The sequence below is a fragment of the Streptosporangium album genome (assembly GCF_014203795.1).
Lineage (GTDB): Bacteria > Actinomycetota > Actinomycetes > Streptosporangiales > Streptosporangiaceae > Streptosporangium > Streptosporangium album.
In genome coordinates, this window is the sequence record NZ_JACHJU010000001.1 from 4143471 (window position 1) to 4201141 (window position 57671).

The 57671-nt window shown below is 70.7% G+C and carries 50 protein-coding genes (1 of these 50 only partly in view); 39 read left to right on the forward strand and 11 right to left on the reverse strand.

What is annotated here, in order from left to right:
- Window positions 1-102: 102 nt before the first annotated feature.
- A complete protein-coding gene (locus FHR32_RS20095) occupies window positions 103-912 on the reverse strand; it encodes an SAM-dependent methyltransferase (RefSeq protein WP_312882496.1) in 810 nt (269 codons plus the stop codon).
- A 146-nt stretch (window positions 913-1058) separates the two neighbouring features.
- A complete protein-coding gene (locus tag FHR32_RS20100) occupies window positions 1059-2813 on the reverse strand; it encodes an acetyl/propionyl/methylcrotonyl-CoA carboxylase subunit alpha (RefSeq protein WP_184756609.1) in 1755 nt (584 codons plus the stop codon).
- A 336-nt stretch (window positions 2814-3149) separates the two neighbouring features.
- Between FHR32_RS20100 and FHR32_RS20105 the strand changes: the two genes are divergently transcribed.
- Entirely contained in the window at window positions 3150-3422 is a 273-nt protein-coding gene (locus FHR32_RS20105; protein ID WP_184755698.1) for a WXG100 family type VII secretion target, read from the forward strand.
- Between the two features lie 45 nt (window positions 3423-3467).
- Here the strand turns inward: FHR32_RS20105 and FHR32_RS20110 are convergent, their stop codons facing one another.
- Entirely contained in the window at window positions 3468-8054 is a 4587-nt protein-coding gene (locus FHR32_RS20110) for a type VII secretion EssC family protein (RefSeq protein WP_184755699.1), read from the reverse strand.
- Between the two features lie 764 nt (window positions 8055-8818).
- Here FHR32_RS20110 and FHR32_RS20115 point away from each other — a divergent pair.
- The 12 genes from FHR32_RS20115 (at window position 8819) to FHR32_RS20170 (ending at window position 19510) form a co-directional block, all read left to right on the forward strand.
- Window positions 8819-9520 carry a hypothetical protein gene (locus FHR32_RS20115; RefSeq protein ID WP_221465481.1) on the forward strand — a complete coding sequence of 234 codons (702 nt, stop codon included), beginning with the start codon at window positions 8819-8821 and terminating at the stop codon, window positions 9518-9520.
- A 1-nt stretch (window position 9521) separates the two neighbouring features.
- The gene (locus FHR32_RS20120; protein WP_184755701.1) at window positions 9522-10277 is read left to right on the forward strand and encodes a CpaE/TadZ family protein; all 756 of its coding nucleotides are present in this window, start codon (window positions 9522-9524) and stop codon (window positions 10275-10277) included.
- Window positions 10274-11575 carry a TadA family conjugal transfer-associated ATPase gene (locus FHR32_RS20125; RefSeq protein ID WP_184755702.1) on the forward strand — a complete coding sequence of 434 codons (1302 nt, stop codon included), beginning with the start codon at window positions 10274-10276 and terminating at the stop codon, window positions 11573-11575. Before FHR32_RS20120 ends, FHR32_RS20125 begins: the two co-directional genes overlap by 4 nt.
- On the forward strand, window positions 11572-12459 hold the full coding sequence (locus FHR32_RS20130) for a type II secretion system F family protein (RefSeq protein ID WP_184755703.1): 888 nt from the start codon (window positions 11572-11574) through the stop codon (window positions 12457-12459). The genes FHR32_RS20125 and FHR32_RS20130 overlap by 4 nt, the downstream gene beginning before the upstream one ends.
- Window positions 12452-13387, forward strand: coding sequence for a type II secretion system F family protein (locus tag FHR32_RS20135; protein WP_184755704.1), 936 nt, complete (start codon window positions 12452-12454; stop codon window positions 13385-13387). The genes FHR32_RS20130 and FHR32_RS20135 overlap by 8 nt, the downstream gene beginning before the upstream one ends.
- Window positions 13388-13389: 2 nt before the next feature.
- On the forward strand, window positions 13390-13659 hold the full coding sequence (locus FHR32_RS20140; RefSeq protein WP_184755705.1) for a Flp family type IVb pilin: 270 nt from the start codon (window positions 13390-13392) through the stop codon (window positions 13657-13659).
- The gene (locus FHR32_RS20145) at window positions 13649-14068 is read left to right on the forward strand and encodes a TadE/TadG family type IV pilus assembly protein (RefSeq protein WP_312882498.1); all 420 of its coding nucleotides are present in this window, start codon (window positions 13649-13651) and stop codon (window positions 14066-14068) included. The genes FHR32_RS20140 and FHR32_RS20145 overlap by 11 nt, the downstream gene beginning before the upstream one ends.
- Window positions 14059-14472, forward strand: a complete 414-nt coding sequence (locus FHR32_RS20150; RefSeq protein ID WP_184755707.1) for a TadE/TadG family type IV pilus assembly protein — start codon at window positions 14059-14061, stop codon at window positions 14470-14472. The genes FHR32_RS20145 and FHR32_RS20150 overlap by 10 nt, the downstream gene beginning before the upstream one ends.
- The gene (locus FHR32_RS20155; RefSeq protein ID WP_246466227.1) at window positions 14469-14897 is read left to right on the forward strand and encodes an Rv3654c family TadE-like protein; all 429 of its coding nucleotides are present in this window, start codon (window positions 14469-14471) and stop codon (window positions 14895-14897) included. Before FHR32_RS20150 ends, FHR32_RS20155 begins: the two co-directional genes overlap by 4 nt.
- 103 nt (window positions 14898-15000) lie before the next feature.
- Window positions 15001-17772 carry a bacterial transcriptional activator domain-containing protein gene (locus tag FHR32_RS20160; RefSeq protein ID WP_184755708.1) on the forward strand — a complete coding sequence of 924 codons (2772 nt, stop codon included), beginning with the start codon at window positions 15001-15003 and terminating at the stop codon, window positions 17770-17772.
- Window positions 17742-18539 (forward strand): hypothetical protein, encoded by a 798-nt coding sequence (locus FHR32_RS20165; protein WP_184755709.1) that lies wholly within the window; start codon window positions 17742-17744, stop codon window positions 18537-18539. The genes FHR32_RS20160 and FHR32_RS20165 overlap by 31 nt, the downstream gene beginning before the upstream one ends.
- Window positions 18536-19510 carry a hypothetical protein gene (locus tag FHR32_RS20170; protein ID WP_246466229.1) on the forward strand — a complete coding sequence of 325 codons (975 nt, stop codon included), beginning with the start codon at window positions 18536-18538 and terminating at the stop codon, window positions 19508-19510. The genes FHR32_RS20165 and FHR32_RS20170 overlap by 4 nt, the downstream gene beginning before the upstream one ends.
- A 4-nt stretch (window positions 19511-19514) precedes the next feature.
- Here the strand turns inward: FHR32_RS20170 and FHR32_RS20175 are convergent, their stop codons facing one another.
- The 5 genes from FHR32_RS20175 to FHR32_RS20195 form a co-directional block, all read right to left on the reverse strand.
- On the reverse strand, window positions 19515-20030 hold the full coding sequence (locus FHR32_RS20175; protein ID WP_184755711.1) for a methylated-DNA--[protein]-cysteine S-methyltransferase: 516 nt from the start codon (window positions 20028-20030) through the stop codon (window positions 19515-19517).
- Entirely contained in the window at window positions 20027-21430 is a 1404-nt protein-coding gene (locus FHR32_RS20180; protein WP_184755712.1) for an AlkA N-terminal domain-containing protein, read from the reverse strand. Before FHR32_RS20180 ends, FHR32_RS20175 begins: the two co-directional genes overlap by 4 nt.
- A 69-nt stretch (window positions 21431-21499) precedes the next feature.
- Complete coding sequence (locus FHR32_RS20185; RefSeq protein ID WP_184755713.1) at window positions 21500-22444, reverse strand: NYN domain-containing protein; 945 nt, start codon at window positions 22442-22444, stop codon at window positions 21500-21502.
- 101 nt (window positions 22445-22545) lie between these two features.
- Window positions 22546-22743 carry an acyl-CoA carboxylase subunit epsilon gene (locus tag FHR32_RS20190; RefSeq protein ID WP_184755714.1) on the reverse strand — a complete coding sequence of 66 codons (198 nt, stop codon included), beginning with the start codon at window positions 22741-22743 and terminating at the stop codon, window positions 22546-22548.
- A complete protein-coding gene (locus tag FHR32_RS20195) occupies window positions 22740-24332 on the reverse strand; it encodes an acyl-CoA carboxylase subunit beta (RefSeq protein ID WP_184755715.1) in 1593 nt (530 codons plus the stop codon). The genes FHR32_RS20190 and FHR32_RS20195 overlap by 4 nt, the downstream gene beginning before the upstream one ends.
- 221 nt (window positions 24333-24553) lie before the next feature.
- Here FHR32_RS20195 and FHR32_RS20200 point away from each other — a divergent pair, with 221 nt between their 5' ends.
- The 4 genes from FHR32_RS20200 to FHR32_RS20215 all read left to right on the forward strand — a co-directional run bounded on the left by FHR32_RS20200 (window position 24554) and on the right by FHR32_RS20215 (window position 29877).
- On the forward strand, window positions 24554-25339 hold the full coding sequence (locus tag FHR32_RS20200; protein ID WP_184755716.1) for an ABC transporter ATP-binding protein: 786 nt from the start codon (window positions 24554-24556) through the stop codon (window positions 25337-25339).
- Window positions 25315-26952: a hypothetical protein gene (locus FHR32_RS20205; protein ID WP_184755717.1), complete on the forward strand. Its 1638-nt coding sequence runs from the start codon at window positions 25315-25317 to the stop codon at window positions 26950-26952. Before FHR32_RS20200 ends, FHR32_RS20205 begins: the two co-directional genes overlap by 25 nt.
- A 65-nt stretch (window positions 26953-27017) precedes the next feature.
- The gene (locus FHR32_RS20210) at window positions 27018-29657 is read left to right on the forward strand and encodes a phosphoenolpyruvate carboxylase (RefSeq protein ID WP_184755718.1); all 2640 of its coding nucleotides are present in this window, start codon (window positions 27018-27020) and stop codon (window positions 29655-29657) included.
- A gap of 37 nt (window positions 29658-29694) precedes the next feature.
- Entirely contained in the window at window positions 29695-29877 is a 183-nt protein-coding gene (locus tag FHR32_RS20215) for an N-acetyltransferase (RefSeq protein WP_184755719.1), read from the forward strand.
- On the opposite strand, the gene fdhD is transcribed toward FHR32_RS20215, so the two are convergent.
- On the reverse strand, window positions 29837-30676 hold the full coding sequence (fdhD, locus tag FHR32_RS20220) for a formate dehydrogenase accessory sulfurtransferase FdhD (RefSeq protein ID WP_246466230.1): 840 nt from the start codon (window positions 30674-30676) through the stop codon (window positions 29837-29839). The genes FHR32_RS20215 and fdhD overlap by 41 nt on opposite strands.
- 182 nt (window positions 30677-30858) lie before the next feature.
- Here fdhD and FHR32_RS20225 point away from each other — a divergent pair, with 182 nt between their 5' ends.
- The 9 genes from FHR32_RS20225 (at window position 30859) to FHR32_RS20265 (ending at window position 38073) form a co-directional block, all read left to right on the forward strand.
- A complete protein-coding gene (locus FHR32_RS20225; RefSeq protein WP_184755721.1) occupies window positions 30859-31683 on the forward strand; it encodes a biotin--[acetyl-CoA-carboxylase] ligase in 825 nt (274 codons plus the stop codon).
- A gap of 33 nt (window positions 31684-31716) precedes the next feature.
- Complete coding sequence (locus tag FHR32_RS20230) at window positions 31717-32217, forward strand: PH domain-containing protein (RefSeq protein ID WP_184755722.1); 501 nt, start codon at window positions 31717-31719, stop codon at window positions 32215-32217.
- Between the two features lie 46 nt (window positions 32218-32263).
- On the forward strand, window positions 32264-33256 hold the full coding sequence (locus tag FHR32_RS20235) for an adenylate/guanylate cyclase domain-containing protein (protein WP_184755723.1): 993 nt from the start codon (window positions 32264-32266) through the stop codon (window positions 33254-33256).
- Window positions 33257-33355: 99 nt separating this feature from the next.
- A complete protein-coding gene (locus FHR32_RS20240) occupies window positions 33356-34441 on the forward strand; it encodes an S-(hydroxymethyl)mycothiol dehydrogenase (protein WP_184755724.1) in 1086 nt (361 codons plus the stop codon).
- Complete coding sequence (locus FHR32_RS20245; RefSeq protein WP_184755725.1) at window positions 34438-35055, forward strand: MBL fold metallo-hydrolase; 618 nt, start codon at window positions 34438-34440, stop codon at window positions 35053-35055. Before FHR32_RS20240 ends, FHR32_RS20245 begins: the two co-directional genes overlap by 4 nt.
- Before the next feature lie 138 nt (window positions 35056-35193).
- Window positions 35194-35373, forward strand: a complete 180-nt coding sequence (locus FHR32_RS20250) for a (2Fe-2S)-binding protein (protein ID WP_184755726.1) — start codon at window positions 35194-35196, stop codon at window positions 35371-35373.
- Between the two features lie 17 nt (window positions 35374-35390).
- Window positions 35391-35873, forward strand: a complete 483-nt coding sequence (bfr, locus tag FHR32_RS20255; RefSeq protein WP_184755727.1) for a bacterioferritin — start codon at window positions 35391-35393, stop codon at window positions 35871-35873.
- 250 nt (window positions 35874-36123) lie between these two features.
- Window positions 36124-36792, forward strand: a complete 669-nt coding sequence (locus FHR32_RS20260) for a response regulator transcription factor (protein WP_043620820.1) — start codon at window positions 36124-36126, stop codon at window positions 36790-36792.
- Window positions 36793-36795: 3 nt separating this feature from the next.
- Window positions 36796-38073 carry an ATP-binding protein gene (locus FHR32_RS20265; protein WP_184755728.1) on the forward strand — a complete coding sequence of 426 codons (1278 nt, stop codon included), beginning with the start codon at window positions 36796-36798 and terminating at the stop codon, window positions 38071-38073.
- Window positions 38074-38093: 20 nt separating this feature from the next.
- Here FHR32_RS20265 and FHR32_RS20270 read toward each other — a convergent pair whose 3' ends face one another.
- Window positions 38094-38573 (reverse strand): GtrA family protein, encoded by a 480-nt coding sequence (locus tag FHR32_RS20270; protein WP_312882502.1) that lies wholly within the window; start codon window positions 38571-38573, stop codon window positions 38094-38096.
- A 295-nt stretch (window positions 38574-38868) separates the two neighbouring features.
- Between FHR32_RS20270 and FHR32_RS20275 the strand changes: the two genes are divergently transcribed.
- The 5 genes from FHR32_RS20275 (at window position 38869) to FHR32_RS20295 (ending at window position 42352) form a co-directional block, all read left to right on the forward strand.
- A complete protein-coding gene (locus FHR32_RS20275) occupies window positions 38869-39822 on the forward strand; it encodes a hypothetical protein (RefSeq protein ID WP_184755730.1) in 954 nt (317 codons plus the stop codon).
- A gap of 184 nt (window positions 39823-40006) precedes the next feature.
- Window positions 40007-41164, forward strand: coding sequence for a 5-(carboxyamino)imidazole ribonucleotide synthase (locus tag FHR32_RS20280; RefSeq protein WP_312882503.1), 1158 nt, complete (start codon window positions 40007-40009; stop codon window positions 41162-41164).
- Window positions 41165-41294: 130 nt separating this feature from the next.
- Complete coding sequence (gene purE / locus FHR32_RS20285) at window positions 41295-41798, forward strand: 5-(carboxyamino)imidazole ribonucleotide mutase (RefSeq protein WP_184755731.1); 504 nt, start codon at window positions 41295-41297, stop codon at window positions 41796-41798.
- 114 nt (window positions 41799-41912) lie between these two features.
- The gene (locus FHR32_RS20290; protein WP_184755732.1) at window positions 41913-42131 is read left to right on the forward strand and encodes a Scr1 family TA system antitoxin-like transcriptional regulator; all 219 of its coding nucleotides are present in this window, start codon (window positions 41913-41915) and stop codon (window positions 42129-42131) included.
- Window positions 42116-42352: a DUF397 domain-containing protein gene (locus FHR32_RS20295; protein ID WP_184755733.1), complete on the forward strand. Its 237-nt coding sequence runs from the start codon at window positions 42116-42118 to the stop codon at window positions 42350-42352. The genes FHR32_RS20290 and FHR32_RS20295 overlap by 16 nt, the downstream gene beginning before the upstream one ends.
- A 203-nt stretch (window positions 42353-42555) precedes the next feature.
- Here the strand turns inward: FHR32_RS20295 and FHR32_RS20300 are convergent, their stop codons facing one another.
- Window positions 42556-43875, reverse strand: a complete 1320-nt coding sequence (locus tag FHR32_RS20300) for a UDP-glucose dehydrogenase family protein (RefSeq protein WP_184755734.1) — start codon at window positions 43873-43875, stop codon at window positions 42556-42558.
- Window positions 43876-44019: 144 nt separating this feature from the next.
- Between FHR32_RS20300 and FHR32_RS20305 the strand changes: the two genes are divergently transcribed.
- From FHR32_RS20305 to FHR32_RS20340, 8 genes are all read left to right on the forward strand, one after another.
- Window positions 44020-45183 (forward strand): acyl-CoA dehydrogenase family protein, encoded by a 1164-nt coding sequence (locus tag FHR32_RS20305; RefSeq protein WP_184755735.1) that lies wholly within the window; start codon window positions 44020-44022, stop codon window positions 45181-45183.
- Window positions 45184-45435: 252 nt separating this feature from the next.
- Entirely contained in the window at window positions 45436-46059 is a 624-nt protein-coding gene (locus FHR32_RS20310) for a hypothetical protein (RefSeq protein ID WP_184755736.1), read from the forward strand.
- Window positions 46060-46299: 240 nt separating this feature from the next.
- The gene (locus FHR32_RS20315; RefSeq protein ID WP_221465482.1) at window positions 46300-47340 is read left to right on the forward strand and encodes a phage baseplate protein; all 1041 of its coding nucleotides are present in this window, start codon (window positions 46300-46302) and stop codon (window positions 47338-47340) included.
- 130 nt (window positions 47341-47470) lie between these two features.
- Window positions 47471-48361 carry an SseB family protein gene (locus FHR32_RS20320; RefSeq protein ID WP_184755737.1) on the forward strand — a complete coding sequence of 297 codons (891 nt, stop codon included), beginning with the start codon at window positions 47471-47473 and terminating at the stop codon, window positions 48359-48361.
- Entirely contained in the window at window positions 48358-48753 is a 396-nt protein-coding gene (locus FHR32_RS20325) for a UCP033725 family protein (protein ID WP_184755738.1), read from the forward strand. The genes FHR32_RS20320 and FHR32_RS20325 overlap by 4 nt, the downstream gene beginning before the upstream one ends.
- Window positions 48754-48873: 120 nt before the next feature.
- Window positions 48874-49278, forward strand: coding sequence for a YbaB/EbfC family nucleoid-associated protein (locus FHR32_RS20330; RefSeq protein WP_184755739.1), 405 nt, complete (start codon window positions 48874-48876; stop codon window positions 49276-49278).
- Window positions 49275-49622, forward strand: a complete 348-nt coding sequence (locus FHR32_RS20335) for a hypothetical protein (RefSeq protein ID WP_184755740.1) — start codon at window positions 49275-49277, stop codon at window positions 49620-49622. Before FHR32_RS20330 ends, FHR32_RS20335 begins: the two co-directional genes overlap by 4 nt.
- An 80-nt stretch (window positions 49623-49702) precedes the next feature.
- A protein-coding gene (locus FHR32_RS20340) for a WXG100-like domain-containing protein (RefSeq protein ID WP_184755741.1) crosses the window boundary here: on the forward strand, window positions 49703-57671 show its 5' portion. The gene runs 1307 nt beyond the window's last position; the window shows 7969 of its 9276 coding nt (coding positions 1-7969); it begins with the start codon at window positions 49703-49705; its stop codon lies off the right edge, out of view.

Consider the following 57671-nt stretch of genomic DNA (forward strand, 5'->3'; position numbering starts at 1 on the left):
TTTCCCGCCCTCGGCGTCCCGGGCCAGTGGGGGCCTGCGCTTCCAACGAGAAACGCGGCACTGGGTCGCGTCCCGCCGTGAGCAGGGCATGGGGGGCGGGGCTCAGCGCAGGAGGCCGACCCCGCTGTACCCGTCGATGCCGCCGAGCCTGGGCGGCATCGGCCCGTCCGTCTCCGGACGCCAGTCCTCGGTGGACACCAGGCCGGGCTCCACGAGCTCGAACCCGTCGAAGAAGCGCAGGATCTGCGCGTGTGAGCGGGGTGTCGCCGACCCCGCGGAGGTCTTCTTGTAGACCTCGCGGCCCTGCCGGACCTTCTCCTCGTCGAGGTCGCCGAAGGAGAGGTGGCTGATCACCACGGCGCTGCCGGGAGCGAGCCGGCCGCGCAGCGTCGCGACGATCCGCTCCGCGACGTCGTCCTCGGGGACGAAGTGCAGGACGGCCAGCAGGAGCAGGCCCACCGGCTGGTCGAAGTCGATGTGCTCGTTGATCCGCGGGTCGCCGAGGATGGCCTCGGGGTCCCTCAGGTCGCCGTCCAGCACGATGGTCTGATTGTTGTCCGCCAGCAGGGCGCGCCCGTGGGCGAGCACGATGGGGTCGTTGTCGACGTAGACGACGCGGGACTCGGGTGCCGTGCGCAGCGCCACCTGGTGCACGTTCTCCTGCGTGGGCAGGCCGGCCCCGATGTCGAGGAACTGGCGGACTCCCGTCTTGGCGAGGAGCCTCACGGCCCGGCTGAGGAAGCGCCGGTTGGCCTGGACCCCTTCCCGGACGTTGGGCGTGAGCTCGATGAGCTTCTCGGCCGCCGCCCGGTCGGAGGCGAAGTTGTCCTTGCCGCCGAGAAGGTAGTCGTAGATCCGGGCGACGCTTGGAATCGTCGGGTCAATCCCCAGCGGCACTTGCTTCATGTTCATCCCGCTCTCAACGCACCGTTTGTTGATCGTAAAGTAACGGATGGGGCGGGACGCTGTCATAAATCATGAATGCGGCTGACGCCGATGCCGGGCGGTCCAGGGGGGCCGCCCCCGTGAGAAGGGGGCGGCCCTGGTGCGTGGAACGGTCAGGTGTCCTTGATGTCGCAGATGACGGCGCCGGCGGTGACGCTCTGACCGGTGGCGGCGCTCAGACCGGTGACGGTACCGGTCTTGTGCGCGGTCAGCGGCTGTTCCATCTTCATCGCTTCCAGCACCACGATGACATCGCCGGTGGTGACGCTGTCGCCGTCGGTGGCCACCACCTTGACGATGGTGCCCTGCATCGGGCTGATGAGGCTGTCGCCGCCCGCGGCGGTCGTGGCGCCCGTGCCGCGGCCGGTCCGCCGCGGCGCCCTGGCCCCGGTGCCGGTGCCGGGTGCGGGGGTGCCGAATCCGGCGGGAAGGACCACTTCCAGGCGTTTGCCGCCGACCTCGACGGTGACGCTCTCGCGTCCGGCCGGCTGTCCGGGGGCGGCGATCGGTGCGGTGTGGGGTGGGATCTGGTTGTCGAAGTCGGTCTCGATCCAGCGGGTGTGCACCCGGAAGGGGTCGTCGGTGAAGTCGGGGTCGTTGACCACGGCCTGGTGGAAGGGCAAGACGGTGGGCATGCCCTCGATGGTGAACTCGGCCAGGGCCCGCCGGGAGCGTTGCAGGGCTTCTTGGCGGGTGCGGCCGGTGACGATGAGTTTGGCGATCAGGGAGTCGAAGGCGCCCGGGACGGTCATGCCGGCCTCGTAGCCGGCGTCCAGGCGCACGCCGGGGCCGGCGGGGGCGCGGAGCGCGGTGATGGTGCCGGGGGCGGGCAGGAAGGCGCGGCCGGCGTCTTCGGCGTTGATGCGGAACTCGATGGAGTGGCCGCGGGGGGCGGGGTCGTCGTAGCCCAGGGGTTCGCCGTCGGCGATGCGGAACATCTCGCGGACCAGGTCCAGGCCGGCGACTTCCTCGGTGACGGGGTGTTCGACCTGCAGGCGGGTGTTGACCTCCAGGAAGGAGATCGTGCCGTCTTGGCCGATGAGGAATTCGCAGGTGCCGGCGCCGTGGTAGCCGGCTTGGCGCAGGATCGCTTTGGAGCTGGTGGTCAGCAGCGCGTGTTGTTCGGGGCTCAGGAAGGGGGCGGGGGCTTCTTCGACGAGTTTTTGGTGGCGGCGTTGCAGGGAGCAGTCGCGGGTGGAGACCACCACGACGTTTCCGTGGGTGTCGGCCAGGCACTGGGTTTCCACGTGGCGGGGGCGGTCGAGGTAGCGTTCGACGAAGCATTCGCCGCGGCCGAAGGCGGTGATGGCCTCGCGGACGGCTGAGTCGTAGAGGTCGGGGATCTCGGCCAGGGTGCGGGCGACTTTGAGGCCGCGTCCGCCGCCGCCGTAGGCGGCTTTGATCGCGATGGGCAGGCCGTGTTGCCGGGCGAAGGCGGTGACTTCCTCGGGGCCGGAGACGGGGTCGGTGGTGCCGGCGACGAGGGGGGCGCCTACGGCGTGGGCGATGTGGCGGGCGGCGACTTTGTCGCCGAGGGCGGTGATCGCGGCTGGGGGTGGGCCGATCCAGGTCAGGCCGGCGTCGAGGACGGCTTGGGCGAAGGTGGCGTTCTCGGCGAGGAAGCCGTAGCCGGGGTGGACGGCGTCGGCGCCGCTGGTGCGGGCGATGCGCAGTAGTTTGGTGATGTCGAGGTAGGTGTCGGCGGGGGTGGTGCCGCCGAGGGCGTGGGCCTCGTCGGCCACGCGGACGTGCAGGGCGTCGAGGTCCTGGTCGGCGTAGACGGCGACGCCGGTCAGGCCGGCGTCCTTGCATGCGCGGGCGATCCGCACGGCGATCTCACCACGGTTGGCGATCAGGACCTTCTGCACCGACGTCATTCCCTTCCTTGACATCTGCGAATGGGGGCCTGCGGGCCTCCAAGGGAGTGTAAGCGCCTTCTGATCGCGAGGCCCCGTCGGGGCCACCGGCCGAGCGCGCCCCGCCGGATCCCCTCTTCCCGGCGGACTTCACTTGTCACCGCAATCTCATACATCGCCCTTAACTCGTTACATCACGAAAAATCAATAAGAAAAGGAACGTTACCTCCTTCACGTGTCCGGGAAGGTCCATATCCGCTCGGCATAATCCCGGTATCACTGTGATCCACTCGCCTATCGTGATTTCGTTTGGCGAGCCCCCCGACACCGATCCCGAAGGAGACTGGCATGAGCCAGAACTTGCTCGGCGGCAATCCCGCGGAAATGCAGCAGATGGCCACCCAGTTCACCCAGCAGGCCGACCAGGTGCGGGCCACGATGGCCGCCCTGGACCGGGAGGCGGCCAAAGTCGGCACCGCCTGGACCGGCCCCGGCGCCCAGCGTTTCACCGAGGCCTGGCAGAACTATCGCGCGGCCTTCCAGCGGATGTCCGAAGAGCTCGCCGAGGCCTCCCGGGTCATCAACACCTACCGCGGCAACATCGAGTCCGCCACGCGTTAGCGGCACCCCGCAGACGCCCCGGCCCACCTGGTCCGGGGCGTCTGTTCATGTGAGGGCCGTCTGGACGGGGGTCACCGACCCCAGGGTGACCAGCAGACCGCGGCCGGGTGGGCCGCCGACCGCGCCGCGGGGGAGCCGGATCGTGAAGAGGTCGCCGTCGGCGGGGCTCTGCGCCGCCAGCAGCAGACCCGTGCGGGCCTTGCGGGCCTCGGCGGCGAAGCCGCGGTAGGCGGTCGTCAGGTCGCCGGTGGCGCCCCCGATGATCAGGCCGTGCTCGCCGTCGCGGCCGGTCCGGAGCACCTGCTCCAGGGCGGCGCCGAGAGGACTGTCAGCGGAGATCAACTCGGCGTCGTCGACGATCACCACATAGCGCTCCTGCCCCGCCAGGGCTCCGGTCAGATCGCCGTCCGCGTCGAGCACGGCCAGCACCCCCGGGGTGTCCGCCATCGCGCGCAGCGGGCTGCGCCGGGGCGTGACCAGGACCACCGGCGTGCCCCGGGCCAGCAGGGAGTGGGCGGCGGTCAGCAGGGCCGAGGAGCGGCCGGACCTGGGCGGGCCGGCCACGACCGCACCGGGCCCGTGGGCGAGCAGGTCGACGCCGAGCGGGGCCAGCGAGTCGCCTCCGGCGCCGAGCAGCGCCCACAGGGGCGAGGGGGGCGTGAAGGAGGGGGACAGCTCCAGCGCCTGCGCCGCGGTGATCCGCATCGGCAGCGCGTCCACCCGCAGGGGCGGCTCGGAGTCCCAGACCCAGCCGCCGGGCCCCGCCGCACCCACGTCCCCGGGGAAACGGGCCGGCACCGCACGGGTCAGCGCCTGGAGCGCACCGACCTGGGCCGGGCCGGAGGGGTCGTCGCAGAGCAGGGAGATCTGGCTCTCGACGATGCCGTGCTCGCCGGTCGCCAGGGCGCGGCCGGGGGCGAGCGTGGCGGGCAGGTCCTTGACGGGCAGCCCTGCCAGACCGTAGTCGGCGGGGTCGGCCAGCCGCATGATCAACCGGTCGTCGAAGACCGTGGAGATCTGCCCGATCAGAGCCGACCGGTCGCCCGTCACCACGGCGCGCAGCCCGACCGCCGGACCCTCCCGGAGCAGCTGCATCAACGACTCGATCAGCCGCCCGTAGTCGTAGCCCTCGAACGCGGCGACGAACCCCTCCCACCGGTCGAGCATCAGCACCAGCCAGGGCAGCCGCAGCCCTCCGGGGACGGCGCGCAGCTCGGCCAGCGAGGCGTATCCGGCCTCTGCGAGCAGTTGCTGGCGCCGCCCGATCTCGGTGCGCAGGCGGGTCAGCAGCCGCTCCACCCGGTCGAGCTGGTCGCGGGTCACCACCGCCCCGCAGTGCGGCAGCGCCATCAGCGGCAGCAGCGCCCCCGAGCCGCAGTCGATCGCGTGCACGTGCACGTCCCCGGGGGACGCTCCCGCCGCGATCGCCCCCGCCAGCGTGCGCAGCGCGGTGGACCGTCCGCTCCGTGAGGCGCCCGCGAGCAGCAGGTGCCCGCCGTGCGCGATGTCCAGCGCCAGCGCCCGCCGGTCCTGCGCCCAGGGCAGGTCCGTCACCCCGAACACCAGTGGCGGCACCTCCTCGGCCCCGGCCCGGTACGGCGGCGCGCCACCGGGCACGCCGGTGAGTCCGGGAGCGACCACGAGGTCGCCCAGCGGCGCGAGCCAGGGGCTGGGCTGTTCCGGCACCCCGGCGATGCGGGCGGCGTCGACCAGGGCGTCGGCGAGGATGGACAGGTCGGTGACGTGTGCCCCCTCGGCGGCCGCCTCGGGCGCGAGCGGCGGCTGCCCCAGGGCCCGCCAGCCGACCTCCGTCACCCGTGCCCTGACGCTGGTGAGGCTCCCCGGGCTCCGTCCGCCGATCCGGGCCGTCTGCACGGCCGCCGCCGCACCCGCGCCCGACTTCACATAGCACCGGCCGGGAGCGGACTTGGGGATGTGCGAGGCCTCCGGACGGCCGATGACGTCGGTGGATTCGGCCGCCTCCGTCACCCGCAGCGCGATCCGCAGCGAGGTGTTCGCCTGGATGTCGGCGGTGACCACGCCGCCGGGCCGCTGGGTGGCCAGGATGAGGTGGATGCCGAGCGAGCGGCCCCGCCTGGCGATGTCCACCAGCCCGGTCATGAAGTCGGGCAGCTCGCTGACCATGGCCGCGAACTCGTCGATGACCAACACCAGCCGGGGCAGCGCCGCGGGCGGCTCGGCGCGCCCCCGCAGGGGTCTGGCCGGTGCCCTGCCGCCGGCGACGAGGAGGTCGCGGGAGGCGCGGGCCGTCTGCGCGTCACGGAGCTCGTGGTAGTCCTCGATGTCCTTCGCCCCGGCGGCCAGCAGCAGCCGTTCCCGGCGGCGGATCTCGGCGGCCAGGGAGGCCAGAGCCCGCTGCGTCAGGTGGCCGTCCAGGTCGCTGACCATGCCGACCGTGTGCGGGAGCCGTACGCACTCCTTGAAGGCGGCCCCGCCCTTGTAGTCGATCAGCACGAACGTCATCTCGTCCGGCCGGTTGGCCACGGCGAGCGAGCAGATCAGGGTCTGCAGCAGCTCCGACTTGCCCGCGCCCGTGGTGCCCGCGATGAGCGCGTGCGGGCCGTCCACGCGCAGGTCGACGGAGAAGGGGCCGTCGGGGCCGACCCCGATCACGGCCTTGGTGGTGCGGCCCCAGCGCCCGGCCAGGGCCGCACCCGAAACCGAGGGCAGCTCCAGCAACTCCAGCAGCCGTGCGGAGGAGGGCAGGGCGAGGCTCGCGTCGTCCCTGCTCACGTCGCGGATCGGGGCCAGGGAGCGGGCGAGCCGGTCGCACCAGGTGGCCGAGACCTGGTCGGCGAGGATCTCGCCGAGGTCGTCCAGGCCGCCGCCGCGCAGCCGCAGGCGGCCGTCGCCGGTCACGTCGGCGACGGTGGCGCACTCCTCGGGCAGCAGCCGCTGGTCGTCGTCGATGGCCAGGGTGTAGACGCCGGCCCGGGGGCCCTGGCGGAGCACCTGCGGCATGCCGGGCAGCGCGCGCAGGACCTGGGCGCCGTCCAGGACGACCAGCACGTCGTAAGGGCGCTCGTCGTAGACCGGGGCGGGCTCCGCCTGCTCCGGGCTGCCGCCGAGGTCGCCCCAGCCGGTCGGGATGCGGCCCAGCTTGATCAACGGACTGTCCTCCTCGCCGAGCCGTCCGTCGATCAGCGTGGTCAGCTCGCTCACCCGGCGGGCGGCGGCCTCCGGGTCGGCCCCGACCAGCGCCACGCAGTCCTCGCCGCCGTGCGGGGCGCAGTGCGGCAGCCAGCGGACCCAGTTCCAGCGCTCGCTTCCGTCGCCGTGCGCGCTGAGCACCACGATCGCCAGGTCGCGCGGGCTGTGCAGGGCGGCGGCCTGGCCGACCAGCCAGCGGGCCAGCCCGGCCGTCGTCTGCCGTGGCCCGGTCAGGCCGGCGACGCCCAGGCGGCGCATCGCCAGCGCCACCGGCACCGCGTGGCAGTCGGGAGGGTCGGGCAGCGGGGTGTCGGCCGCGGCGGAGCGTTCCGGGGTGAACTCGATGCCGGCGGGGAGGTCGGCGAGACCGACCCGCAGGCGGAGCGCGTCGGGGTCGTGGTCGCGGCGTTCCCACAGCCGCCGGCGGGGGCCGGTCGCGGTGAGCAGCAGCTCGGCGGGGTCGGGGGCGGCGGCCCGGCGCTCGGCCTCGTCGGCGGCGCGGGCCTCCTCCACGGCGGCCTCGAAGGACTTCAGCCGTTCCTTGTACTGCTTGACCTGCTGGCGGTACTGCTTGCGGCCGTGCCGCCGGTCGCTCCACCACTGGCCGAACATGATCAATGGAGTCATCAGGGCGATCAGCAGGTAGTACCAGACATGGAGCGCCCATGCCATGGCCAGCCCCAGCGCGGCGGGCAGGAACGCGGTCAGCAGCTGAAGCCGCATGGTCTCGGCGCGCTTCGGCTCGGCCGGGACCTCGAACCGCCGCCCGCTGCCCGGGGCGCGGAGCCGGGGTGGCCGGTTGTAGGCGAGCCCCCCGTCGGGCTGAGCGTCCAGGTGCGCGTCGGGGGGCTCCACGGTCTTCAGGGTCAGCACGGTCGCGCCGCAGGTCAGCACGGCGTGCTCGGGCCACGGTGCGGGTCCTTCGAGGGGCTCGCGGTCCAGGAGGGGGCCGGCTTCCGCCACGGGCTCCACGGTGATGGCGTCGGGGGTGAGCCTGATCACGGCGGCCTGGCCGGGCAGCCGGCCGTCCGGGACGGCCACCGCGCAGGCGGGGTCGGAGCCGACGGTGTGGACGCCCAGGCTGAGGCGGTGCACGGACCCGGCGGCGGGCCCGCCGACCACCCGGACCTCCACGATGCCGCCGGGCTCCTCGGCCACCGTCGCCCCGGCCAGGTCACGGTCGAGGGTGACGAGGTCGCCGTCGCGGAGCAGGCCGAGCGCGGGGGCGCCGGGATCCAGGGGGCGGCCGTCCAGCCAGAGCGTCGGGGGGGTGGCGCCGGGGGAGTCGTGGCCCAGCCCGTAGGGGGCCTTGCTCCGTGTCAGCCGCACCACGTTGGTCGGTCGCTCGCCACCCTGCCCGGCCAGCGACTCGGCAAGCCGCGCCACCGTGGTCGTCTCGTCGCCCTCGACCACGACATCGCGGTCGGCGTGCTCGCTGAGCACGGTGAGCATGATCCGCATCGCCGCTCTCCTCGGGTCGACCCGGATCCAAGGTACAGAGTGGGAACGGTCCAGGAGGAGCTGTTTGCGGCAATGCCATGGGCGGGAGCAGGTGTGTGGAAAACATGTCAACCTGTGGACAACTATCGGGCGATGTTGACCGGTTATGTCGTTCTTAATGGGCTTTTGTGGATGTAGGGCTCCGAAGAAGCACGTCCGGAGCTGTGGAAAACTCGGCAGGACCCCGTCGTTTTCCGTCGCCCCCGGGGCATGGCCTGGAACGCGGCGGTCCTCCCCGGCGTCCGCCGGGCGTCCGCGCCGGTCACGGAGGCGACCTCGGCCGCCTCTCCGGATTCCCGGCCGCCGCGTCCGGTGCCGTGGTGACCGAATCCCCGGCGGAGAAGCCGGATACGTACGGCTTCATGCACGATCAGACTGGATGGTCATGACATAGCGGTTTTCCCGGTCCGAACAGGGGCGGAGCGACCGGAGGCATGCCGCCTTCCGGTGGCGAGGTGAAGGGAATGCGGCATCCGGCGGAATGGTGTGTGTAAATATTGGTGGGGTTGTTACTCAAGTTAATCTGGACCCTTATCACCCGGATAAGTCTCCTGTCACCTATCCGGGCCGCCAGTTTCCTCTCCACCCACGTTGACAGACCTGTTCCTATCAAACGAGCATGGGTCCTGGCTTTTGTCCGGCAGTTCATCGGCACGGTGCGCATAATGGCGTAAATTCAACCAGTAGTCCCTATATTTGTGATCACTCTGGGAGACCCCCTGCCCATGAGGACCAGCGAGAAGCCAGCAGGCCGTCCGCCGGTGAACGCCGAGCGGCAAGGCTCGGCGGGCGCCCTTTCCGGACCGGCCTCGCGCAAACTCCCCGTCCCCCCACGCGAGCGCAGGCCCGCGCTCGCTGCTCTCGCCCTGCTGCTCATCCTGGGCGGCGCCCTCGCCACCACACTGCTGGTCCTGCGCAGCGGAGACCGGGTCTCGGCGATCCAGATCACCCAGCAGGTCGGCACCGGCCAGCGCATTCCCCTGGCCGCGATGCAGGAGGTCCAGATCGCCGACACCGGCATCGGCTACGTCTCCTATGCCGACCGTCCCCGCGTCGCGGAAAACTACGCCCGCGTCACTTTGCTGCCCGGAACCCTCCTGACCAGGGAGATGGTCGTCTCCTCAAGCGCGGAGCTGGGTCCGGGCAAGGCACGGGTGGGTCTGGCCCTCAAACCCGGCCAGCTCCCCTCGGGGCTGGCTCAGGGCGACCGGGTCCAGGTCATCCACGTGCCGGGGCGGGGCGGGGCCGCCGACGCCCAGGGCCGCGTGCTCGCGCAGGCCGCGCTCGTCCAAAGCGTCGGGACCTCGGGGAGGAACGGCCCGTCCGGCCAGGTGACGATCATCGTGGACGCCACGGTGTCGCCGACGATCACCGCCTACGCCTCCAACGGCGAGATCGCCCTGGCCGAGCTTCCGGGAGCGCGCTGACGTGGCCCTCATCGTGCTGGCCGCAGACAAGGGGGCGCCGGGTGTGACCACGGCGGCCACCGCACTCGGCGCGATCTGGCCGCGCCCGGTGCTGCTCGCCGAGTGCGACCCGGCCGGAGGGGACATCGCCTACCGCCTCCCCGCCGCCGACGGCGGCGTGCTCAACCCCGCCCGCGGCCTGCTCACCCTGGGCGCCATGGCCCGCCGCGGCCTGCAGCCCGACCAGATCCACGAGCACACCCAGAAGATCGTGGGAGGTCTCGACGTGCTGGCCGGGCTGACCCACGGCGAACAGGCCGCCGGACTCACCTGGCTGTGGAGCCCGCTGGGCCGGGCACTGGCCGCGATGCCCCATGCCGACGTGCTGGCCGACTGCGGCCGGCTCGGCGCGCACCCCGAGCAGGCCGAGTTGACGGCCGAGGCCGCGATGGTGGTGCTGTTCACCAGGGCGAGCCTGGACCACGTCGCCCACCTGCGAGAACGCCTGCAGATCATGCCCCGGACCCCGCAGGTCGGGGTGGTGGTGATCGCCGACCCCCGGCAGTACCGCACGACGATCGACGAGGTCCGCCGGATCGTCGCCACCACGGGCCGGGAGGTCGCCTTCGTGAGCGGGCTCGCCCACGACCCCAAGGGCGCGGAGCTGCTGCGCGGCCAGTGGGGCGGACGCCTGGACCGCTCCCTGCTGATCCGCACCGCCCGGGAGCTCGCGGGCCGCCTGGCCGCCCAGATCCGCGCCCCGGAGCCCGCCGCATGACCATCGACCACACGCTGGTGAAGCGTTTCCGGCAGGAGGTCGGCGACCGGCTGGCCCACCAGCGCCGCCTGGACCAGGCCAGCGGCCTGGTGCCGATGAGCGGCGAGGACGAGCGCCAGTTCGCCCGCGCGCTGATCGCGCAGGTCCTGGAGGAGTTCGCGCGCGGCGAGATCGGTGTCGGCCGGACTCCCCCCACGGCGGAGGAGGAGGAGGGGCTCGCCGCCGGGATCCACGCGGCGCTGTTCGGCGTCGGCCGCCTGCAGCCGCTGCTGGACGACCCCGAGGTCGAGAACATCGACATCAACGGCTGTGACCGGGTCTTCGTCGGCTACGCCGACGGCCAGGAGATCATGCGTGAGCCGGTGGCCGAGTCCGACGAGGAGCTGGTCGAGCTGATCCAGATCCTCGCCGCCTACAGCGGCCTGTCCAGCAGGCCGTTCGACACCGCCAACCCCCAGCTCGACCTGCGCCTGCCGGACGGCTCCCGGCTCTCGGCGGTGATGGACGTGACGATCCGCCCGTCCATCTCCATCCGCCGTTCCCGGCTGGGCAAGGTCTTCCTCAGCGACCTGGTGGGAAACGGCACGCTCACCGCCGAGCTGGGCCGTTTCCTCTCGGCCGCCGTGGCGGCCAGGAAGAACATCATGATCTCCGGCTCCACCAACGCGGGGAAGACCACCCTGCTGCGCGCGCTGGCCAACGAGATCCCGCCGTCCGAACGGCTGATCACCGTGGAACGCGCGCTGGAGCTCGGCCTCGACCAGTTCTCCGAGCTCCACCCCAACGTGGTGGCCTTCGAGCAGAGGCTGCCCAACTCCGAGGGCCAGGGCGAGATCACCATGGCCGAGCTGGTCCGCCGCTCGCTGCGGATGAACCCGTCCCGGGTGATCGTCGGTGAGGTGCTCGGCGACGAGATCGTCACCATGCTCAACGCGATGACCCAGGGCAACGACGGCTCGCTCTCCACCATCCACGCCAACTCCTCGATGGAGGTCTTCAACCGCATCGCCACCTACGCCCTCCAGGCCACCGAACGCCTGCCGATCGACGCGACCCACATGCTCATCGCGGGCGCGATCGACTTCGTGGTCTTCATCGAGAAGCGCAACGAGTACGCCGCGGGCGGGAGGCTGCGACGCTTCGTGTCGAGCGTGCGCGAGGTGGCGGGCGTGGACGGCCGGGTGCTCTCCTCGGAGGTGTTCGCGCTCTCCCCCGACGGCCGGGTGCTGCCGCACGCCCCCCTGTCCTGCATGGAGGAGCTCGCCCACCACGGCTACGACCCGGGGGGCTGGTCATGACCGCTGTCCCGCCCGGGCTGTTCGACCCGCTGACGCTGCTGGCCGGGGCGGCGGTCGGCGCCGGGCTGTTCCTGCTCGCCCTCTCCCTGTACGGCACGCGCCCCCGGCCCTCCGCCCCGGGGAAGAAGGCCGGCAGGCGCGAGTTCGTCCGGGCCCTGTCCACCCGGTTCGCGGCAGGTGCCGTCGCCGGCCTGCTCGTGCTGGTGGTGACCGGCTGGCCGGTCATGGCGGTGGGGGCCGTGCTCCTGGCCCTGGGATGGCGGGGGCTGTCCGGCGGTGCCGCCGAGGAGCGCACGGCGATGCGACGGCTGGAGGGGCTGGCCGCCTGGACCGAGTCGCTCCGCGACACCATCGCCGGAGCCGCGGGCCTGGAGCAGGCGATCCCGTCCTCGATCCGGGCGGCGGCGCCCATGCTCCGCCCGCACCTGCTCGCGCTGGTGGACCGCCTGCACACCCGGATGCCGCTGCCCGACGCGCTCCGGCTGTTCGCCGAGGAGCTCGACGACCCCTCGGCCGACCTGGTCGTGGCCGCGCTGATCCTCAACTCCAAGCTTCGCGGCCCCGGCCTGCGCGAGGTGCTGGGCGCACTCGCCGTCTCCGCCCGCGAAGAGCTCGACATGCGCCGCCGGGTCGAGGCCGAGCGCCGCTCCACGCGGCGCAGCGTGCAGATCGTGGTCGGTACGGCCATCGCCTTCGCCGTCTCGCTGGTGGTGTTCAACCCCTCCTACGTCCAGGAGTACGACAGCACCCTCGGCCAGGCCGTTCTCGTGGTGGTCGCCGGGTTCTTCGGCGCCGGCTTCGCCTGGATGCGCCGCCTGGCCCGTTTCGACAAGCCCGCCCGCCTGCTGGGCCTGCCCTCCGGAGGCGAGGTGCGCGATGACTGAACCGCTGCTCGCGGGGGCGGTGCTCGGAGTGGGCCTGTTCCTGCTGATCCGGGCGCTGTTCCCGGCCCGGCCGGGACTGGTGACGCGGCTGCTGGCACTCGACGCGGCCAGGGAGGGCACGGCCGCCCCGCGCATGCAGCTCATCCTGCCCGACGAGGAGGTCAGCTCCTTCCGGCGGGGGCTGGGCGTGCGGCTGGCGCGTTTCTACGCCGCCCGGGGCTGGGAGGCCCACTCAGCGAAGGCGGACCTGGCCCTGCTCGGCAAGTCGTTCGAGGGGTTCCTGGCCACCAAGATGCTGCTGGCCGCCTCCGGGCTGCTGGCGTTCCCGCTGCTGGTCGGCTGGCTGCTGCTGATGGAGCTGGGCATCTCGCTCACCATCCCGCTGTGGGCCGCCCTCGCCGTCGCCGGAGTCTTCTTCGTCCTGCCCGACCTGCAGATCAAACGGGACGCCGCCCGGATGCGCCGTGACTTCCGGCACGTCGTCGGAGCCTTCCTGGACCTCGTCGCGATGAACCTGGCGGGCGGGCGCGGTGTGCCGGAGGCGCTGATGATGGCGGTCTCGGTGGGCACCCCGGACGCCGGCGACGAGGGGGTCAACTGGGCGATGACCCGGATCCGTGAGGCGCTCGGCAACGCCCGGATCGTCGGCATCACCCCCTGGCAGGCCCTCGGGCAGCTCGGCGACGAGATCAATGTGGACGAGCTGCGTGACCTGTCCGCCGCGCTCGGGCTGGTCGCCGACGACGGCGCCAAGGTCCGTGCCTCTCTTACCGCCCGCGCGGCGACCCTGCGCCGCCGTGAACTCGCCGAAGTGGAGGGACAGGCGGGTGAGCGCTCCCAGTCGATGCTCGTCGCCCAGCTCCTGCTCTGCGCCGGCTTCGTGATCTTTCTGAGTTTTCCGGCCGCTATGAAGATGGTGGGGTTCTGACCATGTTGAGCCATCCGTGGATCGTCTACACGACCGCACTCCTGAGAGTACGGATCGACAAGGCGCGCAACGCCCCCACCCGGGGGGCCTCGGCCGTCGAGTGGGTCATCATCACGGCCATCATCGCCGGGGTCGCGCTCGGTCTCGCCACGCTCATCAGGACCCTGGTCCAGAACCAGCAGACCGAGATCTCCAACCAGTTCGGCGGCGGCGGCGGTGGTGGTGGCGGTGGCGGTGGCGGTGGCACCGGAGGTGACCAGGGTGACGGCTGACCGCCGTGACCGGCAGCGGGGCGCCGCCGTCATCGAGCTAGCGATGATCATGCCGGTGGTGCTGGCCGTCATCCTGCTCGTCGTGCAGTTCGCCCTCTGGTTCCACGGACGGCAGGTGACCGACGCCGCCGCCAGGGAAGGGGCCCGGCTCGCCCGGGTCGACACCGACTCCTGGGAGAGCGACGCCACGGCACGGGCCGACGAGGTGCTCAAGGCCGTCGGCCCGAAGCTCCTCGACGGCGCCACCGTCACGGCCTGGGAGGAGGGCGACCAGCGAGGCGTCGAGATCACCGCGACGGCGGTCCAGGTCGTCCCGCTGCTGCCGTCCACGACGTTCACCATCACCTCACGGTTCGGCGGCCCGATCGAGTGCTTCCGCCCCGACGACGGGAGCGAGGGATGCCCGTGACCTTCCCGGCCTGCTCCGGTGGTGAGCGCGGGTCGCTGACGGCCGAGACGGTGCTGCTGGCCCCGGTCTTCCTGCTGTTCCTGCTCTTCCTGGTGGGCGCCGGCCGGGTGGTGGAGGCCCAGGGCGAGGTCAACGGCGCGGCCAGGGACGCCGCCAGGGCCGCCTCGGTCGAGCGCGCCATGTCCGACGCCGAGGCCGCCGCCGAAGCGGCCGCCAGGGAGTCGCTGTCGGGCGACTGCGAGCCCGAGGTGAGCCTGGCCGGTTCGAAATGGGAGGAGGGCGGCCAGGTCAGGGCCGAGGTGACCTGCTCGCTGAACCTGGACTTCCTCGGGTTCGGCGCCGCCAAGGACATGAAGGGCGACTCGGTGGTCCCGCTGGAGCAGTACCGGAGGGTCGAGGAATGAGCCGCGCCGGTGACCGGGGGTCGATGTCGGTCTTCACGGTGATCTTCTCAGTGGCGGTCTTCCTGCTGGCCGGGCTCCTGGTCGACGGCGGGGCCGCCATCAACGCCCGGCTGCGGGCGGCCGACATCGCCGAGCAGGCGGCCCGGTCGGCCGCCGACCAGATCGACGAGGAGCACCTGCGCGCCACCGGCCAGGCCCGCCTGCTGGACGAGGGCACCGCCTGTGGCAAGGCCGAGGAGATCGTCTCGGCCCACACCGTCGACGAGGTCCAACTCGCCCAGTGCACGGCGGGCGGGGGCCAGGCCGAGGTCACCGTACGGGTCTCGGTGGCGTGGAAGGCGTTCTTCCTCGCCGCCTTCGGCTTCCCCGGTTCCGAGATGGAGGCCGAGGCCACCGCCGGTCCGGACATCGGGGAGGACGTCTGACAGCCGCTGGAGGGACGGGCCGTGCCGAACGCCCCAGACCAATTGCCGCGAAGCGCTGGCCGAGCGGGTGAAGGACGACGAATCTGGACGGGAAGGGAGACCCATGCCCACGCGACAGCCCATGCGCATCAGGCCCAGACGCACCGCCGGTGACCTGCTCGCCGGGCTCGGTGCGCTGGTGGCGCTGCTCGGGCTCCTCGGCGGGGTCCCCTATGCCCTGCTCCGGCTGGCCGGGCCGCCGATCCCGCCGGAACTGCTCGACATCGACCTGCTGACCAGCCAGGTCGGCACGGGCACGATCGTCGCGATCCTCGTCCTGCTGGTCTGGCTGGCGTGGCTGCAGCTCGCCGTCTGCGTGGTCGTCGAGGTCTACGCCGGGCTGCGGCGGGTCGGCATGCCGGCCAGGGTGCCGCTGTCCGGGGGCACCCAGATGCTGGCCAACCGGCTGGTCTCCGCGGTGTTGCTGCTGTTCACCGTGTCGGCGGTCGTCGTGCCGATCGCGAGGGCGGGCGGCCTGCCCGCCGATCGCCCGGCCGCCGCCTCCGTCGCGCTGTCCGCACCGATCGCCGAGGAGCGGGCGCCGCTGGTGCCGGTGGAGAAGGCCAAGAAGGTCTACGTGGTGCAGCCGCCACACGGACGGCACCACGAGAGCCTGTGGGAGATCGCCGACAAGTGTCTCGGCGACGGCCGGCGCTATCCGGAGATCTACCGCCTCAACCAGCACAAGGAGCAGCCCGACGGCAGTCGCCTCCACATGGCCGACCTGATCAGGCCCGGCTGGGTCCTGGACATGCCGGCCGACGCCAGGAACGTCCACATCGTCCCGGCCACCCAGCCCCGCGACGCCACTCTCAAGGACCACCCGGACAGGCCGGCCGAGCTCGACGGCCACACTCAGACCTTCACCCCCGGCCGCCTGGACGTTCCGGTGGAGGTCCGGCCGGAGGTCTCCCACCCCGCGGAGCGGAGGTCTCCCCGGGAGACGGTCACCGAACATCCGGGCGGCAACGGCCGGGAGCCGGCCGTGGTCACCGACCCCGCCGCGCAGGACACGGGGCTCGGGATGCTCGACTACCTGGCGGGAGCCTCGCTGGCGGCGGCCGGGCTGCTGGCCGCGCTCGGCCGCAGACGCCGGCAGCAGCTGTGGTACCGGGCGTTCGGGCACCGGATCGTCCGGCCAAGGGACGACGCGGCCCAGGCGGAGCTGGCGCTACGGCTCGGCGCCGACGCTCCGGGCAGCCGGATGCTGGACATCGGGCTGCGCCTCCTCGGCAGATCCCTGGCCGCCCAGAACCGCGTCCCGCCCACGATCTACGCCGCGCACCTGTCCTCGCGGACCCTCGACCTGTGGATCCACCCGCCCGACCTCAACGCCCCCACGCCCTGGGCCGCCCACGACGGCGGCCAGGTGTGGCGGCTGCCGGCCCACGAGGGCCGCATGCTCGACGAGCAGGGGCTCGCCGGGGCGCCCGCGCCGTACCCGGGCCTGGTCTCGCTGGGCTCCAACGACGGGGGGCGGGTGCTCGTCGACCTTGAGGCGGCCCACGGGCTGATCAGCCTGACGGGTGCCCAGAGCACCGCCGCCCTGGCCGCGCTCGCGGTGGAGCTGGCCACCAACCGCTGGTCGGACCGGATGCGCATCACGCTCGTCGGCTTCGGGGAGGAGCTGACCGTGATCGCCCCCGACCGGGTCCGCTACGCGGGCAGCCTGGCCGAGGTGCTGCCCGAACTGGAGGCCGCGGCCGGCGAGCGCGGCCACGGCGGTGACGTGCTCACCGGCCGGATCCACGGCCGCGCCGCCGACCCGATCTGGCCCCCGCACTACGTGCTGTCCGCGGTCGCCCCGAGTGCCGACGAGGGCCGGCGTCTCGCCCTGCTCGCCAGGAAGGGCGTCCGGACGGCCGCCGGCTACGTCGTGGCGGGCGATGTCCCGCACGCCACCTGGAATTGGAAGATCACCGAGGACGGCCGCGCCACCGTGGACGCGCTCGGGTTCGAGGTGGCCGCGCAGCTCCTGCCCCGCCGCCACTACCGGGCGCTGGTCGACCTGTTCAACACCGCCGGACGGCTCGACGGGGAGCCCCTTTCCGACGAGCTGGCACCGGTCACGCAGACGCCCTCGATCGAGGTGCGGATCCTCGGCCCGGTCGAGATCACCGGCCCGTCGCCGATGGAGGAGGGGCGGGCCGCGATCGCCGTCGAGCTCGTCGTCTACCTGGCGACCCACCCGGGTGGCGTCCATCCGGTCGTGCTCGGCGGCATCCTCTGGCCGAGGGGCGTGCAGGCCGTGGTCAGGGACGCCACGATCGCCCGGGTCGTCGCGTGGCTGGGCACCGACAGCGCCGGACGGCCCAACCTCTTCACCGACGAGTCGGGACGGTTGCGTCTCGGACCCGAGGTGCGGACCGACTGGATGCTCTTCCGCGACTTCGTCCGCCGGTCGCACGTGGACGCCCCGCTGCGCGCCGTACTTCTGGAGAAGGCCCTGAACCTGGTGCGCGGCCCGCTGCTGAACGGCCGGCCGCGCGGCCGTTACGCCTGGCTGGCCGCCGACGACCTGGAGTACGACGTGAACGCCGGGGTCGCGGACGCCGCCCACCGGCTCTGCGAGGTGCGGCTGGCCAACAACGAGGCCTCCCAGGCCGTCGCGGCGGTGCGAGCCGGGCTGCTGCTGGCCGGAGACGACGAGGGGCTCTGGCGGGATCTGCTCCGCGCCACCCACCTCACCGGCGACCCCGGCCGCATGCGTGCCGTGGTCGAGGCTCTGCACCGTCGCCCCGGCCATGCCGACGGGGGTGGGATGGCGCCGGAGACGGAGGCGCTCGTCGACGAGCTGCTGCCCTCGTGGCGGATGCGATCGGCGCCGACGGCATGAGCGGGGCGACAGGCCGGGCGCCCATGGCAGGCAGGGGGGCGGGCGGCGGGCCGGGAAGGCACGGAACCATGCCGGTCCGCGCGTGCCGATGGCTCCGTGCGCCGAGTGTCCCCGGCGTGGCGGCCGTGCGGGTGGTGACCGCGCTGACCCTGCTGGTCTCCGTGGGCTGTTCCGCGCCGGCGCCCAGGCCGTTCACCCCCTCCGACCTCCCGGCCGGTGATCCGGGCGCGTCGGGGCAGGCCGTGGTCGCTCCTACGGGGCCGGCGGGTCCGAGGACGGAGACGGTCCGGGTCGCGCCCGGCGTCCGGGTGGTGGTCGAGTGGCCCGTCACGGCCGACCAGGACATCACGGGGATGATCGAGGCCCTCCGTGACTACCGGGCCGGATCGTTCAAGTCGGTCCTCACCGGGGGGCAGGACACCGCCTACCTCCAGGTGGTCCAGGACGACGCGAGTTCGGACGCGTACCGGTGGGTCAGGGAGTTCCTGGACCAGCACAGGTCGGTGCGCGGGACCTCCCGGCTGTACGCGCTGAACGTCAGCTCCGTCACCGGCCGTGGAGCGGTGCTGCACGCGTGCGTGGACGAGACGAGGATGCGACTCCTGGACTCGGGGACCGGCAAGGCGGTCCGCCCTCAGCCCGCCTGGACCAGGAAGCCCTTCTTCCAGCTCGTCGGGCTGCGGCGGGGCGACGACGGGGTCTGGCGGATCAAATTACTCCAACATGCCGAACTTCCCAGTGAACCCGCGAAGGGATGTGTTCGATGATCATGAATGTGGTCGTTGCGGGGTTGATGTTGCTCGCCTCGGATCCGGGTGGTGGCGGTGGCGGCCAAGACGTCCAGGTCCAGAGCAGTCAGGACGGGAGGACGTCCAGGCTCAGCCTGAAGAACTCCCAGATCGTCATCAGCGGGGACGGCGCGGGAGGGAAGAGCGACGGCTATCGGCTCAAACGTCCCTGCTGGTACGAGCCGGCCCAAGATGCCGAGGGCATGATGGATTTCCAGCAGAAGACGACGCGCGTCGACCCGTATGAGCCGAAGACGCGCTCGGAGACCCTTGAGCCGTTCAAGGAGAAGCTCGGCAAGGAGGGGCGCTGGTGGACGATCGCCCACGACTCGTCCGATCCCAAGGGGCTGAGCTGCCAGATGGCGATGGACACCTACGTGTTCGTGCCGCCCAACACGACCCCCCCGGGCGGGATCACCCTCGCCGAACTCGCCGACATCGCCCGCGCCGCGCTGACTGTGCCCGAGCCGAAGATCAAGCTGAACCCGGACGTCAGGAGCTACGTCAACCTGCCGACCTGGGTCTGGCTCGACAACGCCGGTGAGACCACCAGGTCGGTGACCGCGACGCTGCCCGGGGTCATGAGCGCGACCGTGGTCGCCACCCTGAGCGACCTCACGATCGAATCGGGGACGAGCGACGACCGCGCCGAGGTGAAGGGGGCGGGCTCCGCCCCCGCCAAGACGGGCGACGCCCCCGCCAAGGCGGAGGGCGGCTGCGGGCCGACCGGCACGCCGTACGCCAAGGGCAAGACGTTCACCTGTGGCGTCACCTACCTGCGCGCCTCGGCCGACCAGCCGCGCGACGTCTACACGCTGACCGTCACCTCCGTCTGGAACGTCGCGGTGCAGGACAACGTGGTGCCCGTCGCCTACGACCCCATCCAGGTCGCCGCCACTCGCGACGTCGAGGTGGGCGAGGTGCAGACCACCGTCAGGGGCTCGGAGTGAGCGGTCACAGCGCGAGGGCCGGCGCCAGAGCCTTCTCGTGGGTGAGCAGCCAGCGCTTGACCGGCGTGCCGTAGTAGTAGCCGCCGAAGCCGCCGGTGGACGGCAGGATGCGGTGGCAGGGGACGAACGGCGCGATCAGGTTCTGCGCGCACGCCGACCCCGCCGCCCTGGCCGCCGTCCTCGGCAGCCCCGCCCGCTCGGCGAGCTCGGCGTAGCTGATCGTGGTCCCCGCGGGGACCTCCCGCAGCGCCGTCAGGAGCCGATGCCGGGTGGGCGTTCCCGGCTGCTCCACCTCGACCTTGTCGAGGGCGGCCAGGTCGCCGTCCAGATAGTCCCGTACGGCCTGCGCCGCGTGTCCCAGGTCCTCCACCCGGGTGAGCCCGTGTGCCTGGAGCCGGGGCGAGAGCCGGACGAACATCTCGTGCGGGTCGGCGGTGAAGCCCGCCGCGACGATGGTCCCCTCGTGTGCCAGCAGGGCCAGTGGGCCGGTGGGCGTGGGAAGTGTCTGTGCCTCGATCATTCCGTGCTCCATAGGTGTAGTGCGGCGTAGGCCCGCCAGGGCCGCCACCGCTCGATGTGGTCCTCCGGGATGCCCAGGCACGCCATGGCCCGCCGCAGCCCGAGGTCACCCTCGGGCCACGCGTCCGGGTCACGCAGTGCCCGTAGCGCGATGTAACCGGCCGTCCACCGTCCGATCCCCGAGACCTCCAGCAGGCCGGCCATGGTCTCTCCCGGATCCTGGGCCCCGTCCAGGTCGATCTCCTCGCCCGCCACCTTCGCGGCGAGCGCCTTCAGCGTGGTCACCCGCCGTCCGGTCAGCCCGAGGCCGTCGAGATCGGCCTCCAGGAGCTCGGCGGCGGTGGGGAACAGGTGGGTGAACCCCTCCGCGACGGCGGGGCGGCCGGCGCGGGCGGTGATACGGCCGAGGATGGTGCGGGCGCCGGTGACGGAGATCTGCTGGCCGACCACGGCGCGGACGGCCACCTCGAAGCCGTCCCAGGCTCCGGGGACCCGCAGGCCGGGGCGGGCCGCGATGAGTGGGGCCAGGGACGTCTCCCCGAGGGCGTCGGCGATGGCCTCGGGGTCGGCGTCGAGGTCGAGCAGGCGGCGGCAGCGGGCGACGACACGGGCCAGGTGGCGGGTGTCGTCGAGGCGCACCTCCAGCCGGACGTGGCCGGGCAGCGGGGTGAGGGTGATCGTGCCACCCGGGACGGCGCGGCTGTAGCCCGTCTCGTCGACGTGCTCCAGTCCGGGGATCGCCCGTCCGGCCAGGAACCGCATCAGCGTCTGCGCGTCGTACGGCTCGCGCCGGTGCAGCCGGAGCGTCAGCGAGCTGTCGGTGACGGCCCGGCCCGCCGTGGCCCGCAGCTCGCCGGGGGTGAAGCCGTAGGTCTCCTTCATGGTCGCGTTGAACTGCCGCACGCTGCCGAACCCCGACGCGAACGCCACGTCGGTGATCGGTAGCCCGGTCTCCGTCAGCAGCTGCTTGGCCAGCAGCAGCCGCTTCGTCCGGGCCACGGCCAGCGGTCCGACGCCGATCTCGGCGGTGAACAGCCGGTGCAGGTGCCGCTCGGTGATGTGCAGCCGCGAGGCCAGCTTCGCGACGCCCCCGTCGTCGGCCACTCCCTCGTCGATCAGCCGGAGTGACCGGCCGATCAGGTCGCCCCGGTAGTCCCAGCCGGGGTCTCCGGGGCTGAGCTCCGGACGGCACCGCTTGCAGGGCCGGAAGCCGGCGGCCTCGGCGGAGGCCGCATGGCGGTAGAAGCGCACGTTGCGGGAGGCGGGTGTGCGTGCCGGGCAGATCGGGCGGCAGTAGATGCGTGTGGAGGTGACCGCCGTGTAGAACCGCCCGTCGAACCGGGCGTCCCGGGCGGCCACCGCGCGGTAGCAGGAATTGAAGTCAAGCTTTTCGACGGACACATCAACGACGTTATCCCCAGCACAAGGTGTACGGCTGGCGGGAATCGGACATGAGCGTCAGGTGGGGCGTCACTTGGAGGAGACGCCGACTCCGATCTCGAACTCGCGGTAGACGCGGGCCCAGAAGCCGTCGCGGAGCCAGACCCGGGCCTCGGGGTACGGGCGCAGGGAGTGGCCGAGCTCCTTCTCCGCCTCGATGAGGAGCTCGGTGTCGATGACGGTGGGGAGGATCGGGCCGGGCAGCAGGTCGCGGATGTTGTCGCGGCCACGGGTGAGGATCCACTTCTGCGCCACGTGCTCGCCGACCTCCTCGACCCGGGGGCGGCTGGGGCCGAGCTTGGCGACCTGGCCGGTCGGCGCCTTGGGCTTGGCCGCGGCGGTGCGGGCGGCGAAGACCTGCGCGGGAGAGGGCGCGGCCGGGGTCACGGGGACCGTGACGGGGACGGGGGCGCGGCTGAAGTAGGAGCGCAGGAAGTCGGCGGTGATGATCTCGACGGTGTCGGACTCCCAGACCAGGCGCTCGGCCTGGTTGGTGCCGTACGGGGGCTCGACGCCCCACAGGTGGATCCGCACACCGTAGGCCTGGGCGGCCTCGACGGCGGGGACCATGTCCTCGTCCCCGGCCAGCAGGATCGTGTCGCTCACCGCGTGGTGCCTGGCGAGCGCCTCCAGATCACTTCTGATCTGCGCGTCCACGCCCTTCTGCTGGCCCCGTGCGTTGAGGTTGCCCAGGCGCACCTTGACCCAGGGGAGCTGGGCGATGACACGCTGGTCCACGGTCGGCACCCGGTCGCGGGCGGCGTCGTACCAGTAAATCCTCAGCAGCTCGCCGTGAATGCGGGCCTCCGCGTGTTTCTGCAGCGCCTGGATGAGTTCGTCGGCCGCGACGCGGTAGTCCTTGCGCTCTTTGGCACCGAGAAGCACTTCGCCCGCTGCCGCGTACAGATACCCCACGTCCACCAAGACTGCGTACTTCGCGGCAACGGGATGGGAGGTGAGGTCCAGGATGGTCATGTCGTCCTCCAGGCCTCGGAACTAGCTGATCGGCTGACTATATGCGCCCATTTCTTAGATAGTCCCAACTCTTGCGCAAGTTGACACCCCGTTCCCGGGATCTATCTCGGCAGGCCACTCGATCTCCAAGCGCCTTGTCCAGAGGGAAGAGGTTTTCGCATGTGATGTGAGGGATTACGCCAATTTTCGGATTTCTGGATGGCTTTCGCCGCAGAGGTTCCGCGCGACGCCAGCGCGATCACCAGCGCGGCGATCTCCTCCGGCGTCGCGTCCCCGTGGACGATCTTCAGGTGCGTCATAGCGGGATGTTCCCATGCTTCTTCGGAGGCAGGCTCGCACGCTTGTTGCGCAGGGCTCGCAGCGCCCTGACGATCTGGACACGGGTCTCGGACGGGCGGATCACCCCATCCACATACCCGCGTTCCGCGGCGAGATACGGATTGGCGAGCGTGTCCTCGTACTCGGCGACGAAACGGGCCCGCTCCGCGTCGGGATCGTCGGCGGAGGCGAGCTCGCGCCGGTAGAGGATGTTGACCGCGCCCTGCGCGCCCATCACCGCGATCTGCGCGGTCGGCCAGGCCAGGTTGACGTCCGCGCCCAGGTGCTTGGAGCCCATGACGTCATAGGCCCCGCCGTACGCCTTGCGGGTGATCACCGTGACCAGCGGGACGGTCGCCTCCGCATAGGCGTAGAGCAGCTTGGCGCCGCGGCGGATGATTCCGTTCCATTCCTGGTCGGTGCCGGGCAGAAAACCGGGCACATCAACAAATGTCAGAACGGGAATGTTGAATGCATCGCACGTCCGGACGAATCTCGCGGCTTTCTCCGAGGCCGCGATGTCCAGCGTCCCGGCGAAACTCATCGGCTGGTTGGCCACGATCCCCACGGAGCGGCCTTCCACCCGGCCGAAGCCCACGACGATGTTGGGCGCGAACTGCGCGTGCACCTCAAGGAATTCGCCGTCGTCCAGGACGCGCTCGATCACCGTGTGCATGTCGTACGGCTGGTTGGCCGAATCCGGGATCAGCGTGTCGAGGTCACGGTCCTCCTCGGTGGTCGAAAGGGCCGGGTCGACGTCGAGGACCGGGGCCTCGTCCAGATTGTTGGAGGGCAGGTAGGACAGCAGCGCCCTGGCGAAATCCAGGCAGTCGGCCTCGTCGGCGGCCTCGTAGTGCGCGACACCCGACCGGGAGTTGTGCGTGTGGGCGCCGCCCAGTTCCTCGAACGTCACCTCCTCGCCGGTGACCGTCTTGATGACGTCGGGGCCGGTGATGAACATGTGCGACTTCTCCGACACCATCAGCACGAAGTCGGTGAGGGCGGGGGAGTAGACCGCACCGCCCGCGCACGGGCCCATGACCAGCGAGATCTGCGGGATCACCCCGGAGGAGTGCACGTTCCTCTTGAAGATCTCGGCGTACAGGCCCAGCGAGACGACACCCTCCTGGATGCGCGCCCCGCCGGAGTCGTTGATGCCGACCACCGGGCAGCCGGTCTTCAGAGCGTGGTCCATGACCTTGACGATCTTCTCGCCGAAGACCTCGCCCAGCGATCCGCCGAACACCGTGAAGTCCTGGGAGAACACCGCGACCGGGCGGCCGTCCACCGTGCCGTGGCCGGTCACCACGCCGTCACCGTAGGGGCGCTCGCGCTCCAGGCCGAAACTCGTGGACCGGTGCCTGGCCAGCTCGTCGAACTCCACGAAGCTGCCCTCGTCCAGGAAGGCGAGGACCCGCTCCCTGGCGGTCATCTTGCCCTTGGCGTGCTGCTTCTCCACCGCGCGCGCGGAGCCGGCGTGCGCCGCCTCGTCCAGACGGCGTTCAAGGTCGGCGAGTTTGCCCGCCGTGGTGTGAATATCGATCCCGGCGGCTACCGGTTCAGCGCTCATCGGGTGGTCCACTCCTGTTCACTCACGCGGTTCTCGCCGCGCGGTCCGAGGGTTCGAAGCGCCCTTCCCGGCGGCTCACTCCGCTCGCCGCGCCAGGCTCGCTCCTGCCCATCCCCAGCAGGGTAACCGCCTTCTGACAGGACGAACTATCGGGGGCGGTCGTTCGTTGCCGACGGAGAGGACTCATTCTCAAAAACGTAAATTCTGCCAAAGTGGGTGCTATGACGGACATTGCTGACGCGGTACGCACACGACAGCTGTTCAAGCGATTCGGTCAGCAGGTGGCCGTCGGAGGTGTCGATCTCGTCGTCCCCCGAGGCAGCTTCGCCGGACTGGTCGGTCCGAACGGCGCCGGCAAGACCACCACGCTCAGCATGGTCACCGGCCTGCTCCGCCCGGACGGAGGCGATGTCCTCATCGACGGCCTCGACGTCTGGCGCGACCCGGTCCCGGTGAAGGCCCGCATCGGCGTGCTCCCGGAGGGGCTGCGCCTGTTCGAACGGCTCTCCGGCCGGGAGCTGCTCTCCTACAACGGCCAGCTCCGGGGCATCCCCCGGGCCGAGGTGGAGCAGCGCGCCGAGGGGCTGCTGAAGGTCATGGACCTGGCGGAGTCGGCGGACAAGCTCGTCGTCGACTACTCGACCGGCATGCGCAAGAAGATCGGCCTGGCCGCCGCGCTGCTGCACAACCCCCGGGTGCTCTTCCTGGACGAGCCGTTCGAGGGTGTGGACCCGGTCAGCGCCAACACTCTGGTCGAGGTGCTCCGGCGCTACACCGCCTCCGGCTCGACAGTCGTCTTCTCCAGCCATGTCATGGAGCTCGTCGAACGTCTGTGCGACTGGGTCTCGGTGATGAACCGCGGCCAGATCGTCGCGCAGGGCCCGTTGGACGAGGTCCGCGCGGGGCGCAGCCTCAACGAGGCCTTCCTCGGACTGGTCGGCGCCGGCGCCGACGGCAGCGGCAACGGAGAGGAGGGTCTGTCATGGCTGGGCGCGACTCCGGCGTGAACGCGGGTCAGGATCCCCAGGAGGCCGTCCCCGGCGGCCTCGCCAGGGTGGGACCCGCGCTCTTCGTCCGGCTCAAGCTCCGGCTCATCGCCGGAAACCTGCGCGGCAGCACCCAGCGCCTGCTCGGGTTCGTCTTCACCGTCATCGCCGCGTTCGCCGTCGCGGCCCTCGGGTTCTTCCTGATGGCCATGCTCCGTCTCGCGCCCGCCGACATCGCGACGGACGTCGGAACCGTGCTGTTCACCGCTCTCCTGGTGGGCTGGGCGGTCGTCCCGCTGCTGGCGTTCGGCCTGGACGACACGCTCGACCCGGCGCGGCTGTCGCTGTTCCCGCTGCGGACCGGCCAGCTCGCCACCGGCATGTTCGCCGCCTCGGTCACCGGCGTCTGGCCGATCGCCACGCTGGTCATCACGGCCGGAGCCGTCGTGGGCCTGGCAGGCGGGATCGGCGGGGTCCTGCTGGGCGTCGTCGCGGTGCTGCTGCAGTTCGCGCTCTGCATCGTCACCTCGCGGCTGGTCACCACGGCCCTGTCCGGTGTCCTGCGCACCCGCAGGGGCCGGGATGTGCTCGCCGTCTCGGTGATCTTCTTCATCCTGGCGGCCCAGCTGCCCAACCTGGTGCTCAACGGCAACCTGGTGACCGATCCCGGCGCAGCCCTGCACGGCGTCGCCTCGGTGCTGCGCTGGACCCCGCCCGGCATGGCCGCGCACGCCATCGCCGACGGAGGCCTCGCCGCGGTCGCCGAGCTGGCCTTCCTCGCCGTCCTGGTCACCGTGGTGGGATGGCTCTGGATCGTGGCGCTCCGCCGCGCGCTGGTCTCCACGGACGCCTCCACCGAGGGAGCCTCGGTCCGCAACTCCAAGGGCCTGCTGGCCCGGGTCCTGCCCGACGGGCCGCTCGCCGCCGTCGCCGCCAAGGAGCTCAAGTACGCCCGCCGTGACCCCCGGGGGCGGGTCGGCTGGTTCGCCGCCATCGCCGTCACCGGCATCATGGCCTTCTCCCTGAGCCGCAACGAGGGCGGGATGGGAGGCGTCGCCCTGGCCGTCGCCCCCGCCTGCCTCGGCGGGGTGATGATCGCCCTGCAGTCGTCCAACTCCTTCGGCATCGACGGCCGCTCGCTGTGGATGAACTCCGTGGTCTACGGCACGGGCCGGGACTGGCGGACCGACCTCGCCGGGCGGCACCTGGCCGTCGCGACGATCGCCGTGCCGCTGCTGGCCGTGCTGGCGCTGGTCGCCGCCGTCCTCGCCGGGAACCTGGCCTGGGCCGTCCCGGCCGCGCTCACCGCCTGGGGCACCCTCGGCGTCGGGCTCGGGGTGGGCGCCCTGACGAGCGTGCTCCTGCCGTACACGGTCCCCGACCGGCTCAACGCCTTCACCGGCGCCGCACCCGGTCAGGGCGGCGTCGCCTTCGCGGCCTCCTTCGGGGCGATGATCGGAAGCGGGCTGCTGGCACTGCCGGTCGCACTGCCGGTCCTCCTCGGTCTCACCTGGGTCAGCGCGCTGGCCGTCCCCTACGGCCTGCTGATCTCCTGGGGCGGTCGCCGGATCGCCGGTGACCTCGGGTTCAGCCGCTACACCACGATCCTGGCATCGACCTCCCAGTCGACCTGAATGGTCTAGTCCAATAGGTGAGACCGCTCTCCGCCGGAGAAAACGGACTGGATACGCTGGCAACCATGTCCGCCATCGCGCACCATGAGGCAGAACGTTCTTCCGCCGTCACCGAGATGCCCGACGAGCTACGCGCGGACGTGCGGCTGCTCGGCGAGCTCCTGGGGCAGGTCATCGCCGAGCACGGCGGTGATGACCTGCTCGCTGATGTCGAACGTCTTCGCAAGGCCGTCATCGCGGCACGTCGCGGGAGGATCTCGGTCGACGAGATCACCGCGATGGTCGCCGAATGGCCCATCGACCGGGCGGTCCACATCGCGCGGGCGTTCACCTGCTACTTCCACCTGGCCAACCTGGCCGAGGAGCATTTCCGCATCCGCACGCTCCGGGTCCGCGACACCGGAGAGGAACCGCTGCCCGGGTCCCTGGCACAGGCCGTGCAGGAGCTCGGCGGCGAGCGCGTCGCCGAACTGGTGGGGGGGCTGCGGCTGCACCCGGTGCTGACCGCGCACCCGACCGAGGCCCGCAGGCGCGCGGTGGTCACCGCGATCCAGCGGATCAGCGGCCAGCTCGCCGCCTACGACAGCCCCGAGCGAGGCGCCGCCGAACGGGCCGAGACCCGGCGGCGGCTGCTGGAGGAGATCGACCTGCTCTGGCGGACCTCGCAGCTCAGGTCCACCAAGATCGACCCGTTGGACGAGGTCCGCACCGCCATGGCGGCCTTCGACGAGACCCTGTTCCGGGTGGTGCCGCTGGTCTACCGCTCGCTGGACGCCGCGCTCGGCGAGGGCACCGGCACCCGCGAACCGCTGGCCCGCCCCTTCATCCGCTACGGCAGCTGGATCGGCGGCGACCGCGACGGCAACCCCAACGTCACCGCCAAGGTGACCAGGGACGCCGTGCTCATCCAGGCCGAGCACGTGCTGATCGCCCTGGAGAACGCCACCCACAGGATCGGCCGCACCCTCACCCTGACCTCGGGCTACACCCCGGCCTCGCCGGAGCTGCGGGCCGCACTCGCCGCCGCCGAGAACGACCACCCCGAGCCGGTCTCGGAGATGGCCACGCGTTCCCCGCAGGAGCCGCACCGGCAGTGGCTGCTGTTCGTCGCCACCCGGATCGCGGCCACCCGGCAGCGCGGTCTCGACCTGGCCTACCGCTCACCCTCCGAGCTCCTGGCCGACCTGCGGATCGCCCAGGCGTCGCTGGTCGCAGCCGGGGCGAAGCGGCAGGCGTACGGCGAGCTGCAGCACCTGATCTGGCAGGTGGAGACGTTCGGTTTCCACCTGGCCGAGCTTGAGGTGCGCCAGCACTCGCAGGTCCACGCCGCCGCGCTGGCCGAACTCGCCGCCGGGCGGACCTCCGAGCGCACCGACGAGGTCCTGGCCACCATCCGGACGATCGGCTGGATCCAGGAGCGGTACGGCGCAAGCGCCTGCTCCCGCTACGTCGTCTCCTTCACCCGTTCGGCCGACGACATCGCCGCGGTCTACGCGCTGGCCGGGCACGCGCTCGGCGACAAGGCCCCGCAGCTCGACGTGGTCCCGCTGTTCGAGTCGGGCGCCGACCTGGCAGCCGCCCCCGCCGTGCTGTCGGGGATGCTGGAGATCCCCGGCATCCAGGCCCGCCTCGCCGCGAACGGCCGCCGCCTGGAGGTCATGCTCGGCTACTCCGACTCCGCCAAGGAGCTCGGCCCGGCCGCCGCGACCCTGAAACTGTACGAGGCCCAGGAGGCGCTGGCCGCGTGGGCGGCCGAGCACGACGTCCGGCTGACGCTGTTCCACGGCAGGGGCGGCGCGCTCGGGCGGGGCGGCGGCCCGGCCAACCGGGCGGTGCTCGCCCAGGCACCGGGGTCGGTCGGCGGCAGGTTCAAGGTCACCGAACAGGGCGAGGTCATCTTCGCCCGGTACGGCCACGCCGCCATCGCCCGCCGCCACATCGAGCAGGTCACCTCGGCGGTGCTGCTCGCCTCCACCCCGTCCATCGAGGCCCGTACGGCGGACGCCGCCGGGCGCTTCCGCGCCGTCGCCGAGCAGGTCGCCTCCGCTTCGGAGAAGGCCTACCGGTCGCTGACCGAGGCGCCCGGCTTCCCCGAGTGGTTCTCCCTGGTCAGCCCGTTGGAGGAGATCGGTTCGCTCCGCCTCGGCTCCCGCCCCGCCCGGCGTGGCCTCGGTGCCCCCCGGTCCCTGGACGACCTGCGGGCCATCCCATGGGTGTTCGCCTGGGCCCAGACCCGGGTGAACCTGCCCGGCTGGTACGGCCTGGGCAGCGGCCTGGAGGCGGTGATCTCCGAGTCCGGCCTGGACGAGTTGCGCGCCGCCTACCGCGAGTGGCCGTTGTTCGCCTCGCTGCTGGACAACGTGGAGATGTCGCTGGCCAAGACCGACCGGGAGATCGCGGCCCGCTATCTCGCGCTGGGCGGCCGGGACGACTTCGTCGAGCAGGTCCTGCGCGAGTATGACCGCACCCGGCGCCTGGTGCTGGAGATCACCGGCCACACCCGGCTGCTGGAGAACCGCAAGGTGCTGTCTCGCGCGGTCCAGCTCCGCGATCCCTACGTGGACGCGCTCTCCCACCTGCAGCTCCGCGCGCTGTCGACGCTCCGCGCCGCCGACGGGCTGTCGGAGGAGGAGCGCGAGCGCCTGTCCACGCTGCTGCTGCTGTCGGTCAACGGCGTCGCCGCCGGCCTGCAGAACACCGGTTGATCCGCCTCGCCGGACCTTCCACGCTGAAAGGACTTCGATGATCCGCCTGGCCATCCCCGGGGACCTGCCCGCGATGCGGCTCCACACCAACGCCCGGATGGAGCCGAACATCGCGCTCTACAGGCGCCTCGGCTATGAGATCACCGAACGCCGCAGGTCGGGACCGCGTGAGGTGGTCTTCATGAGGAGACAACTCGCTCCGGGGCCGAGTAGAGGTTGAAGCGCTCCTCGCGGAGGAAGCCGACCAGTGTCATCCCGAACTCCCTGGCCAGGTCGACGGCCAGGGAGGAGGGGGCGGAGACCGCGCAGACGACCGGCACGCCCGCCGTGAGGGCCTTCTGCATGATCTCGTAGCTGCTGCGCCCGCTGACCATCAGGATGTGCCCGCCCAGTGGCAGCCTGCCGTCCATCAGGGCCCGGCCGACCAGCTTGTCCACCGCGTTGTGCCGTCCCACGTCCTCGCGGACCGCCACGAGCTCCCCCTCGCCGGTGAACAGCCCGGCCGCGTGCAGCCCCCCGGTCTTGCCGAACACGCCCTGACGTTCTCGCAGCCGGTGCGGCAGGCCGTACAGGGTCTCGGGGGAGACCCGCAGGTCGTCTCCGGCGGGCAGGGGGGAGCAGCGGTCGCGCAGGGCGTCGAGGCTGGCGGTGCCGCAGACCCCGCAGGCGCTCGATGTCATGAAGTGCCGGTCGAGGCCGGGCAGGTCGGGCAGCCGCTCGCCGCCCAGCCGTACCGTCACCGTGTTGTAGCGCGCCTCGGGGGCCACGTCCTCGTCGGTGCAGTAGGCGATGGAGGAGACGTCCTGAGGGGTGATGACGCCCTCGCCGTACAGGAACCCGGCCGCGAGCTCGAAGTCGTGGCCCGGGGTCCGCATGGTGATCGCGAGCGTACGGCGTGCCTCACCCGCCTGGATCCGGATCTCCAGCGGCTCTTCGGTGGCCAGGTCGTCACGGTGGTCCCTGACGACTCCGGCCGACACCTCCCTGACCCGGGTCCGCGTGGTCGGTCCCGGCCTCATGACGCTCTCCATCAGCACTCCGCCCTCCCCGGCCGGCTCCGGCCTCGTGGCGCCATCCTCTCGCCCCCTGACCTGTGCGGACAGCCGTCCCCGCCGCCCACTCCCCGCATACGGCGCCAGTATTCCCTGGTCATTGGCGTAATTCGGTAACAGGTAGTCGGTAAGGGAGGGAAGATGGTTATGTGCTCGACTCGCCGTTCACCGATCTCGACCGCCCGCCGCTCTCCCAGGCGGCGCTCAACCACGCCCTGGTCCGCCCCGGCGGCCTGTGGTCCGGCATCACCGTCGTCGACAGGACCGGTTCGACGAACGCCGACCTCGCGGCGGCCGTCCGTGACGGCGCCCGGCAGGGGGCCGTGCTCATCGCCGAGGCGCAGTTCGCCGGCCGAGGCAGGCTCGGCCGCTCCTGGAGCGCGCCGCCGCGCTCCGGCCTGACGTTCTCGGTGCTCCTGCGGCCCGAACCGTCCTCCGCCAGGCAGGGCTGGCTGCCGCTGCTGGTCGGCCTGGCCGTCGCGTCGGCCGTGCGCAGGGTCGCCGAGCTGGACGTCCGGCTGAAATGGCCCAACGATCTGCTGGTCGGGGAGCGCAAGCTCGCCGGCGTGCTCGCCGAGCGGGTGGACAGCGCGGTGGTCGTGGGCGTCGGGCTCAATGTGAGCCTCCGCGCCGACGAGCTGCCCGTGGAGACCGCCACCTCGCTGGCCGTCGAGGAGGCCGCCTGCGTCGACCGCGACCCACTCGTCCGGGCGGTCCTGCGGGAGATCGAGGCCCACTACCGCGAGTGGTCGCAGGCGGACGGCGACGCCGACGCGTGCGGGCTGCGGGCGGCCTACCTCGCGATGAGCGCGACGATCGGCCGCGAGGTCAGGGTGGAGCTGCCGGGGGAGCGGGTGCTCACCGGGACGGCCACCGGCATCGACCACGCAGGACGCCTGCTCGTCCGGTCGAAGGACGGGGAGCAGACGCTGAGCGCCGGCGACGTCGTGCACGTCCGGCCGCACGCCTCCTGACGCGGGGCGCCCGAGCATGCCACGATTTGCCCCATGGGTCTGCCTGATCACCACCTGACGGAGGGGGAACTGCGCATCCGCGCGTTCCACCCTCATTGGAAGCGCCTCATCGTCCCGATCCTCGCGCTGGTCCTCATCATCGCCGGGTCCGGTGCCGCGATGTACTTCATGCCGGTCTTCGACTACGTCTTCTACGCGCGTGTGGCGGTGGCCGTGCTCGCCGTCGGACTGCTGACGGTGTGGTCGTTCGTGCCATACCTGCAGTGGAAGAACACCTCGTACGTGCTCACCTCGCACCGGTTCACGATCAGCACGGGTGTGCTGAACAAATCCACCGACGACATCCCGATGAGCAAGGTCAACACCGTCAGCGCCGAGCAGACGCTGATGGAGCGGATTCTCGGCTGCGGCACGCTCAACGTCGAGTCGGCCGGAGAGCAGGGGCACATCACGCTGCGAGACATCCCGCAGATCCAGGATGTGCGGGCCGAGCTGTTCCGTGCGCTCGACGACGCGGCCGACGGGGATCCGTGAGGAATGATGGGTGACGTACCGTTATCTCCTGGATGGAGAACGGAAGATGGACGGAGGGGAAGTGACGGGACGTCCGACGGCCGAGCAGATCGAAAGCCTCTTCGTCGGCTCGTCACCCCGCTACACCCGGATCCAGGTGGCCCGGCTCGCCGGCGTGCCGCAGGACCTCGCCGAGCGGATCTGGCGGGCCCTCGGCTTCGCCACGCTGGCCGACGACGCGGTGGCCTTCACCGACGCCGACGTGGCCGCGCTCGAACGGGTCAGGGCGATGATGAAGGACGGGCCGCTGGACGACCAGACGGTCATCAGGCTGGCCAGGGCGCTGGGCCAGACGACCGCCCGGCTCGCGCAGTGGCAGGCCGAAATCATGATCGGCGCCATGCTCGACCCGGACGAGCGGCCGACCGACGCCGACCTGGGGGCGATCCTGGACACCTCGCGCCGGCTGCTCCCGGACTTCGAGCAGGTGCTGGTCCACGTCTGGCGCGCCCAGCTCGCCGCCGCCGGGACCCGGCTGCTGGCCATCACCGACCTCACCGACGAGGTGGTGCCCAGCCGGCTGACCCTCGCGGTGGGCTTCGCCGACCTCGTCTCCTTCACCCAGGTCTCCCGCCAGCTGAACGAACGCGCCCTGGCCGACCTCGTCGAGGGGTTCGAGTCCCGGGCCTCCGACGTGATCTCCGCGTACGGGGGGCGGCTGGTGAAGACGCTCGGCGACGAGGTGCTGTTCACGGCCGCGGACCCGCGCGCGGCCGCCGCGATCGCGCTGGAGTTCGTCGAAGTGATCCGGCGGTACGGTCTCGAGGTGCGGATCGGCCTGGCCTACGGCCCCGTCCTGCCGGTGATGGGCGACGTCTTCGGCACCACCGTCAACCTGGCGGCCCGGCTGACGGCCATCGCCCGGCCCGGCACGGTCCTCGTCGACGACGGGTTCGCCGGGGCTGTCGCGGAGGTGCCCGGCATCGAGACGAGCAGCCTCCGGCGGCGGCCGGCCCGCGGTCTCGGGGTGGTCCAGCCGTACGTCCTCCGCCGTGCCTGACGGTCCGCCCGCCTGATAAGCATGGGGATGCGGACCGATCCGTTGAAAATGCTGTTCCACCGGTAACCAAGCTCGAAGATCTGAAGATGAGGTGCAGGCATGCCGTACACCGTGCAAGGTGTGGTCGCGCGTGGCAAGGGCGAACCCGTCTCCCTGGAGACTGTCATCGTTCCGGACCCCGGTCCCGGCGAGGCGGTGGTGAACGTCCAGGCCTGCGGCGTCTGCCATACCGACCTGCACTATCGCGAGGGCGGCATCAACGACGACTTCCCGTTCCTGCTCGGGCATGAGGCCGCCGGGGTGGTCGAGGCCGTCGGCGAGGGGGTCACCGAGGTGGCCCCCGGCGACTACGTGATCCTCAACTGGCGGGCGGTCTGCGGTGAGTGCCGCGCCTGCCGGCGTGGCCGTCCCTGGTACTGCTTCAACACCCACAACGCGACCCAGAGGATGACGCTGGAGGACGGCACGCCGCTCAGCCCGGCCCTGGGCATCGGCGCCTTCATCGAGAAGACCCTGGTCGCCGCCGGGCAGTGCACCAAGGTCGACCCCGCGGCCCCCGCGACGGTGGCCGGCCTGCTCGGCTGCGGTGTGATGGCGGGCATCGGCGCCGCCGTGAACACCGGTGCCGTGACCCGTGGTGACAGCGTGGCCGTCATCGGCTGCGGCGGCGTCGGCAGCGCCGCCGTCCACGGCGCCCTGCTGGCGGGCGCCACGAAGATCATCGCGGTGGACATCGACGACCGCAAGCTCGCCTGGGCCAGGGATTTCGGCGCGACCCACACGGTCAACTCCAGCACCGCCGACGCGGTGGAGGCGATCCGGGAGATCACCGACGGCAACGGCGCGGACGTGGTGATCGAGGCGGTGGGCCGCCCGGAGACCTACAAGCAGGCCTTCTACGCCCGCGACCTGGCCGGGACCGTGGTCCTGGTGGGCGTGCCCACCCCGGAGATGACGGTGGAGCTTCCGCTGCTGGACGTCTTCGGCCGGGGCGGGGCGCTGAAGTCCTCCTGGTACGGCGACTGCCTGCCCAGCCGTGACTTCCCCGTGCTCATCGACCTCTACCTGCAGGGCCGGCTGAAGCTGGACGGCTTCGTCTCCGAGACGATCGGCCTCGGCGACGTCGAGGAGGCCTTCGCCAAGATGCACCGCGGCGAGGTCCTCCGTTCGGTGGTGGTCCTGTGATCGACAGGATCGTCACCTCGGGGACGTTCTCGCTGGACGGCGGGACGTGGGACGTGGACAACAACGTCTGGGTGGTCGGCTCCGACAGCGAGGTCGTCGTCATCGACGCGGCGCACGACGCCGAGGCCATCGCCCGGGGGATCGGAGACCGTGCGGTCAGGGCGATCGTCTGCACGCACGGGCACAACGACCACATCAACGCCGCGGCCGACCTCGCCGCGCGGGTGGACGCGCCGATCCTGCTCCATCCGGCCGACCAGGTCCTGTGGGAGATGGTGTACGGCGACACGCCGTACACACCGCTGGAGGACGGCCAGGTCCTCTCGGTGGGCGGGGCCGACCTGACCGTGCTGCACACGCCCGGTCACGCGCCGGGCGCGGTCTGCCTGCACGTCCCCGGGCTCGGCGCGGTCTTCACCGGAGACACGCTGTTCAAGGGGGGCCCCGGCGCGACGGGCAGGTCCTTCTCCTCCTTCGAGACGATCATCGACTCGATCAGGGGACGGCTGCTGACCCTGCCGGAGGACACGGTCGTGCACACCGGCCACGGCGACTCCACCACGATCGGCGCGGAGGCCCCGCACCTTCAGGAGTGGCTGGCCCGAGGGCACTGAGGCCGTCGCGCCGTCCGTCGGCCGGCGGGGGAGCGGGCCCGGTGTGACACGGCTCACGTAGGCGACCCTTACCTGATGGGTTAGATTAGGTGTGCCTAACCTACGCTGTCGCTCCAGGAGAGAGGCCCCTCCCCCGCCATGTACGTATGTGTCTGCCGCGCGGTCACCGAGAACGATGTGCATGACTGCATCGCGGACGGCGCGAGGAGCGCGCGGCAGATCCGCGACACCACCGGTGCTGGTGGGGACTGTGCTTCTTGTGTCCGGAAGATCTGTGCGATCCTGAAACGGTCTGAAGAGTTGACGCCGACCGCGTAGCGCGAGGAGCCCGCCTCATGCAGGGCGACAAGAAGATCATCGAACTGCTCAACGAGCAGCTCACATCCGAGTTGACCGCTATCAACCAGTACTTTCTGCACGCCAAGATGCAGGAACACTGGGGATACACCAAGCTCGCGGCCTACACCCGCGCGGAGTCCTTCGATGAGATGCGTCACGCGGAGAAGCTGACGGATCGCATCCTTTTCCTCGAAGGACTGCCGAACTATCAGAAGCTGGGCATCCTGCACATCGGCCAGACCGTCCAGGAGCAGCTCCGCGCCGATCTGGACATCGAGCGTGAGGTCGTCACACGCCTGCGGCCCGCCATCATCCTGATGCGCGAGAAGGGCGACACCACCTCGGCCCGCCTCTTCGAGGAGATCCTCGAAGACGAGGAGCATCACATCGACTACCTGGAGACCGAGCTGGGACTCATCGAGAGTCTCGGTGAGCAGCTCTACCTGGCCCGCTATGCCGAGCCTCCCTCGGCCTCCTGAGCCGATTGCCCGAACACGCCCACCGTGCCCCATTACGGATGGGCGTGTCGTGCTTTGTCGGTGAGGTCATTGGCGGGCCTGTCCTTTCAAGGCCCTTCCGATGCGGGAGCCGTACTACGCGACGCTGAACCGTTGCGGGACGACTATCCGGGATTTATCAGTGTTTGCCCAGGTCAATGGATGGGTCAATGACAAGTCAAACCGCGCGCTGTGCCCGGGAAACGATCCTCTAAGGTCCTACGATCGCAACATGACCTGTGTACTTCTCGCCGAGGACGACACCTCGATCTCCGAGCCACTGGCGCGCGCGCTGCGCCGTGAGGGCTACCAAGTCGAGGTGAGCCCCGACGGCCCGCAGGCCCTGGAGCGGGCTCTGTCGGGTGGCATCGACTTGATAGTTCTTGACCTTGGCCTGCCCGAGATGGACGGCCTCGAGGTCGCCAGACGCATACGAGCAGAAGGGCACGGCACGCCCGTGCTCATCCTCACGGCCCGCGTGGACGAGGTCGACACCGTCGTCGGCCTCGACGCGGGGGCCGACGACTACGTCACCAAACCGTTCCGCCTGGCGGAGCTCCTGGCTCGGGTACGCGCCCTTCTGCGGCGCGGCACGTCCGAGACGCCCGTGGTGCAGGGTGTGCGCATCGACGCCGACTCCCGTCGCGCGTGGATGGGTGAGAAGGAGCTGCACCTGACGACCAAGGAGTTCGACCTGTTGCGGGTCCTGGTCCGCGACGCCGGCAAGGTGGTCACCCGCGAGCAGATCATGCGCGAGGTGTGGGACACCAACTGGTGGGGCTCCACCAAGACCCTGGACATGCACATCTCGTGGCTGCGCCGGAAGCTGGGCGACGACGCCGCCAAGCCCCGGTACATCACGACGGTTCGAGGGGTCGGCTTCCGGTTCGAACGCGAGTAGGGGATGCGTCGTCGACTGCTCTCCTCGACCCTGCTCGTCGCGGTCATCGGGGTACTTCTGCTTGGCATCCCCCTGGGTGTGGCGGTCAACCGGCTGATCGAGGAAGAGGCGACTCAGGAGCTGTCCTCCCAGGCCAAAAGCCTGCTGGGGGAGGTGGAGTATGCCCGAATCCAGGATCAGCCCGTCGATTCCGAGCAGCTGAAGCGAAAATACCCCGACCGCTACATCCAGATCTATGCCAAGGGGACACCCCCCCTGGTGCTGACGGCGGGCAACGAACCATCCGAGAACAGCAAAATGACCCAGGACGCCCAGTCGGAGAACGGGGTCTACATCGCGGTCAGCCGGGACAGGACGCAGGTGGAACACGAGGTCCGGGCATGGCTCCTGCTCATCCTGGCGCTCGCCGCGGCCGCCCTCGCGGTCGCGGTCGGGCTCGCCATCGTGCAGTCGCGCCGCCTGACGTTACCGCTCGTCGACCTGGCGATGATCGCTGAGCGGCTCGGCTCCGGTGATGCGAGGCCGAGCAAGCACCGCTACGGCATACAGGAGCTCGACCGGGTGGCCGAGGTGCTCGACCGCAGTGCCACCCGTATCTCCGACCTGCTGGCCAGGGAGCGGGAGTTCGCGACCGACGCCTCGCACCAGCTGCGCACCCCGCTCACCGGGCTGACCATGCGGTTGGAGGAGATCGTGGCGGCCGCGCACGAGCCCGGCATCGTCAAGGAGGAGGGCGAGGCGGCCATCGTGCAGGCCGAACGGCTCACCGCCGTGATCGACGAGCTGCTGTCCGCCGCCAGGCGGCAGCGGCAGGCCCAGACCGAGGCCGTGGAGCTGGACGACCTGCTTGACCAGCAGTTCATCGAGTGGGGCCCGGCGTTCCGCCGGGTCGGACGGCAACTCAGCCTGTCCGGCGCGCGCGGGCTCAAGGCGGTGGGTACCAGCGGGGGCATCAGCCAGGTGATCTCCACTCTTCTGGAGAACTCCCTGGAGCACGGTGGCGGCACGGTGACGGTGACCACCAGCGAGAAGGAAAGGTCCATCGTGGTCGAGGTCGCGGACGAGGGGCAGGGCATCTCCGGGGACCTCGCGCCCCGCGTCTTCGAACGCAACGTGAGCGGGGCGGGCGGCACCGGGCTGGGGCTGACGCTCGCGCGGGCGCTGGCCGCCGCCGACGGTGGACGTCTGGAACTCGTACGGCCGCGCCCCGCGGTGTTCGCGCTGTTCCTGCGGCAGGTCGGCGACATCGGCAGGAACCGGGTGGTCAGTGGGCCTGCGTGACCTCGCCGGGGCCCGGACGGTCAGCGGGCCCGGGTGACCTCGTCGGGGAGCTCCTTCGGCACGATGTCCGTGGCCTCCAGGAAGACCCACTTCTTGTAGGACCAGAACCGGAACAGCGTCCCCAGGCCTATGCCGAACAGGTTGGCGATGTTGATGCTCAGCGGGTCGGTCAGCTCAAGGGTGTCGCGGGTGAAGCCGATGCAGAGCAGCCCGATCAGCAGTCCGATCCCGTTGAGCAGGAAGAACAGGAAATATTCGCGGGCCAGCCCGCTCTGCTCCCGGTGCCGGTAGGTCCAGTAGCGGTTGCCGAAGTAGGCGAAGGTGGTCGCGACCGTCGTGGCGACGACTTTGGAGGTCAGGGTGCCCCAGTGCAGGCCGTACTGGAGCAGGTTGAGCCCGCCCACATCGATGACGAAGGCGATCGCCCCGATGATGCCGAACTTCGCCAGCTCGCGGACCAGGCCGACGAGCCGTCCGTACGCACGTCGCAGAAACTGCACGTCTCCTGCACGGTCCTTTCCGGGTTGGCTGAGGATCCGCCGCTCGGGGAGGACCATGGACGTTCTTCCACCAGGCTACTCCCGTGGTCGCGGATCCGGCCCGCCTGTTGACCAGCTGGTGTGCATAGTGGTTAGCAAAGACTAATTCAATAAATGTCATGTGTTGCCGGATAAATCCGTGCATCTGACGTTACTCTGAGCGGGTAGATCGCAGGGAGCCTTCGGGGGAGTTCGCCCCCCCGCGACCGGTCAGACGGATCGCCGCACGCGACGGCCACGACCACGGGACCACCACTTGCCCCGCCGACTCCTCACTCTGCTCCTGGGACTGACCGTGCTGTCCGGCTGCGGCGTGCGGACGGATGAGGACAGTGTGACCCGCGGAGCCGCGCCGTCACCGGAGACGTCCGCCCGCGCGGTGGAGCTCGCCGAGGCCACCCAGGCCTTCGAGCTGCTGAGCCGACTCGACGACGCCTGGCGGAAACGGGACTGCCAGGCGGTCGAGAGCCTCACCACCTGGGCGGAGAATACGCTGGGCGGTCGTGCCTGCGAGGCAACCCGGAACGGCCGCCCAGCTCCCGTCAGGAAGGAATACTCCGACCCGGAGTTCTTCCTGCCGGCCACGGCCGACGCGGACCGCTGGTTCGTCGCCCTGGCGCGCAAGCCCGGCCCGGCCTACTTCCTGTTCGTCGACGGGGGAGACGACTGGAGGCTGGCCGCCGGACCCATCCCGGTGAAGGGGGAACCGCCCGCACCGGCCCAGGGCGCGGTGCCCACCGACGACCCCACCACCGGGGTCAAGGTCCGCCTCGCGCCTCAGCGTTACCTGACCTACCTGACCTACCTGACCGATCCCGCCGGGGTGAGCGGGGTGACCTTCCCCAAGGGCGACGCCGTCAGGGAAATCTTCGACGAGCTGGTCCAGCGGCCCCGGAAGGTACGGCCCGACCGGCTCACCTCCGACGTCCGGCTGTTCGTCGGCCCGCAGCGGGCGCTGCTGCTGCCCGGCGGAGGCGCGCTGGTCATCCACGCCCTGGAGATCGAACACCGGCAGAAGGCCGGGCCGGGCCGCTCCTCGCTGAGCCATCCCCTGTACGGCGGGGACGAACTGCGCGGGTTCACCGGAAAGCGCGGGACCGGCGGGCTGACCGGGACCGAGATCGTGCTCCTCGCCACCAAGGTGACCGGCGGCGCCAAGCTGTCCACGGTCGCCGTGCGCCGCTCCCTCGCCACCCTCACCGCGGGCTGATCCAGCCTGCCGCAGACGCCGGGGCGCCGGTGGCCGCCGTGTGCCGCCCCCCGCGCCGCATGCCGTCATACCCGGCCGGAGGTTCCGGGGCGCCGACGGCCGCGGGCCGTCCCGCCCGGTGGCGGTCCCGTTCCTCCGCACCGGCTGACCGGCGCCTGACCGGGGGCCGGTAAACTCGACCGTCGTGAGCAGCCCTTCTCTGGCCAGTCCCATCGGACCCGTCGTCGGCGTGATCGGAGCGGGCCAGCTGGCCCGGATGACCCAGCAGGCGGCCATCGCCCTCGGGGTGGAGCTGCGCGTGCTGGCCGGCTCGCCGGACGAGAGCGCCGCCCGGGTGATCGTCGACGTGCGCGTGGGCGACTACCGCAACCTCGCCGACCTGCGTGACTTCGCCAAGGGCTGCGACGCCCTCACCTTCGACCACGAGCACGTCCCCACCGAGCACATCCGCGCGCTGGCCGGGGACGGCTCCGCCGTGCACCCCGGCGCCGACGCGCTCGTGCACGCCCAGGACAAGGCCGTGATGCGTGAGCGGCTGACCGCGATCGGCGTCCCGTGCCCGCCCTGGCGGCGGATCGCCACGGCCGCCGACGTCGAGGAGTTCGCCGCCGAGAACGGCTGGCCGGTCGTGCTCAAGGCCGTGCGCGGCGGCTACGACGGGCGCGGCGTCTGGATCTGCCGGTCCGCCGGCGACGCGGCGGAGGTCCTGGCGAGCGGGGTGCCGCTGATGGCCGAGGCGTTCGTGCCGTTCGAGCGTGAGCTGGCCGTTCTGGTCGCCCGGTCGCCGCACGGGCAGGGCGTCAGCTACCCGGTCGTGGAGACCGTTCAGTGCGACGGCATCTGCGTGGAGGTGCTCGCCCCCGCGCCGGGGCTCGACCCCGAGCAGGCCGCGGTCGCCCAGGGGATCGCTCTGAAGATCGCCAACGAGCTGGGCGTGACGGGACTGCTGGCCGTGGAGATGTTCGCCACCGCCTCCGGGCTCGTGGTGAACGAGCTGGCCATGCGCCCGCACAACAGCGGCCACTGGACCATCGACGGCGCCCGCACCTCCCAGTTCGAGCAGCACCTGCGCGCCGTGCTCGACCTCCCGCTCGGCTCGCCCTCCCTGACCGCCCCCGTGGTGGTGATGGCCAACCTCCTGGGCGGCGACGATCCGGATATCTTCTCCCGCTACGAGCACGTGATGGCCCACGATCCGGGGATCAAGGTCCACTTCTACGGCAAGGAAGTACGGCCCGGCCGCAAGATCGGCCACGTCACCGCCGCCGGCACCGACCTGGACGAGGTCCGGGCCCGCGCCCGGCACGCCGCCGTCTACCTCACCGAGGGCGTCTACACGTGAGCGGGCGGGCCTTCCGGCACGTCACCGTCGCCGACGCGGCCCACGGTCCGCGGACACACGTGAGCGGGCCGGTCCCCGCGCGCGGCACCACCACAGATCCGGCCCGCGGGCCGCGAGACGAGGAGAACGCATGACCACCGTCGGCATCGTCATGGGCAGCGACTCCGACTGGCCGGTGATGAGGCTCGCCGCCGAGGCGCTGGCCGAGTTCGGGGTCGCGTTCGAGGCCGACGTCGTCTCCGCGCACCGCATGCCGGAGGAGATGATCACGTACGGCGCGCAGGCGGCCGGACGCGGCCTCAAAGTGATCATCGCGGGGGCCGGGGGCGCGGCTCACCTGCCCGGCATGCTCGCCTCGGTCACCCCTCTGCCGGTGATCGGCGTCCCCGTCCCGCTGAAGTATCTCGACGGCATGGACTCCCTGCTCTCCATCGTCCAGATGCCCGCCGGAGTCCCGGTCGCGACCGTCGCCGTCGGCGGCGCCCGCAACGCGGGCCTGCTGGCCGTACGGATCCTCGCCGCCTCCGACGAGAAGCTGCGGGTCAAGATGGAGGAGTTCCAGGCGTCCCTCAAGGAGCAGGCCCACGCCAAGGGCGCCAAGCTCCGCGCCGAGGCGGCCGATCTGATGCGGTGAGCCCCGAACTCACGGTGGCGGTGACGGCGGTGTTCGGAAGCCTGGGAGCCGGTGACGACCATCGGCCTGCCGAGAGCGGGGTCAGCTCTGGATCACATCGTTGATCGGACCGGCATGGGCGCCGGACCGGAGTTCGGTCTCTCCCTGGTGAGCGCCGAGGGCGCGGCGGATACTGTCTACGTGGACCGCGCCGCCCGAGGGCACGTCACCGACCAGCCTCGCGATGTGGCGGAGATCCGCACACGTTTCGAAGAGCTCCGCGCGGAGGCCCTGCCCCCGCGAGCGGGCATCGACCTGATGGCGAAGGTGATGACGACATGGAAGCAGACCTGAGCGCGGCCGTCTGGCGCAAGGCGTCCGTCGGCGGCGACACCGGCGGCGACTGCGTCGAGGTGGCCGTGGTGGACGCCCCCGGTGCCGGGCACAAGGCGGGCCTCGGCTCCCTTTACGTGCTGCGCGACTCCAAGAACCCCGAAGGGCCGAAACTGTTCTTCACCCGCTCGGAGTGGGACGCCTTCGTCGGCGGCGTCAAGCTTGGCGAGTTCGACAGCTGACGGAGACGGCTTACCCGGACATTGCGGTTGAGGCCGGGCCTCCGGACGGGAGGGCGTTACGGCGGCCCGCCTCTCAGTCTGGAGGAGCGGCCCGCCGCGGCGCGGGCCGGGGTCGGCGGGTGGCGCCGGGTGGCTTGGCCGTACGGCGGGCCGGCCCCCGGGGCGGGCCGGCCGTACGGCGGGTGGAGCGGCCTGAAGGCCGGTCAGGGGCGGCCGAGGGCACGGTAGTGCCAGCCGGCGGCCCGCCAGGTTTCGGCGTCGAGGGCGTTGCGGCCGTCAACGATCTTGCGGGAGGCGACCACGGCACCGAGCGCCTCGGGGTCGAGCTCGACGAACTCCTGCCACTCGGTCAGCAGCAGCACCACGTGGGAGTCGCGGGCGGCCTCCAGGGCGGAGTCGCCGTAGGAGAGGTGGGGATGGGCCCGGCGGGCGTTCTCCTGGGCGACGGGGTCGTAGACGGTGACCCGGCCGCCCTGCTCGCTGATCTTGACGGCGACGTCCAGGGCGGGCGAGTCGCGGATGTCGTCGGAGTTGGGCTTGAACGCGGCGCCGAGGACGGTGACCGTGCAGCCGTGGAAGGAGCCGCCGGCCAGTTCGCGGGCCAGGTCGACCATGCGGTTGCGGCGGCGCTTGTTGATCGCGTCCACCTCGCGCAGGAAGGTCAGCGCCTGGTCTGCGCCCAGCTCCCCGGCGCGGGCCATGAACGCCCGGATGTCCTTGGGCAGGCAGCCGCCGCCGAAGCCCAGGCCGGGGTTGAGGAACTTCCCGCCGATGCGGTCGTCGAAGGAGAGCGCAAGCGACAGCTGCTTGACGTCGGCGTGGGCGGCCTCACACACCTCGGCCATCGCGTTGATGAACGAGATCTTGGTGGCGAGGAAGGCGTTGGCGGCGACCTTGACCAGCTCGGCGGTCGGGTAGTCGGTGATCACTATCGGGGTGCCCAGCTCCAGCATCGAGGCGTACACCTCGCGCATGATCTTCTCGGCCCTGTCGGAGGCGACACCCAGCACGATCCGGTCGGGGTAGAGGGTGTCCTTGACGGCGAAGCCCTCACGCAGGAACTCGGGGTTCCATGCCAGCTCGGCCCCCGTGCCGATGGGGGCCAGCCGGGCCAGCTTGTCGGCCAGGCGCTGGGCGGTGCCCACCGGGACGGTGGACTTGCCCAGGACCAGGCATTCGCGTTTCAGGTGGGGGGCCAGCGACTCGATCGCGGCGTCCAGGTAGGAGACGTCCGCTCCGTACTCACCGGGTTTCTGCGGGGTGCCCAGGCACAGGAAGTGCACGTCGCCGAAGGCGCCGGCCTCCTCGTAGGAGGTGGTGAAGCGCAGTCGCCCGTTGGCGAGGTTGCGCCGGAGAACCTCTTGCAGACCGGGTTCGTAGATGGGCAGGTCACCGGCCTGTAGCCGGGCGACCTTCTCCGCGTCCACATCGACGCCGAGGACTTCGAAGCCCAGCTCCGCCATGCACGCGGACGTCGTCGCACCCAGGTATCCGGTTCCCACCATCGTCAGGCGGTAGGCCACTGGTGTTCCTTTCGGTTCTGCCCAACTATGTGCCGCCAGGGTATCGGTATCCCTCTTGCCCTTCGCCACCTGCATAAACTGGCAGGGACTCATATCACACCGGGTGGATCGGTCCATACTTGTTGGACGTCCTAGTATTTGTCCATGAGCTTCCCTCTCTATGCGCTGCCCGAGGAGCACCAGATGCTCCGGGAGACCGTCCGCGCCCTCGCCGACGAGAAGATCGCCCCTCGTGCCGCCGAGGCCGACGAGACGGGGGAGTTTCCCTGGGACGTCTACAAGGCGCTCGTCGCCGCTGACCTGCACGCCGTGCACGTTCCCGAGGAGTACGGCGGCGCGGGGGCCGACGCCCTCGCGACCGTCATCGTCATCGAGGAGGTGGCGCGGGCCTGCGCGTCGTCCTCGCTGATCCCCGCGGTCAACAAGCTGGGCACCGTCCCGCTGCTGCTGTCGGCGTCCGAGGAGGTCAAGCAGCGCTACCTCGCGCCGGTCGCGCGGGGCGAGGGGATGTTCTCCTATGCCCTGTCCGAGGCCGAGGCCGGCAGCGACGCCGCCGCGATGAAGACCCGCGCCGTGGCCGACGGCGACGACTACGTCCTCAACGGCGCCAAGATGTGGATCACCAACGCCGGTGTGTCGGAGTACTACACGGTGATGGCCGTGACCGAGCCCGGGGTCGGCGCGCGGGGCATCTCCGCGTTCGTCGTGGAGAAGGGCGACGAGGGCGTCAGCTTCGGCGCCAAGGAGCGGAAGCTCGGCATCAAGGGTTCCCCGACCCGTCAGGTCATCTTCGAGAACGTGCGCATCCCCGCTTCCCGGATGATCGGCGAGCCGGGCACCGGCTTCAAGACCGCCCTGGCGACCCTGGACCACACCCGCATCACCATCGCCGCCCAGGCTCTCGGCATCGCCCAGGGCGCGCTGGACTACGCGATCGGCTATGTGAAGGAGCGCAAGCAGTTCGGCAAGGCCGTGGCCGAGTTCCAGGGCGTCCAGTTCATGATCGCCGACATGGCGATGAAGCTGGAGGCCGCCCGCCAGCTCACCTACGCCGCCGCCGCCAAGTCCGAACTGGCCATGCACGGCGAGCCGCAGAAGGACCTCACGTTCTTCTCCAGCGCCGCCAAGTGTGCCGCCTCCGACGCCGCGATGGAGATCACCACCGACGCGGTCCAGCTCCTCGGCGGGTACGGCTACACCAGCGACTACCCGGTCGAGCGGATGATGCGCGACGCCAAGATCACCCAGATCTACGAGGGCACCAACCAGATCCAGCGCATGGTCATGGCCCGCCAGCTCCTGAAGTAGCGCGCTGAGCGGCGGAAACCCGGTCCGGACGAGGCTCCCGGACCGGGTTTCGCGTGTGCCGGATGGATCTCAGGAGAATCCCTGTTCCGTGAGAGCTCCGCAGGCCACGCACGAGAACGACGGAACATCTGGGTGAGGCTGTTCGCGCCAGAGGAGTTCGGATCAAGTTTCCCGTGACCAGCCCGTCGTACGGAAACCGGGGCGAACTTATCGAGAAGATCCCGCATCTCAACAGTTGTGATCAAACAAGCGATGGCAACGGCACTGGTGATCGGATCGGTGCTGGGCGGAACCGGCGTGGCCCACGCGGGCACCGCCGAGATCCCCAAGGGGTTCCTGCTGACCGAGCGCGCAGCTGCCGCGGGACCGGTCATGGAGGACGAGGAGTGGTGGAAGATCAGCAACAGTCTGTCCCGGCAGCTCGAACTCAATCCCTGTGACACGAAGGGGAAACCCCGCGACGGCCGGGTCGCGATGCGCACCATCACGTACTCGAGCAGCGCTCCCTCCGGCAGCAGCGAACAGCTCGTGCTGTACAGGAACACCGAGTCCGCCCAGGCCGCTTTCCGTAAGCTTCGGGCGGACCTGACCAGGTGCCCGAAGCAGGCAACGACGAAGCGCAGCACCAGTTCCAGGTTCGGCTACGTCGGCAAGCCGTTGCGAGTCGGAGACGAGGCCCTGTCTGTCGCAGGCTACTCGTACAAAAAGGGAAAGCGTGAGGGTGAGGCCGCCGAGATGGGAGTCGTCGCCCGCCGGGGCACCGCCTTGATCCTCTACACCGACGCCGGCAACGGTCTGAGAGAGAGCAAGAAGATCGTCGGCCAGGCGAAGAAGATGGCGAAGAAGGTGTGTGACCTGCCTGGGGTATGCGGGTAAACCGCCCGTTTCGGGAAGAGGCTCAGTGGGCTGATCGCCCGTGGCCGTCTGGTCGATGAGGTGCCTTGTTCCGTCCCTGTTCCGTCAGCGAGGGAACAAGGTTTGCCGTCCGGCAGGGTGCGGGCGCTGTCTGCCGGACGATTGTGCCGTGGTCCTGAAATGTGGCTTATGTGGTACTAAAAGGTAAAAGAAGATCTACGATTAGATGTGCCTCCTGTTGCCGAGCAGCCAGGAGGCCCTGTGTCACCGCGCGAGCAGACGGACCACTCCCTCAGCAGGCGACGACTGTTTCAGGCCGGCGGTCGTGTCGTCGCCCTGGCAGCCGCCGGTTCCCTCCCGTTCGTCGATGCGGGCACCGCGCACGCCACCGTGGACCCCAGCCTGAGGTTCAACTTCGGGGGGTCCGGGGGTGACCCGATCATCGGGAGGTCGCTGCACGCCAACTGGGTGATGCAGTCGTTCGCGTATGACAACGTCAACCGGCATGTCTACTTCGTGCAGCGTAATTCGGAGAACACCCGCCCCGAAAACGTGGGCGATCTGTGGGTTACCAGGACAGACCTCGCCGGTAATCAACTGGGTTCCATGGCCCTGCACAATTTCGGGCACGGCGTGCAGATCGGTGTGGAGCCCTATAACGGGGCCGTCTACCTGTGGACGGAGTGGCAGGATCGGAATCCGCCGACCAGTTTCGGTAACAAGATCGGGCGCTTCAGGTTCGTGGACGGCGCGGTTCTCGAAAGGAGCAGCGGCTCGATTCAGGACCGGACCCCCACTCTCGGGAACATGCACCCTGAGTCGGCCAACCCGCAGCCCGCGATCGATCCGAGCACCGACCGGCTGGTGGTGCGGTTCAGAGATGTCGACAAGAACCCGCGCATCGTGCTGTTCCGCATGAGCGACGCCCGGGCAGGCCGGCTCAGTGCGGGGTATCGGCTTGCCGAGCGGGCCCTGCCGGCGAGGGACGCGGCCTGGGCCAAGGCGAATCCCTTCCAGGGCTTCACCGCCTACGGCCAGTACGCCTACCTGCTCGAAGGCGGAGTGAGTGAAACCTCCTATCTCACCGCCATCGATCTGAACGGCGTGGGGCAGAGCATCGCGCAGGACAGGTGGCCGACATCCGCCGGCCGGTCCCTGCCCGGCCGCGAACCACAGGGAATGGCGATCTGGCTCGTGACCGCGGGCAACGGGGCGGCCCAACCGCGGCTGGCCTTCGGCTTCTACTCGAACACCGACGGTGTGCGTCAGGCCAACGTCTTCTACAAGGACACGTTCCTTTAGCCGGGGGGTGAGGGACGATCTCCCAGGCGGTGCCCGGCCCGTGCTCCGTGGGACCCGGCGAGGGGACCCGACAGGGGTTGATCCCGTCATTTAGTGTTGTCGGCGTGCAGCACTCGAACCCGACCCCGGCATGCTGACCGCGCTGCCCTCAAGCCCGTTCGAGGAACGCCTCTGGGCGGCGTTCGAAGCCGGACAGACGGCCCTGTGCCTGAGCCTGCTCAAGGACGCCGACTTCGCGCTGCCGATCACCCGTGCCGCGGCCGAGGGCACCGAGCCGGCCGCGTGGCCGACGGTGGCCGACGCCGAGCGGACCTGGCTGCTGGCCTACACCTCGGCGGAGACGATGGCGCTGGCCACCGGCGGTGTCACCACGCACCACCGGATCGCCTCGATGGTGGAGCTGGCCGCGGGTTGGCCCGACCCCCGCTGGGGGCTGGCGGTCAACCCCGGGCTGCCCGTCGGCCTCCTCCTGGAGTCCGGCACGGTGGCCAGGCTCGCCGTCCCCACGCTGGCCCAGGATCTCGCGCTCGCCCCCGAAACCGGCGTCCCCGTGCTGCAGAAGCTGCTGCGTCCGGCCGACATCCACGACCTGCTCTCCGGCGGCGAGCCCCGGATCTCCGGCTACTGCCACCACGCCCTGGACGTCTCGCACATCGCCACGCCGGTGGTGCTCGCCGACGCGCTCGGCCAGCCCGACATGCTCACCGCCGACGGCGGGCTCAACCTGCTGCGCTGGCGTCCGGCCGGCCTCGGTCTGTACCGCACGCCGTACGGAGGGGTGGATGAGGCAGGCCGCGAAGCGGTGGCCGGATGGGTGGTGGAGGAGCCGCCGTTCGTGGGACTCGGCCTGGTGCCCAACGTCGACCAGATCATCCGCGAGTACAAGGTGTACGGCGTCGGGCTCACCCACGGCGCCGAGATCTGGGAGCTGACCGCCGGCGGGACCGAACACCGGCGCGCGTTCTACCACGGCGACCTGCGGCGCTGGCTGCTGGTCGGGGTCCGGGCGGGCACGCGGTGACCTGGCATTCCTACCGTGCCCGATGGCAGGGCGCCGACTATCCCGCCAGCCCCGAGCCGTCCGCGCTGGAGACGTGGGTACGGCTCCGCCGTGAGGAGCCGGCCGAGGGCTTCGAGGAGGTCGAGCCCGGCTGCCACGTCCGGACCGTTCCCGCCGCCGAGTGCGAGTCCGTGCGTTTCGTGACCGCGGTCTGCCGGTGGCGTGACGCCGACTTCCACGTGCACGACGAGCGCGAGGACGAGGGCGAACTGCTGCTGGAGTATCTGGGCGGCTCCGCGCCCGAGGCGGTGGCGCTCGGCCTGGAGCGGGTCGAGCGCGGCGTCTACCGCCGTTGGGTCCCGCGGGCTGAGGTCGGTGAGATCCAGGAGTGCGAGGTCTCGCTCGACTTGTGAGGTTTGGCAGAAGATTAACGATTTTCGCTGCGCTCTTGTCGAATGATGTTCATGTGACGGAAACTGGCCAGAAACATCTTCGGCACCTGAGGGGCAGGTGCGCATGGTGAGGGGGGCGAGATGGAGTCCTTGGGTGAAAGGGACGCCGCCGGTCTGCAGGCCTACGCGGACGAGCTGCGTGCGACCTTCATGCGGCTCCAGGACGAAGGCGCCGAGCTGCACGCCAAGGCCAGGGCCGTCCAGGTGACCGAGAAGTCGGGCGACGGCCTGATATCGGTCACGGTCGGCTCGCGCGGCGAGCTGGTCCGGCTCGACATCGACCCTCGCATCTACCGGCGTCCCGACGCCCGAGCCCTGGCCGACTCGATCACCGAGACCGTGCAGCGGGCGGCGGCCACGGCGCAGGAACGGATCATCGAGGTCTTCGAGCCGCTGATCCCGGCCGACCAGATGAAGACCCACCTCGCCGGCGATCTCGAATCTTTGATGGCCCAGCTCGCCGACCAGATGGAGGGGAAGCGATGAACGACGCCGACGACGGCCTGGATATCTTCTCGCCCACGGTGGGCAGGGGGATCTCGCAGTGGAACGTCATGTCCGGCGAGCTGGAACGGTTCTACGCGCAGCGGATGACCAGGATCACGGAGCTCCTCGCCGCCGCGCCCTGGGGCGGCGGCACCGAGGGCAACGCCTTCCGGCAGTCCCTCATGGAGGGCGGCGGGCCTAACATCATGCTCTCCAACGGTGCCGACAGCGTCCGGCAGATCGTCGACGCCGGCCCGAGGCTGCGCCGGACCCTCGAAAACTCGCTCGGCACCGACGTCGCGATCGCCCAGGACCTCGGCCGGGGCAGGGTGCTCCAGGCCTGACGCGCGGGGTATGAGACGCGCCCGCCGAGGCGCGCAGCGGGGGAGATCAGGGTCGGAGTGGGAGCGGGGGCGGGGGTGGCATGGCCACGGGCACGGGTAGCACCGACACGATCAATCAGAGCGGACAGCCGACCGTCCGCATCGGCACGGACGTCCAGCCCGCCTGGGAGACCGACAACCTGCCCGACTGGGTGGTCTACACACTGATCCCGCTGCTGTCGGCCGGACAGAAGTGGCCCGAGGCCAGCGAGAGCAAGCTGTCGCAGCTGGCCCTGGAACTGGAGGGGCTGGGCACCGGGCTCGTACCGTACGCCGAGTCCGCGGGCCAGGCGGCCCGCACCGTCATCACCGGCCTGAAGATCCCGGCCACCGTCGACTTCGTCAGCCGCGCCCAGTCCCTGTTCGGCGAGCAGACCGGCCTGGGCGGCGTCTCCCGGGATGCGAACGCCTACGCCGTGAAGACCAGCAACTTCGCCGTCGAGACGCAGTACTCCAAGCTCTCCATCAACGTGGCGTTCTGGGTCACGGTCGTCGCCTACGCCATCGCGCTCCTCGTCGTCTTCTTCACCGCCGGCTCGACCGCTCCGCTGATCGGCCGGTACGCGGCGGCGGCCCGCGCGGCCATCAGCCGTATCCTCGTCCGGCTGACCGCCATCGCGGGCCGGAGAATCGGCGTCGTCGGCGTGGCCCGGCTCGCCGCGCTCAGGGCCGCGGCCAGCCGTAACCTGGTCACCCGGATACTCCTCTCGGAGTTCGGAGAGGAGGTGTTCTTCGAGGAGCCGTTGGAGGAGTTCATCATCGACGGCGTCGCCCAGTACCAGCAGATCAAGATGGGCACCCGTGAGGAGTGGGACTGGAAGAAGTCCTGGGCCGCCATCATCGGCGCGAGCACCGGTGCGATGGTCGGCATGGGGGTGGCCGGCCCGGTCTCCCGGATCGCCAGCCGCGTGCCCGGCTTCGCGGGGCGGGCGCTGAACACCGGCCTCAGCAACGTCGCGGGCTCGCCGGCGGGCAGCTACTTCGCCAACGGTCTGGTCTACGACCAGTGGAGCAACCCGTTCACGATGGACTCGATGACGGGCGCGTTCTTCGGCGGGGTCGGGCGCACCGGGTCGATCAGCCCGTTCAACCCCGATGTCTACACCGCGCTCGCCAGCCCGATCACGACCCTCGCCTCCGCCTACCACGCTGCGGATCTCGCCGATGCGGCCCGCGCGGGCACCGGCCCCGGACCCGGACCCGGCTCTGGCGGCCCGGCCGGCGGTGACCCCAGCCCCACCACCGGCGGCCCAGTCGGCCCCGGTGGCGGCAGCCCGGGTATGGCAGGCGTGGGCATCCCCGGTGGCGGAACCGGGAACCAGGGAGGCGGCACCCGGAGCGGTACTCCCGCTGCGGCCGGTACTCCCGCCACGGCCGGTGCCACGGCCCCACGGGGCGGCCAGGTCAATCCGGACCTGGGGGGCGGCTCCCAGCGGCCGATAACCACGTCGAGCACGTCGGCCGCCGCGTCCGCTGCCACTCCGGACGTTCAGGCCGGCGCCACTCCGGCCGGCACCACCCCGGAGGGTACTGCCTCGGCTGGGACGGCTCCGGAGGGTACTGCCTCGGCTGGGACGGCTCCGGCTGGGACGGCTCCGGAGGGTACTGCCTCGGCTGGGACGGCTCCGGCTGGGACGGCTCCGGAGGGTACTGCCTCGGCTGGGACGGCTCCGGCTGGGACGGCTCCGGAGGGTACTGCCTCGGCTGGGACGGCTCCGGCTGGGACGGCTCCGGAGGGTACTGCCTCGGCTGGGACGGCTCCGGCTGGGACGGCCCCGGATAGTACGGCTCCGGCTGGGACGACCCCGGACAGCGCCGCCTCGAATGGGCAGGCGGCAGCGAGTGCGCCGGATATGAGCGGGCAGGGCGGTCCAGCCGGTCCGGTCGCGGCGGGCCCCTCCAATACGGCTGCGTCCAATGGGGCGAACACGTCCACGCAGGTCGCGGCGGGCACGCCGAGCGGGCAGGTCGCGACAGGTCCCACGACCAGGACGGGGCTCGCCGAATCGGCGATGGCCGACACCATGAAGAGCCTGGGTCTCGACACGTTGCTGGTAGAGGGCGGCCATGTGCGGCTGAGCAGGGCGGACGGAAGCGTCCTCTATCTCCCCGTCACCACCCTCCGCCTCGTGAGGGAACGGCTGGAGACCCGGGCCGGCGACGGCGCCGGCCCGCACCGGCTGCGCGCGGAGGCGGCCGCCTGGCTGGGCATCGAGGTCGCCCGGGCCGACGGCCGCCCGTCGTTGGAAGGCGCGATCCAGGCGCTCCACTTCCTGGCGGAAGCGTCTCCCGAGACCGGCGACGCGGCCCTGCAGGTGGCCACGGAAATAGTCCTGGACAATCCGAACGGCCTGGACCAGTCCGAGCTGACCGAGGGCGCGAGACAGCTGGTCGCCGAGGCGAATGAGGCGAACAAGCCGGCGAGCGCACCGGCGGACGAGTACGACGCGCTCCGCTCGGAACAGCAGGTCGAAGCGGCCGAGGAGATCGTCCGGAAGGCCGACGAACTCGTCGCCGAGCTGGCCGGGACGGCCTCGAACCCGGCCGGACCAGGCACGTCATCGGAGACTTCCGCATTCTCCGATCTGGCCAGACAAGTGGAGGAGCTGACCACGTCCCTGGCAGAGGCCGAGAGCGGCTTGACGGAGCGCAGGAAGTCCAGGGCGCGCAGTGCCGGGGAAGCCAGGAAGCGCGCCAGGGACGCGCTCGCGAAGGTGGAGGCCGCCGAGAAGGCGGAGCGGGACGGGAAGCCGCTCGACGGGGAGCGCGACAGCGGGGCACCGGCACGGCGCCACGAGGCCCGCCTGCAGGCCAAGGTCGATCAGGAGTCCGCGGCTCGGGATCTGCGGATCGCGGCCAGGTACGAAAAGGCCCGCGCCCAGGCCGAGACCGCGCGTTCGGCGCTGGTGGCGACGTCGCGTGCGCTGGGCCGGCTGACCGCCCACCAGCAGACAAGCCATGCCGGCGCGCTGGCCGCCCAGGTCGCCCGGCTCGCGCATGAGGCCGAATCCCAGCTCGCCGAGTATCGCGAGGCCATGGAGGGGGCGATGCCGTCGAAGGCCATGCTGCCCGCCAGCCTGCCGGTCGGCCCATTGCCGTACATGACCAAGTTGACCGAGAAGGTCAACGAGGCGCTGGCCGCCAAGAAGGTCGGCTACCGCTTCACCGTCGCCGAGCTGGAGACCGCGCTGGAGACGGAGCTCGGCCAGATGCTGTCCGCCGACGGAGCGGTGCTGAGGGTGGCGGGCGTCGAGCTGAAGGTCAAGATGCTGGTGAGTGATCTCGTCGAGGTCCTCCGCTCGCAGGGCTGGACGGTCGCCGAGGCGATGACCGGCCGCTTCATCCAGGGCAACCACGGCGTATCGACCGGCAGCGGCCGCACCAGCGGCTGGGCGGCGGATGTCGACGTGCCAGGTCTGCTCGGATTTCTGGTCAAGCACCTGCCGGCCGAGAGCGGCTTCCGGCAGCAGGTCGAGGCGATAGGACCGCGCGTCGTACTCGGCGGCGGTTACGGCCGTAGTCAGGGGGAGTCGACCTCCGCGAACTTCGCCGGGTTCGTGCGGAGCGGCGCAGTCCTGGACAACCGGGGCGAGTCGTCGGTGTTCAACGGGGTCGCCGAGTACGAGTTCGAGGTCCTCGCCCCGGGGGAGACCGGGGGGAGATCGGTGGTTCGGGTCGCCGACGGCTCCGCCGACGACGCAACGAGGGTCGAGGTCGCGGTCTCGCACGCCCACATCGAGCACGGCCCCGAGGAAACCGTCCAGCTCACCTTCGATCCGGGGAAGACACCGCCGCTTCCGAAGAACGCGCCCATCAACGTCGAAGGTCTGGAAGGGGCGCTCGAGAAGTTCAGGGCACAGCTGCTCTCCCAGGCGCCCGGGCTGGCACGGAACAGCTCGGCCCAGGAGCAGATACGCACCTTCATCGTCGAGATGACGCCGGTCCAGCTGGCCGAACTGGTCAACAACCCGCAAGGACTGCGGCAGACCATCAGCGTCCCGGGGCAACCGGACCTGACCATCGTGTTGAAGGGCAAGCTCAAGTATGAGTTGACCAGTGACGGGAAGCTGAAGCTGGTCGCGCAAGCGGATGGAACGGCCAGCACCAAGCAGCTCGGTGAGGATGTGGGCGTCGGGTTCTCCGCGGTGTCAGGGGAACAGGGAGCCAGCCGGTCACGGAACGCGAACGGTGCGCTGGGTGTCAAGTTCTCCAGTGAAACGCTCGCCAAGCTGTACCACGGGTTCAAGAGCCTGGCGGCGAGGTTGAACATCTTCAACGGCTCCCGTTCGGGGTCGGAGTCGGCAGGGTTGAGCGCGGGTGGCACGGCGATCACGCCGATCGTGAGACGGAAGTCCGGGCACAACCAGGGCGTCATGTTCGACGTGGATCTGGAGATCACGAGCACGCTCCACGAGGACGGCAAGGACAAGCCGCTTCCCCCGATCAACGACGTCACACTTGAGGCGACGGCGCAGCTACCGGAGAACGTCGCGGCCGCCACGGGGTTCCCTTTCGACAAGGAGGCGATCGTACGGGACGATTCCGGCGAGCGCCGGCGCCCCGACGGCTCGCTGGCGCTGCGAGACGATCCCACGCCCGAGCCGCCGCCCGGCCGGAAGGGCGAGGCGCCGGCCTGGAAGGGCGACGGGCCGGGCCAGGTGCGCGCAGTCGGATACGGGCATGGGAATCTGATGACCGACATCACCGGTCTCCAACGCCAGGTGGCGGCGTTTCTGCGCGAGAACGGCATGCTGCCCAAGCTGGACGGCAACGGGGAGCAGAACCCGGTGCTGTCGTCCGACCCGGTGGAGCGGGCCAGCCAAGAGGCGATGATCGACTTCTTGGAGAATCAGCTGAGGGAACGGCTGCAAGTCCACTACACCCAGGCCGTCCAGGGCGGCATCTTCCTGCAATTCATGCACCAACGGACCGGCCAACCGGCAGAGTATCTCACCTTGCATGTCCAGCTTGGCCATGGGGGAAAGCCGTACGCCGGGGAAACCGACGCCGAGACGACCGTCACGCTTTACATCGGGTCCGACACCGGCGGCAGCTCGAGTGGCGAGTCGACTTCCTGGGGAGCGGGCGTCGGGGCCGGCGTCGACTACACGTCCGGTGACAAGGAGTCCACCGCCTCCGTCGGCGGTGGCTACACGGGAGGCAAGAGCCGAAACACCGCCCAGAACAAGGGCGGCACCGCCAACGGGGTGGTCCTGTTGGAACAGCTGGGGAGGAGGGCGAATCTCCAAGGGACGGTACCGGTAACGGTCAGCCGTGTGACGAGTGATTGGCAGATGCGCGAGGTCGCCTCCACGTATGTGCGGGTAGAGGAGGGGATTCCCAGTGAGATGCTGTCCGAGGACGGGCTCCCGCAGTCCTCGGCCACGATCCCGACCTCCGATGAGCTGCTGGCCGGGACCGCGCCGCTGGCCCTGGACCTGGGTAAGAACGCCAACCTGATAATGGAGATCAGCAAAAAGATCGGCATACGGCCGGACACCCCGGAGTTCCAGCGCCTGGTCGAGCAGCTGAGCGTCGACAACCTCATCGGTCACTCCGACTTCCTGCACGCCGACCACGAGATCGAGATCGTCGTGGACACGGAGGGCTTCGGGCAGCGCCGTTGGTCGGTGTCGATCCGCGGTCACGTGGGCGAGTCGCAGATCGCCACCAGGGGCCGCTGGCTGACCAGTCTCATCGGGTTCGACATGGTCAGTAACACCACCTCCTCCGGCGGGCAGACCAGCCACACGGGGAGCGGCTCCGTCTCGGGAGGCTCGAGCCAGGCCGAGAACCCGAAGATCGGCGCGGAGGCCGCCGGGTCCCATTCGGCGAACCACGGCAGTTCACGCGCGAGCACCCCGATCACGGGAGACGAGGGCCTGCCCATCGACCTCAGCCCCAAGGTGATGCTCACGGCGGAGCTGAGCACCACCGTCGTCATCAGCGAGGTGGGCACGGCCAACACCGAGACGATCACCACGACCGGCGGCGGGTACCACTACAGCAAGCCCGCACGCGACGTCCTGAGCCTGTACGCGCAGGGGAAGATCCCGCTGTCGCTGCACCATGTGTCCGACGTGGTGGAAGCGTTCATGTACGGCCATCTGGGGCTCGAGCGCGCCACGCGGGTTCCGCTACTCCAGCGCTACCTCAACGACCTGGCGGCCGCCCGCGGCTCCGGAGAACCGCTGCCCACGCTGGCCGCCCGTCACACGCCGGAGGTGTTGCTCGAACCTCTCATGAAGCAGTTCGGCAACCAGGACGAGAGCCTCAAGCAGGAGGCCGATCCCAGCCAGGCACTGGACCGGCTGCTGGCCGAGGAAGCCGTGAAGGCCGCGAACCCGGAGCTGGCGGAGATCCCGGAAAGCGTCCGCAAGCGTATGGGCCAGTCCTGGCCCGAGCAGATCGTCCTGTACACGAAGGACGGCACGAAGGTCGACGTGCATGACGCGATACTGAAGGCTGCCGAAGCCTACGCACCGGGCGCCCTGGCCTCGAATCCGGCGCTGCGCCGCCGCCTGTTCGGCGACTTCGTCGGCAGGCGCTGGTGGGGAAAGATCGCCAACGCGCTCGGTCCGAACGGCCACTCGCAGTCCCAGCCGGTACGGGACGCCGACCAGATCACCATCCGGCTGCAGATGGACTTCGGCGACGGGCCGGTCGAGGTGGTCAGCCGCCTCAGCGACGTCCTGCTGATCATGCAGGCCTACGCCTACAAGAACAGCAGCGTGACCGAGTCGTCCGGCACCTCGCAGGGAGGCAGCGTCAGCGCCAGCGGTTCGGTGGGGAACTCCGATGTCAGCCTCAGTCCCTCCGGCTCGGCGGAGAGCGGCCGGAGCCTCTCCCGCTCGACGACCAACAGCGAGCAGCGGACCGAGTTGGCGCGGAGCGCCTCGTTCGAGGGCCTGGCCAAGGTCCGCCATGCGGTCGGGGTCACCATCACGGTCGGAGAGAGTCCCGGGTCGGAACCGGCCATGGGAGAGCAGGGGAGGCAAGGCGAGGCCCGCCGGCCGGTCGTGGTCGAACTGCAGGGAGAGATGACCCGGTTCGTGCCGCAAGAGATGGTGGGGGCGACGGAGGAGACCCGGGTTCCCGACCCCCGGCCGTTCACGCTGCCGCCCTCCGTCAAGCCGGACGGTCTGCAGGCCGACGGGCTGCTGACGGCCGTTCAGAACCTGCTGGCGGACGACAGGCTGTTCGGCGAGAAGGCGGCTCGGAAGGCCCGGACGCTGGTGCAGCAGAACCTGAACCGGATGCAGGAGGCGGCCAACTTCCGGCAGATGATCCAGAAGGACGGCGGCCTGGTGCTTACCATCCCCAACCCGGACAAGCCGGGCATGGTGGTGGAGGTGACCGTCCGGGCCCACCCCGAGGACGTGCACGTCACGGTCTCCGGCCGGAAGAACTCCGAGATCGGCCGGGTGCTCCGAGTGCAGCACGTGACCGAGGTGGCCACCAACCAGGGCCTGAGGTTCTCTCTCAAGGGGCTCGCGGGGATCATCGGGCTGAAGTACGGCCGCTTCCTCGGATGGAATGTTTCCGTCCGGACCACGGTCAGCCACGGTGTCCGCCTCGAGCGCAGCATCTTCAAGAGGGGCATCGCCGCCAGTACCGAGGTGCCGCTTGCATTCGACCTCATAGCCGAGCTGAAGACCGTGAAGGCCGGCCAGGCCAAGCCTGCCAAACTGCGGATCGAGGTGCAGGACGCCGCGACCGGCACGGTCGACCTGACCGTGTTCGAGCAGGAGCTGAGTGAGGCGAAGGCCCGGCGCGGAGCCGAGGGGCGGCGCCGGTGGGGCTGGAACCTCGGCGATCCGGAGGTCACCCGCACCACCGAGCGCCCCGGCTGGCGGGCGCGGTGGCGGAGCGGGCCACCGGCGGCGACCCTGCCCTCGCTCGACCTGGACACGCTGACCACCCAGGTGATGGACATCGCGCAGGCTGAGGGGAAGGCTGGCTCCGGCGTCACTCCCGACGCCCTGCACCGGGGAATCGTCGAGATGGCAC

Bases quoted from the DNA above. Each gene is read 5' to 3' on its own strand.
- FHR32_RS20240 (WP_184755724.1), top strand. From the start codon at position 33,356: ATGCCGTACACCGTGCAAGGTGTGGTCGCGCGTGGCAAGGGCGAACCC.
- FHR32_RS20105 (WP_184755698.1), top strand. From the start codon at position 3,150: ATGAGCCAGAACTTGCTCGGCGGCAATCCCGCGGAAATGCAGCAGATG.
- FHR32_RS20140 (WP_184755705.1), top strand. From the start codon at position 13,390: ATGTTGAGCCATCCGTGGATCGTCTACACGACCGCACTCCTGAGAGTA.
- FHR32_RS20170 (WP_246466229.1), top strand. From the start codon at position 18,536: ATGATCATGAATGTGGTCGTTGCGGGGTTGATGTTGCTCGCCTCGGAT.
- FHR32_RS20230 (WP_184755722.1), top strand. From the start codon at position 31,717: ATGGGTCTGCCTGATCACCACCTGACGGAGGGGGAACTGCGCATCCGC.
- FHR32_RS20135 (WP_184755704.1), top strand. From the start codon at position 12,452: ATGACTGAACCGCTGCTCGCGGGGGCGGTGCTCGGAGTGGGCCTGTTC.
- FHR32_RS20290 (WP_184755732.1), top strand. From the start codon at position 41,913: ATGGGCGCCGGACCGGAGTTCGGTCTCTCCCTGGTGAGCGCCGAGGGC.
- FHR32_RS20185 (WP_184755713.1), bottom strand. From the start codon at position 22,444: ATGACCATCCTGGACCTCACCTCCCATCCCGTTGCCGCGAAGTACGCA.
- FHR32_RS20160 (WP_184755708.1), top strand. From the start codon at position 15,001: ATGCCCACGCGACAGCCCATGCGCATCAGGCCCAGACGCACCGCCGGT.
- FHR32_RS20265 (WP_184755728.1), top strand. From the start codon at position 36,796: ATGCGTCGTCGACTGCTCTCCTCGACCCTGCTCGTCGCGGTCATCGGG.
- FHR32_RS20250 (WP_184755726.1), top strand. From the start codon at position 35,194: ATGTACGTATGTGTCTGCCGCGCGGTCACCGAGAACGATGTGCATGAC.
- FHR32_RS20130 (WP_184755703.1), top strand. From the start codon at position 11,572: ATGACCGCTGTCCCGCCCGGGCTGTTCGACCCGCTGACGCTGCTGGCC.
- FHR32_RS20310 (WP_184755736.1), top strand. From the start codon at position 45,436: ATGGCAACGGCACTGGTGATCGGATCGGTGCTGGGCGGAACCGGCGTG.
- FHR32_RS20150 (WP_184755707.1), top strand. From the start codon at position 14,059: ATGCCCGTGACCTTCCCGGCCTGCTCCGGTGGTGAGCGCGGGTCGCTG.
- bfr (WP_184755727.1), top strand. From the start codon at position 35,391: ATGCAGGGCGACAAGAAGATCATCGAACTGCTCAACGAGCAGCTCACA.
- FHR32_RS20320 (WP_184755737.1), top strand. From the start codon at position 47,471: ATGCTGACCGCGCTGCCCTCAAGCCCGTTCGAGGAACGCCTCTGGGCG.
- FHR32_RS20260 (WP_043620820.1), top strand. From the start codon at position 36,124: ATGACCTGTGTACTTCTCGCCGAGGACGACACCTCGATCTCCGAGCCA.
- purE (WP_184755731.1), top strand. From the start codon at position 41,295: ATGACCACCGTCGGCATCGTCATGGGCAGCGACTCCGACTGGCCGGTG.
- FHR32_RS20205 (WP_184755717.1), top strand. From the start codon at position 25,315: ATGGCTGGGCGCGACTCCGGCGTGAACGCGGGTCAGGATCCCCAGGAG.
- FHR32_RS20215 (WP_184755719.1), top strand. From the start codon at position 29,695: ATGATCCGCCTGGCCATCCCCGGGGACCTGCCCGCGATGCGGCTCCAC.
- FHR32_RS20110 (WP_184755699.1), bottom strand. From the start codon at position 8,054: ATGCGGATCATGCTCACCGTGCTCAGCGAGCACGCCGACCGCGATGTC.
- FHR32_RS20095 (WP_312882496.1), bottom strand. From the start codon at position 912: ATGAACATGAAGCAAGTGCCGCTGGGGATTGACCCGACGATTCCAAGC.
- FHR32_RS20330 (WP_184755739.1), top strand. From the start codon at position 48,874: ATGGAGTCCTTGGGTGAAAGGGACGCCGCCGGTCTGCAGGCCTACGCG.
- FHR32_RS20115 (WP_221465481.1), top strand. From the start codon at position 8,819: ATGAGGACCAGCGAGAAGCCAGCAGGCCGTCCGCCGGTGAACGCCGAG.
- FHR32_RS20125 (WP_184755702.1), top strand. From the start codon at position 10,274: ATGACCATCGACCACACGCTGGTGAAGCGTTTCCGGCAGGAGGTCGGC.
- FHR32_RS20295 (WP_184755733.1), top strand. From the start codon at position 42,116: ATGGAAGCAGACCTGAGCGCGGCCGTCTGGCGCAAGGCGTCCGTCGGC.
- FHR32_RS20190 (WP_184755714.1), bottom strand. From the start codon at position 22,743: ATGACGCACCTGAAGATCGTCCACGGGGACGCGACGCCGGAGGAGATC.
- FHR32_RS20175 (WP_184755711.1), bottom strand. From the start codon at position 20,030: ATGATCGAGGCACAGACACTTCCCACGCCCACCGGCCCACTGGCCCTG.
- FHR32_RS20200 (WP_184755716.1), top strand. From the start codon at position 24,554: ATGACGGACATTGCTGACGCGGTACGCACACGACAGCTGTTCAAGCGA.
- FHR32_RS20305 (WP_184755735.1), top strand. From the start codon at position 44,020: ATGAGCTTCCCTCTCTATGCGCTGCCCGAGGAGCACCAGATGCTCCGG.
- FHR32_RS20235 (WP_184755723.1), top strand. From the start codon at position 32,264: ATGGACGGAGGGGAAGTGACGGGACGTCCGACGGCCGAGCAGATCGAA.
- FHR32_RS20155 (WP_246466227.1), top strand. From the start codon at position 14,469: ATGAGCCGCGCCGGTGACCGGGGGTCGATGTCGGTCTTCACGGTGATC.
- FHR32_RS20195 (WP_184755715.1), bottom strand. From the start codon at position 24,332: ATGAGCGCTGAACCGGTAGCCGCCGGGATCGATATTCACACCACGGCG.
- fdhD (WP_246466230.1), bottom strand. From the start codon at position 30,676: ATGAGGCCGGGACCGACCACGCGGACCCGGGTCAGGGAGGTGTCGGCC.
- FHR32_RS20210 (WP_184755718.1), top strand. From the start codon at position 27,018: ATGTCCGCCATCGCGCACCATGAGGCAGAACGTTCTTCCGCCGTCACC.
- FHR32_RS20335 (WP_184755740.1), top strand. From the start codon at position 49,275: ATGAACGACGCCGACGACGGCCTGGATATCTTCTCGCCCACGGTGGGC.